This is a genomic window from Sphaerisporangium sp. NPDC088356 (assembly GCF_040685555.1).
GTDB lineage: Bacteria > Actinomycetota > Actinomycetes > Streptosporangiales > Streptosporangiaceae > Sphaerisporangium.
On the sequence record NZ_JBFBIK010000010.1, the window covers coordinates 1 to 57,671 of the forward strand.

47 protein-coding genes (1 of these 47 running past the window's edge) are annotated in these 57,671 nt (G+C 71.1%); 24 read left to right on the plus strand and 23 right to left on the minus strand.

The annotated features are described in order from the left end of the window. Positions 1–106 precede the first annotated feature (106 nt). On the plus strand, positions 107–1,786 hold the full coding sequence (locus tag AB0O34_RS06300) for a trypsin-like peptidase domain-containing protein (protein ID WP_363913240.1): 1,680 nt from the start codon (positions 107–109) through the stop codon (positions 1,784–1,786). 96 nt (positions 1,787–1,882) lie between these two features. Here the strand turns inward: AB0O34_RS06300 and AB0O34_RS06305 are convergent, their stop codons facing one another. Both AB0O34_RS06305 and AB0O34_RS06310 read right to left on the minus strand, forming a co-directional pair. Beyond that, positions 1,883–2,452 (minus strand): WYL domain-containing protein, encoded by a 570-nt coding sequence (locus AB0O34_RS06305; protein WP_363913242.1) that lies wholly within the window; start codon positions 2,450–2,452, stop codon positions 1,883–1,885. Between the two features lie 57 nt (positions 2,453–2,509). Further along, the gene (locus tag AB0O34_RS06310; protein ID WP_363913244.1) at positions 2,510–3,538 is read right to left on the minus strand and encodes a PHP domain-containing protein; all 1,029 of its coding nucleotides are present in this window, start codon (positions 3,536–3,538) and stop codon (positions 2,510–2,512) included. 187 nt (positions 3,539–3,725) lie between these two features. On the opposite strand from AB0O34_RS06310, the gene AB0O34_RS06315 reads away from it, so the two are divergent. The 10 genes from AB0O34_RS06315 to AB0O34_RS06360 all read left to right on the plus strand — a co-directional run bounded on the left by AB0O34_RS06315 (position 3,726) and on the right by AB0O34_RS06360 (position 13,257). Further along, positions 3,726–4,166 carry a hypothetical protein gene (locus AB0O34_RS06315; protein WP_363913246.1) on the plus strand — a complete coding sequence of 147 codons (441 nt, stop codon included), beginning with the start codon at positions 3,726–3,728 and terminating at the stop codon, positions 4,164–4,166. 36 nt (positions 4,167–4,202) lie between these two features. After that, positions 4,203–5,357, plus strand: coding sequence for a glutathionylspermidine synthase family protein (locus tag AB0O34_RS06320; RefSeq protein ID WP_363913248.1), 1,155 nt, complete (start codon positions 4,203–4,205; stop codon positions 5,355–5,357). A 334-nt stretch (positions 5,358–5,691) separates the two neighbouring features. Continuing rightward, positions 5,692–5,919, plus strand: coding sequence for a hypothetical protein (locus tag AB0O34_RS06325; RefSeq protein WP_363913250.1), 228 nt, complete (start codon positions 5,692–5,694; stop codon positions 5,917–5,919). A gap of 525 nt (positions 5,920–6,444) precedes the next feature. After that, positions 6,445–6,915: a lamin tail domain-containing protein gene (locus AB0O34_RS06330; RefSeq protein WP_363913252.1), complete on the plus strand. Its 471-nt coding sequence runs from the start codon at positions 6,445–6,447 to the stop codon at positions 6,913–6,915. 172 nt (positions 6,916–7,087) lie between these two features. Further along, positions 7,088–8,197, plus strand: a complete 1,110-nt coding sequence (locus tag AB0O34_RS06335; protein ID WP_363913383.1) for a helix-turn-helix domain-containing protein — start codon at positions 7,088–7,090, stop codon at positions 8,195–8,197. Positions 8,198–8,314: 117 nt separating this feature from the next. Continuing rightward, positions 8,315–9,241 carry an ACP S-malonyltransferase gene (locus AB0O34_RS06340; RefSeq protein ID WP_363913254.1) on the plus strand — a complete coding sequence of 309 codons (927 nt, stop codon included), beginning with the start codon at positions 8,315–8,317 and terminating at the stop codon, positions 9,239–9,241. Positions 9,242–9,246: 5 nt separating this feature from the next. Beyond that, positions 9,247–10,194: a beta-ketoacyl-ACP synthase III gene (locus AB0O34_RS06345; protein WP_363913385.1), complete on the plus strand. Its 948-nt coding sequence runs from the start codon at positions 9,247–9,249 to the stop codon at positions 10,192–10,194. 71 nt (positions 10,195–10,265) lie between these two features. After that, positions 10,266–10,505, plus strand: coding sequence for an acyl carrier protein (locus AB0O34_RS06350; RefSeq protein WP_262849490.1), 240 nt, complete (start codon positions 10,266–10,268; stop codon positions 10,503–10,505). 82 nt (positions 10,506–10,587) lie between these two features. Continuing rightward, positions 10,588–11,820 (plus strand): beta-ketoacyl-ACP synthase II, encoded by a 1,233-nt coding sequence (gene fabF, locus AB0O34_RS06355; RefSeq protein ID WP_363913256.1) that lies wholly within the window; start codon positions 10,588–10,590, stop codon positions 11,818–11,820. A 12-nt stretch (positions 11,821–11,832) separates the two neighbouring features. Next, positions 11,833–13,257: a carboxyl transferase domain-containing protein gene (locus tag AB0O34_RS06360; protein ID WP_363913258.1), complete on the plus strand. Its 1,425-nt coding sequence runs from the start codon at positions 11,833–11,835 to the stop codon at positions 13,255–13,257. Positions 13,258–13,412: 155 nt separating this feature from the next. Here the strand turns inward: AB0O34_RS06360 and AB0O34_RS06365 are convergent, their stop codons facing one another. Continuing rightward, positions 13,413–13,643 (minus strand): DUF397 domain-containing protein, encoded by a 231-nt coding sequence (locus tag AB0O34_RS06365; RefSeq protein WP_363913260.1) that lies wholly within the window; start codon positions 13,641–13,643, stop codon positions 13,413–13,415. Between the two features lie 25 nt (positions 13,644–13,668). Next, entirely contained in the window at positions 13,669–14,526 is an 858-nt protein-coding gene (locus AB0O34_RS06370) for a helix-turn-helix transcriptional regulator (protein ID WP_363913262.1), read from the minus strand. Between the two features lie 199 nt (positions 14,527–14,725). On the opposite strand from AB0O34_RS06370, the gene AB0O34_RS06375 reads away from it, so the two are divergent. Beyond that, entirely contained in the window at positions 14,726–15,145 is a 420-nt protein-coding gene (locus AB0O34_RS06375; protein ID WP_363913264.1) for an ATP-binding protein, read from the plus strand. An 89-nt stretch (positions 15,146–15,234) separates the two neighbouring features. On the opposite strand, the gene AB0O34_RS06380 is transcribed toward AB0O34_RS06375, so the two are convergent. After that, a complete protein-coding gene (locus AB0O34_RS06380; protein ID WP_363913266.1) occupies positions 15,235–15,729 on the minus strand; it encodes a DUF3145 domain-containing protein in 495 nt (164 codons plus the stop codon). A 191-nt stretch (positions 15,730–15,920) separates the two neighbouring features. Here AB0O34_RS06380 and AB0O34_RS06385 point away from each other — a divergent pair, with 191 nt between their 5' ends. The 4 genes from AB0O34_RS06385 to AB0O34_RS06400 all read left to right on the plus strand — a co-directional run bounded on the left by AB0O34_RS06385 (position 15,921) and on the right by AB0O34_RS06400 (position 20,621). Continuing rightward, positions 15,921–16,952 carry a S8/S53 family peptidase gene (locus AB0O34_RS06385; protein ID WP_363913268.1) on the plus strand — a complete coding sequence of 344 codons (1,032 nt, stop codon included), beginning with the start codon at positions 15,921–15,923 and terminating at the stop codon, positions 16,950–16,952. A gap of 43 nt (positions 16,953–16,995) precedes the next feature. Further along, positions 16,996–17,514 carry a sigma-70 family RNA polymerase sigma factor gene (locus AB0O34_RS06390; RefSeq protein WP_363913270.1) on the plus strand — a complete coding sequence of 173 codons (519 nt, stop codon included), beginning with the start codon at positions 16,996–16,998 and terminating at the stop codon, positions 17,512–17,514. After that, complete coding sequence (locus AB0O34_RS06395; RefSeq protein WP_363913272.1) at positions 17,511–17,996, plus strand: hypothetical protein; 486 nt, start codon at positions 17,511–17,513, stop codon at positions 17,994–17,996. The genes AB0O34_RS06390 and AB0O34_RS06395 overlap by 4 nt, the downstream gene beginning before the upstream one ends. A gap of 81 nt (positions 17,997–18,077) precedes the next feature. After that, positions 18,078–20,621 carry a CHAT domain-containing protein gene (locus AB0O34_RS06400; protein WP_363913274.1) on the plus strand — a complete coding sequence of 848 codons (2,544 nt, stop codon included), beginning with the start codon at positions 18,078–18,080 and terminating at the stop codon, positions 20,619–20,621. A 54-nt stretch (positions 20,622–20,675) separates the two neighbouring features. On the opposite strand, the gene AB0O34_RS06405 is transcribed toward AB0O34_RS06400, so the two are convergent. The 3 genes from AB0O34_RS06405 to AB0O34_RS06415 all read right to left on the minus strand — a co-directional run bounded on the left by AB0O34_RS06405 (position 20,676) and on the right by AB0O34_RS06415 (position 25,131). Further along, the gene (locus tag AB0O34_RS06405; RefSeq protein ID WP_363913276.1) at positions 20,676–21,485 is read right to left on the minus strand and encodes a sulfurtransferase; all 810 of its coding nucleotides are present in this window, start codon (positions 21,483–21,485) and stop codon (positions 20,676–20,678) included. Positions 21,486–21,684: 199 nt separating this feature from the next. Further along, positions 21,685–22,275, minus strand: a complete 591-nt coding sequence (locus AB0O34_RS06410) for a DUF5998 family protein (RefSeq protein ID WP_363913278.1) — start codon at positions 22,273–22,275, stop codon at positions 21,685–21,687. 171 nt (positions 22,276–22,446) lie between these two features. Next, on the minus strand, positions 22,447–25,131 hold the full coding sequence (locus tag AB0O34_RS06415) for a bifunctional GNAT family N-acetyltransferase/acetate--CoA ligase family protein (RefSeq protein WP_363913280.1): 2,685 nt from the start codon (positions 25,129–25,131) through the stop codon (positions 22,447–22,449). A gap of 147 nt (positions 25,132–25,278) precedes the next feature. Between AB0O34_RS06415 and AB0O34_RS06420 the strand changes: the two genes are divergently transcribed. Beyond that, the gene (locus AB0O34_RS06420; protein ID WP_363913282.1) at positions 25,279–26,172 is read left to right on the plus strand and encodes a sugar kinase; all 894 of its coding nucleotides are present in this window, start codon (positions 25,279–25,281) and stop codon (positions 26,170–26,172) included. A 169-nt stretch (positions 26,173–26,341) separates the two neighbouring features. Here the strand turns inward: AB0O34_RS06420 and AB0O34_RS06425 are convergent, their stop codons facing one another. Together AB0O34_RS06425 and AB0O34_RS06430 are read right to left on the minus strand one after the other, a co-directional pair. Then, positions 26,342–28,492 (minus strand): DEAD/DEAH box helicase, encoded by a 2,151-nt coding sequence (locus AB0O34_RS06425; RefSeq protein WP_363913284.1) that lies wholly within the window; start codon positions 28,490–28,492, stop codon positions 26,342–26,344. Positions 28,493–28,606: 114 nt separating this feature from the next. Next, positions 28,607–29,425, minus strand: coding sequence for a TauD/TfdA family dioxygenase (locus AB0O34_RS06430; RefSeq protein WP_363913286.1), 819 nt, complete (start codon positions 29,423–29,425; stop codon positions 28,607–28,609). A gap of 184 nt (positions 29,426–29,609) precedes the next feature. Between AB0O34_RS06430 and AB0O34_RS06435 the strand changes: the two genes are divergently transcribed. After that, complete coding sequence (locus AB0O34_RS06435; protein WP_363913288.1) at positions 29,610–32,138, plus strand: DNA topoisomerase IV subunit A; 2,529 nt, start codon at positions 29,610–29,612, stop codon at positions 32,136–32,138. Between the two features lie 145 nt (positions 32,139–32,283). Here AB0O34_RS06435 and AB0O34_RS06440 read toward each other — a convergent pair whose 3' ends face one another. Both AB0O34_RS06440 and AB0O34_RS06445 read right to left on the minus strand, forming a co-directional pair. After that, positions 32,284–32,655 (minus strand): VOC family protein, encoded by a 372-nt coding sequence (locus tag AB0O34_RS06440; RefSeq protein WP_363913290.1) that lies wholly within the window; start codon positions 32,653–32,655, stop codon positions 32,284–32,286. Positions 32,656–32,837: 182 nt separating this feature from the next. Continuing rightward, positions 32,838–33,161, minus strand: a complete 324-nt coding sequence (locus AB0O34_RS06445; RefSeq protein ID WP_363913292.1) for a hypothetical protein — start codon at positions 33,159–33,161, stop codon at positions 32,838–32,840. A 147-nt stretch (positions 33,162–33,308) separates the two neighbouring features. Here AB0O34_RS06445 and AB0O34_RS06450 point away from each other — a divergent pair, with 147 nt between their 5' ends. Next, positions 33,309–33,809, plus strand: a complete 501-nt coding sequence (locus tag AB0O34_RS06450) for a carbonic anhydrase (protein ID WP_363913294.1) — start codon at positions 33,309–33,311, stop codon at positions 33,807–33,809. A gap of 97 nt (positions 33,810–33,906) precedes the next feature. Here AB0O34_RS06450 and AB0O34_RS06455 read toward each other — a convergent pair whose 3' ends face one another. Continuing rightward, positions 33,907–35,979, minus strand: coding sequence for a DNA topoisomerase IV subunit B (locus AB0O34_RS06455; RefSeq protein WP_363913296.1), 2,073 nt, complete (start codon positions 35,977–35,979; stop codon positions 33,907–33,909). Positions 35,980–36,223: 244 nt separating this feature from the next. On the opposite strand from AB0O34_RS06455, the gene AB0O34_RS06460 reads away from it, so the two are divergent. Next, positions 36,224–36,451 (plus strand): hypothetical protein, encoded by a 228-nt coding sequence (locus AB0O34_RS06460; protein WP_248958778.1) that lies wholly within the window; start codon positions 36,224–36,226, stop codon positions 36,449–36,451. Positions 36,452–36,804: 353 nt separating this feature from the next. On the opposite strand, the gene AB0O34_RS06465 is transcribed toward AB0O34_RS06460, so the two are convergent. After that, positions 36,805–37,536, minus strand: a complete 732-nt coding sequence (locus tag AB0O34_RS06465) for a GNAT family N-acetyltransferase (RefSeq protein ID WP_363913298.1) — start codon at positions 37,534–37,536, stop codon at positions 36,805–36,807. 86 nt (positions 37,537–37,622) lie between these two features. Between AB0O34_RS06465 and yaaA the strand changes: the two genes are divergently transcribed. Continuing rightward, on the plus strand, positions 37,623–38,387 hold the full coding sequence (yaaA, locus tag AB0O34_RS06470) for a peroxide stress protein YaaA (RefSeq protein WP_363913300.1): 765 nt from the start codon (positions 37,623–37,625) through the stop codon (positions 38,385–38,387). Here the strand turns inward: yaaA and AB0O34_RS06475 are convergent. The 3 genes from AB0O34_RS06475 to AB0O34_RS06485 form a co-directional block, all read right to left on the minus strand. Further along, positions 38,374–39,348, minus strand: a complete 975-nt coding sequence (locus AB0O34_RS06475; RefSeq protein ID WP_363913302.1) for a hypothetical protein — start codon at positions 39,346–39,348, stop codon at positions 38,374–38,376. The genes yaaA and AB0O34_RS06475 overlap by 14 nt on opposite strands. Before the next feature lie 140 nt (positions 39,349–39,488). Continuing rightward, a complete protein-coding gene (locus AB0O34_RS06480; protein WP_363913304.1) occupies positions 39,489–41,201 on the minus strand; it encodes an RNA polymerase sigma factor in 1,713 nt (570 codons plus the stop codon). A gap of 236 nt (positions 41,202–41,437) precedes the next feature. Further along, positions 41,438–43,537, minus strand: a complete 2,100-nt coding sequence (locus AB0O34_RS06485) for a SpoIIE family protein phosphatase (RefSeq protein ID WP_363913306.1) — start codon at positions 43,535–43,537, stop codon at positions 41,438–41,440. Between the two features lie 607 nt (positions 43,538–44,144). Between AB0O34_RS06485 and AB0O34_RS06490 the strand changes: the two genes are divergently transcribed. Continuing rightward, on the plus strand, positions 44,145–44,300 hold the full coding sequence (locus tag AB0O34_RS06490; RefSeq protein ID WP_363913308.1) for a hypothetical protein: 156 nt from the start codon (positions 44,145–44,147) through the stop codon (positions 44,298–44,300). A gap of 212 nt (positions 44,301–44,512) precedes the next feature. After that, positions 44,513–46,237, plus strand: coding sequence for a hypothetical protein (locus tag AB0O34_RS06495; RefSeq protein WP_363913387.1), 1,725 nt, complete (start codon positions 44,513–44,515; stop codon positions 46,235–46,237). Positions 46,238–46,252: 15 nt separating this feature from the next. On the opposite strand, the gene AB0O34_RS06500 is transcribed toward AB0O34_RS06495, so the two are convergent. From AB0O34_RS06500 to AB0O34_RS06525, 6 genes are all read right to left on the minus strand, one after another. After that, complete coding sequence (locus tag AB0O34_RS06500) at positions 46,253–48,058, minus strand: ABC transporter family substrate-binding protein (RefSeq protein WP_363913310.1); 1,806 nt, start codon at positions 48,056–48,058, stop codon at positions 46,253–46,255. Positions 48,059–48,097: 39 nt separating this feature from the next. After that, positions 48,098–50,209: an ABC transporter ATP-binding protein gene (locus AB0O34_RS06505; protein ID WP_363913312.1), complete on the minus strand. Its 2,112-nt coding sequence runs from the start codon at positions 50,207–50,209 to the stop codon at positions 48,098–48,100. Continuing rightward, entirely contained in the window at positions 50,206–51,114 is a 909-nt protein-coding gene (locus AB0O34_RS06510; protein WP_363913389.1) for an ABC transporter permease, read from the minus strand. Before AB0O34_RS06510 ends, AB0O34_RS06505 begins: the two co-directional genes overlap by 4 nt. A 3-nt stretch (positions 51,115–51,117) precedes the next feature. Further along, the gene (locus AB0O34_RS06515) at positions 51,118–52,101 is read right to left on the minus strand and encodes an ABC transporter permease (RefSeq protein WP_363913314.1); all 984 of its coding nucleotides are present in this window, start codon (positions 52,099–52,101) and stop codon (positions 51,118–51,120) included. Between the two features lie 225 nt (positions 52,102–52,326). Beyond that, positions 52,327–54,681, minus strand: a complete 2,355-nt coding sequence (locus tag AB0O34_RS06520; protein ID WP_363913316.1) for an AAA family ATPase — start codon at positions 54,679–54,681, stop codon at positions 52,327–52,329. Positions 54,682–54,889: 208 nt separating this feature from the next. Further along, a complete protein-coding gene (locus AB0O34_RS06525) occupies positions 54,890–56,719 on the minus strand; it encodes a hypothetical protein (RefSeq protein ID WP_363913318.1) in 1,830 nt (609 codons plus the stop codon). 320 nt (positions 56,720–57,039) lie between these two features. Here AB0O34_RS06525 and AB0O34_RS06530 point away from each other — a divergent pair, with 320 nt between their 5' ends. Beyond that, positions 57,040–57,671, plus strand: the 5' portion of a protein-coding gene (locus AB0O34_RS06530; RefSeq protein WP_363913320.1) for an MFS transporter. Its footprint extends 922 nt past the window's final position; 632 of the gene's 1,554 nt are visible here — the first part of the coding sequence; it begins with the start codon at positions 57,040–57,042; its stop codon lies beyond the right edge, outside the window.

The window sequence follows — 57,671 nt, forward strand, 5'->3', positions numbered from 1 at the left end:
CGACCATGCGCGGGGGCCTGTTCCGTTCCCGCTGGTACGGCCGCTGGAGTCGGTCGCCAAGTCAGTCACAAGCCATGGACAAGCCGCGTGTCCCACGATTGCCAGCGTGAACGGAAACATCAGTAAAAAGCTCACGATGGTCGCCGCGTCGGCGTCGATCGCCATGAGCATGACGGCCGTGGCCGCGCCCGCCATGGCCGATGACGCGCCCAACGTGCCCGTGGGCACCCGGCTGGCCGCCCAGGCCAACCCCGCGGTCCAGCTGACCAGCCTGACCTACAGCGGTCAGGTCGTCGTCCCCACTCCCGAGGTCAAGCAGTCGGCGCTCCAGGCGCTGGCCCAGCAGGCCGGCGCCGCCGCGCTCTCCGGCAAGATCGCGCAGGACGAGCGCAGCATCGCGAAGTACGTCTTCCAGCACATGGCCGCCAATCCCAACGCCTACCTGCGCGCCGCGGGCCCCAACCGGTCCCTGGACGCTGAGGTCGGCGGGCTCTGCACCGGCTGGTGGGTGACGCCGGACGGATACATGGTGACCGGCGCCCACTGCGTCGAGACCGGTGACGAGGAGCTCAGCCGGCTCTTCGCCCAGCAGGCGCTCGGGAAGTTCAACAAGGAGGACGCCAAGGCGGTCCTGCAGAGCCTCGGCGACTACCAGACCGACGAGGAGATCGTGAAGCTGGCGACGCAGATCTTCGTCACCTTCAACGGCACCCACCTGAAGATTCAGGGCCTGCAGAAGAGCCTGTCGGTCCTGCAGAGCCTGCCCGGCGGCGGCGTCGACAAGACGGCCAAGCCCGTGCCCGCCGAGCTGGTGTCGGTCGGCGAGAGCTACCCCGGCAAGGACTTCGCGCTGCTCAAGGTCAACGGCCAGCAGAACCTCCCGACCGTGCCCCTGGGCGACGACGCGGACGTGCAGACCGGTGACACGCTCTACATCAGCGGCTTCCCCGGCCTGGTGACCAACACCCCGTTCTTCAGCCTGGAGTCAAAGCTGGACCCGGCCCTGACCGAGGGCCCGTACAACGCCAAGCGCGCCACCCAGACTGGCGTGCCGTACATCCAGACCCAGGCCCCGGCCTACCACGGCAACTCCGGAGGCCCGGTCTTCAGCAAGAACGGCAAGGTCATCGGGATGCTGATCGCCGGCTCGGTGACCGACGGCGGCGAGAACACCGAGAGCCAGACGTTCGTCCTGCCGGTGAGCATCGTCAAGGAGAAGCTCAACGAGAAGAACGTCAAGCCGTCGCAGGCGCTGACGTCCACCCGGTACAACGAGGCGCTCGACGACTACTTCAGGCACTACTACTCGCAGGCGCTGCCGAAGTTCCGCGAGGTGCAGGCGCTCTTCCCGAACCACCCCTACGTCGCGAAGTACATCAGCGACACCCAGCAGGCGATCTCCTCGGGCAAGGACGAGACACCGTCGTCGATCCTGCCGTGGCTGCTGATCGGCGGAGGCGTGGTCATCGGCCTCGTCATCGTGGTGGTGCTGGTGACCTCGATCGGCCGCCGCCGCAGGCAGGCCGTGCCCGCGTCGTCCTTTCCGGCCCAGCAGGGGTACGGGGGCGCCGTGCCGCCGCCGCCGTGGGCCCAGCAGCAGGCCCCGTCTCCGTACGGCCCGCCCGGTGGCGCGCCGCATGGCTACCGGCCGCCCCAGGCCAACGGAGGCTGCCCGCCTCAGCACGCTCCGCAGGAGCACCAGGCCCCGCAGCCGCAGATCGCCGATCTGGAGCGCGAGCTCGCCGAGCTCCGCCGCCAGCTCGGGAACCGGCCGTCCGGCCAGTGACCCACCGTCCAGGCCCGCCACACGACCACGTGGCGGGCCTTCCACCTGCCCGGCGGCGGGCGGGCGCCAGGACGCCCCAGAAGCGGGCTGGGGACGTCAGCCGGAGGCGGAGTCGCGGGCGATCAGGTCGGGGATGTCAGGGGCGTACTCGTCGAGCCTGCGCCGTGCGGGGGCGGGCTCACCGGTGAGCGCCGCGGCGGCGACGCGGTCGAGACGGAACACCCGGACGTCCTCCCTGAGCCGGCACCACCCCACCAGATACCAGATGCCGCCGCGCCCGCCGATGAACACGCCGGGCTCGACATCGCGCTCGGTCGTGACGCCCGAACGGTCTTCGTACTCGATGCGCAGCACCCGCCGCTCTCGCAGCGCGTCGGCGATCACCCGGGCGACCGCGGCCCGCGCGTCGAGGGCGGCCTCGGTCTCCGGCTCGGCGGGGGCGAGGTCGAGCGGGGGCGGCGGGCCGGACTCGTCGATGACATAGCCCCCGCTCGCGCCCGCCTCGGCGTAGATGGGCATGCCCGACTGCTGCAGAGCCGAGATGTCACGCTCGACGGTGCGGACGCTCACCCCTAATCGCGCGCTCAGCTCGCGGGCGGACCGGCACCGGGGGGAGATCGCGCGCAGCTCCTGGATCAGAGCGTGGAGCCGATCGGTACGGTTCACATCCCGAAGCTACGCCGGGACACCGACATTTGGCCCGCCTCGCGCGGCGCTCTGTCCTCAACGTGCCAGGGTGGTCCAGGCGAGCAGGTCGCCGAGGGGCCAGGTGTCGATCACGCGGGCGGCCTCGACGCCGCACTCCACGGCTCGCGCGCACCCGAAGTGCTGCCATTCGAGCTGGCCGGGAGCGTGCGCGTCGGAGTCGATCGAGAACAGGCATCCCATCTCGTACGCCAGCCGCAGCAGCCGCTTGGGCGGGTCGAGCCGGTCGGGACGTGAGTTGATCTCGACCGCGACCCCGAACCGCCGGCACGCCTCGAAGACGATCTCGGCGTCGAACGCCGACTCGGGCCTGAGCCCGCCCCGCCGGCCGCCGGCCCGGACGATGCGCCCGGTGCAGTGGCCGAGCACGTCCACATGCGGGTCGGCGATGGCCGTGACCATTCTGCGGGTCATGTCGTCGGCGTCCATCCGGAGCTTTGAATGCACGCTGGCGACGACCACGTCCAGCCGGTCCAGCAGCTCGGGCTCCTGGTCGAGCGACCCGTCCTGCAGGATGTCCACCTCGATGCCGGTCAGGATCCGGAACGGCGCCAGCTTCTCGTTCAGCCCGGCGATGACGTCGAGCTGCTCGCGCAGCCGGTCCGGGGACAGACCGCGGGCGACGGTCAGGCGCGGTGAGTGGTCGGTCATGGCGAGGTAGTCGTGGCCAAGGTCGCGAGCCGCCATGGCCATCTCCTCGATCGGCGACCCGCCGTCCGACCAGTCGGAATGGCTGTGCAGGTCGCCCCTGAGCGCGGCGCGCAGGGCGGCTGTCTCCTCGTCGAGGTCGAGGCCGGCCGTGTCCTCCAGGCGGCGCAGGTAGGTGGGGGTCGCGCCGTCCAGCGCCTCGGTGATCGCCAGGGCGGTGACCTTGCCGATGCCCTTCAGGTCGGAGAGGCCTCCTGAGCGCGCGAGCCGTACGAGCTCGTCGCGCGGGATGCCCCCGACGGTGGACGCGGCGCCGCGGAAGGCGCGCACCCGGTAGGTCGGCTCGCCCGCCCGCTCCAAGAGAAAGGCGATCCTCTTCAGCGCTTCGACCGGTTCCACAACCGCGAATCTACCCGGCGGCGGGACATTCTCCCCGTACGCCGATATCGGTGCCGGACGGGGCGCGGTCTCACCTGCCGGAACTTGCGTAATCAACCAGATATCCCCATTTGAAACTTTGATCCCGAATCCCCCGTTGAACGGTCCAAACGGTACGCTGTGCTGACTTTTCGAGAGATGGAATTCGATGGCGAACCCCGAGCCGGACCCTGCCCTGCCACCCCACCGGCTGGCACAGGGGGCGGCGTCCCAGCAGGGCAAGCCACCGGGCAAGGGCAAGGGGTGGTCGTCGAGCGCGATCACGCTCGGGACCATGGGCCTGCTCTCCACCCTGGTCATCGGATTCTGCGCGGCCCAGGACACCTTCGCCGACCGGGTGACCGCCGACTGCGTGGACCTCAACAGCCGCCAGGGCGACGGGTCGTACCAGGTGGTGGACGACGACAGGTGCGACGACCACTACCACGGCTCGCACGGCGCCTACGGCTGGTACTACGGGGGCGCACGCGCGGCCGGCCGGGTCCTTCGCGGAACGACGATCCGCCCGGCGAACGCGCACATCAGCGCCCGTTCGGGCACGGTCATCCAGCGGGGCGGCTTCGGCGGCCGAGGGTCGGGCGGCAGTTGAACCGCAAGCCGCGGCACGACCAGGGAAGGGGCTGACGTGCGGCGAGAGGCGTCCACGCCGCGGGACGGGTGGGAAGAGATCATCGAGTCGCAGGGGCTGGCCTACCACCGCTCCGCGCATCCGGTGCACCTGAGCCGCCCCTACTGGGACGAGAGCGTGCACTACACCTTCACCATGCAGGAGGTGCTCGACCTGGAGAGCCAGGTCGAGGAGCTGCACGCCATGTGCCTGGAGGCGGTCGGCCACGTGATCGCCCGCGAGCGCCACCGCGACTTCGCGCTCCCCGAGTGGGCCGTGCCGGAGGTGGAGGCGTCATGGCGGCGCCGGGACCCGCACGTGTACGGCCGCTTCGACCTGCGCTACGACGGAACCGGGCCGGCCAAGCTGCTCGAATACAACGCCGACACCCCGACCAGCCTCGTCGAGAGCTCGCTGATCCAGTGGTTCTGGCTCAAGGACGTCCATCCGGACGGCGACCAGTGGAACTCCCTCCACGAACGACTGATCGACCGGTGGAAGGAGCTCCCGCTCCAGAGCGGCCCCGCGCACTTCGCGTGGACGAACATGGACGAGACCGGCGAAGAGGTGATGACGCTCGGGTACCTGCAGGAGACCGCCGAGCAGGCGGGCCTGCGCACCGTCGCCGTCGCCATGGAGGACATCGGGTGGGACGCCCGTGGCCTGCGCTTCGTCGACATGGAGCAGCGGGTCATCCGTACGCTCTGCAAGCTATACCCGTGGGAGTGGGCGGTCGCCGACCCCTTCGGGCCGCAGGCGGTAAAGCAGCAGATCTCCATGACCTGGATCGAGCCGCTGTGGAAGATGCTGCTCTCCAACAAGGCGCTGCTGGCCGTCCTGTGGGAGATGTACCCCGGCCACCCGAACCTGCTCCCCGCCTACCTCGACGGCCCCCGCGACCTGCCCGCCCACATCGAGAAGCCGCTGCTCGGCAGGGAGGGCGCGAGCATGCGCATCGTGACGCCCGAGGGCACCGAGAGCACCGAGGGCGGCTACGGCGCCGAGGGCTACGTCTACCAGGAGTTCCGCGCGCTGCCCGACTTCGACGGCTGGCGCCCCGTGCTCGGCGCGTGGGTCATCGGGGACGAGGCCGCCGGGCTCGGCATCCGGGAGACCTCCGGCCTCATCACGGATGACTCCTCCTCCTTCGTCCCCCACCGCATCATCCCCTGAGCCGATGCCCACTGACGGTCCGGGGCCGACAAGCGGGCGGCGGCTCGGCGTACCCGGTTCGCCGATGATCTTACGAATCCCGAGCCGATCGCCGTGTCCTCCACCGCTGACCAGGCGAACGGCGACCGGAACCAGGCACAGTGGCGCCCTCCGCGGCGCAACTGGTGGTGCACATACGCCGGAGCGTGGATCGACGTCGAAACCACTACACGCTGTCCATCACCCAGGCGGAGAACAGAGCTCCCGACGAGATGCTCGATACCTGTGCCGGGGAACCAGTCCACCCGTGATGGAACGACGAGAGTCGAAGGTGGTGGCCGGGCCCGGAGGTGTCATGACCGACGAGGTGGGGGTGGTGACCGGGGATCTGACCGTGACGACCGAGGTCCGCGGCGACCGGGCTGGGGTGCGGGTGCAGTACACCGGAGCCGAGGAGTGGTACACGGTCACAGGTTCCCCGCTCGTGATCGTCGCCGGGAACGGAGAATGGCTCCACGCCGCGATGGTCCGAGCGGTCGAGCAAGGGCTCCCGGAAGGGCTCGTAGGGGTGGAGCTCGTTTGACATGTGAACGCCCCGGCATCCCAAGAGGTGGATGCCGGGGCTTCTGTGCGCTGTGAATCAGGCCCGGTGCCACCGCCAGCGGATGCCCCTGGACATAGCTGCACTTGTACCGCCTCTTGGTGACCTTGGCATGGCTCCTCCGACGAGCCGCCGCCGAGTCTCGTTGGAGAAGTTCGGCCGTGCCGACTCGATCGACTCTCGCGCCCGCGCCACGAGGTCGCCCAGCAGATCACGCCAGAGACGAAGTGGCGGCGCTGTCGGTGACCTACGGTCTGGTGACCTGGCGTGAGTACGGGCCTGACGGTATCCGTTACCGCTGGTGGACGGGTCGCGCGTCGCAGCGCACCGGACGCTGGATCTACACCTTCTGTCCGGAAAGCGCCTAACTCGGCGTGTAGCGATGGATATCGACGTGAAGGCCCAAAAGCCCCAGATATAGCAGATCAAGGCTAGAACGGTCCATTGGTAGCTATTGCCACGATTATGATCGATTCAACTCGTGCCCCCTGCCTCTGGAGTACCCCTGTGCGTACCCGTTCCCTGCTGATGGGCGCTGCGCTCGCCGCCGGTGTGGTTGTCGTCTCCCAGCCCGCTCATGCGGCGGGCCCGGCCATTCAGATCACCAAGATCTACTACGACTCGCCCGGCTCGCCGGACTTCGGCGCGAACAGCAGCCTGAACGGCGAGTACGTCCGGATCAACAACATGACCCGGAAGGCGGTCAGCCTCAAGGGCTGGACCCTCCGCGACAAGACGAACCGGGCGGACCACGTCTACACGTTCGGTGCGTTCACGCTCGGTGCCGGGAAGACGGTCACCGTGCGGACCGGCAAGGGCAGGAACACCACCACCACCCTCTACTGGGGCAGGAGCGGGGGAACTCTTGCCTACATCTGGAATCAGGTCAAGGACACCGCCTACGTGCGCAACGCCTCGGGGAAGCTGGTCGATTCCTGCTCGTACAACTCGACGCGGGCCGACTACAAGGTCTGCTGACCACCTGGACACAGGAACGCCCGGTCATCTCCAGGGAAGGGCTTTCCGCGCTCGCGCAGTGATATAGAGCACCACCACGCCCCGTACGGCTGTCGCACTCGCGTTGACCTGGCACCCTAGGGGGGTGAACGACCGGGTACGTGAGGACACCGCGCGGCGCCTCGAACGCGCGATGGGAAGTCTCGGCACCGCGGCGATGACCCGGATGGACGATCGCCTGCCCTGGTACCGCGCGCTGTCCGCCGAGGACCGCTCCTGGGTCGGGCTGGTGGCCCAGGCCGGCATCGCCGCCTTCGTCGAGTGGTTCCAGCACGCCGACGAGGGCAGGCCGACCCCCAGCATCGAGATCTTCGGCACCGCCCCGCGCGAGCTGAAGCGCTCGGTGTCCCTCCAGCAGACGGTGGACCTGGTGCGCGTCGTCGTCGAGGTGGTGGAGGCCGAGGTCCAGGAGCTCGCGGCGCCCGGCGGCGAGGAGCTGCTCCGGCAGGCCATGCTGCGCTACACCCGCGACGTGGCGTTCGCCGCCGCGCACGTCTACGCCCGCGAGGCCGAGGTGCGCGGCGCCTGGGACGCGCGCCTGGAGGCGCTCATCGTGGACGCGCTGGTCCGCGGCGAGGTCGACGACGGGCTGCACTCGTGGGCCGCGGCGCTCGGCTGGACGTCCTCCCCCGTGGTGGTGCTGGCCGGGCACGCCCCCGACGCCGACCCCCAGACCGTCATCGACGGCATGCGCGACAAGGGCCGGCGCCTCGGGCAAGATCTGCTGGCCGGCGTGCAGGGCGACCGCCTGATCGTCATCGTGGGCGGCGCCGACAGCATCAAGGACGCCGCCAGGCACGTGGTGCCGCGCTTCGGGCCCGGCCCGATCGTCATCGGGCCGGAGGTGCCCGACCTGCACGCGGCGGCCAGTTCGGCGCGGGCCGCCACGGCGGGCCTGCGCGCCGCGACGGGGTGGCCCGACGCGCCGCGGCCGGTGCTCGCCGAGGACCTGCTCGCCGAGCGGGCGATCGACGGCGACGACGACGCCCGTGCCCAGCTGATCGAGAACGTCTACAAGCCCCTGGAGGGCACGCCCCTGCTCGATACACTGGCGACCTACCTGGAGCAGGGGACATCTTTGGAAGCCACGGCGCGTCTGTTGTTCGTCCATCCGAACACCGTGCGTTACCGTTTGAAGAAGATCACAGAGCTGACCGGCTACCTGCCGACCGAGGGCAGGTCCGCCTTCACGTTGCAGGTCGGTCTGATCCTCGGCAGGTTGTCGCGGGCAACCGTAACCTAACCAGGGTTCGGTAACGGGCCGGAAACCTCTACTGGAGGTTTCCTACAAAGACCCCCCGACAAAGTTCGTACGGATCATTAGCAGTGTGGTGAACTCCTACAGGGCATGGTGGATTTTGTGCTCGTCATCGTCGCTCCCGGCCAAGGTGCCCAGGCTCCAGGCTTCCTGTCCCCGTGGCTCGAGATCCCCGGTCTTCGTGACCGGCTGTCGTCATGGTCGGATGTCGCCGGCCTCGATCTGATCTCCTACGGGACCACCGCCGAGGCCGACGAGATCCGGGACACCGCGGTCGCGCAGCCACTGCTGGTAGCGGCCGGCCTCGCCGTCGCGGAGGTCCTGCTCGGCACCGGCACCTCCGGCGCCGCCGGCGTGGTCGCCGGTCACAGCGTCGGTGAGTTCACCGCGGGCGCGCTGGCCGGAGTGCTCACCCCGGAGCAGGCCATCGGCCTGGTCCGCGAGCGCGGCCAGGCGATGGCCAAGGCCGCCTCGATCGCCGAGACCGGCATGACCGCCGTGCTCGGCGGCGCAGAGGAGGACGTGCTCGGCGCGATCGAGCGTCACGGCCTGACGCCCGCCAACATCAACGGGGCCGGGCAGATCGTCGCCGCCGGCACGGCGGCCGAGCTGGCGGCCTTCACGGCCGACCCGCCGGCCCGTGCCCGGCTGAGGTCGCTCTCGGTCGCCGGAGCGTTCCACACCCACCACATGGCCTCCGCGGTCGAGCACCTGCGCGCCGAGGCCGCCGGCATCACCCCGGGCGACCCGCGCGTGACCCTGCTGTCCAACGCCGACGGGGCGGCCGTCGACACCGGCGCCGAGTTCGTCAGGCGGCTGATCGACCAGGTCGGCCGCCCGGTCAGGTGGGACCGATGCATGGCCACGATGGCCGATCTCGGCGTTACCGCCATGATCGAGCTACTACCCGGAGGCACGCTCACCGGCCTCGCCAAGCGAGCGCTCCACGGCATCGAGACGGTTGCCCTGAAGACCCCCGACGACCTCGCGGCCGCGCGCGCCGTGATCAGCAAGGAGACCGTCCAGTGAGGATCATGCGGGGCGCCCCGGGCGCCAGGGTGCTCGCGTTCGGCGGTTACCAGCCGGCCGGGGTCGTCACCAACGACGACCTTGCCAAGACCATCGACACCAACGACGCATGGATCCAGAGCCGTGTCGGCATCAAGGAGCGCCGCGTGGCGGGCCCCGAGGAGTCCGACGTCGACCTCGCCGTGCAGGCGGGCGGCAAGGCCCTGGCCGCGAGCGGGCTTTCCGCGAGCGAGATCGACCTGGTCGTCGTCGCCACCTGCACCCTTGAAACGCAGATCCCCAACGCCGCCGCCCGCGTCGCGCACCGGCTCGGCATCGAGGCGCCCGGCGCCTTCGACGTCAACGCCGCCTGCGCAGGTTTCTGCTACGCCCTCGCGGCGGCGGGCGACGCCGTGCGCGCGGGGTCCGCGACCAACGTGCTGGTCATCGGCACCGAGAAGCTCTCCCAGTGGGTCGACTGGACCGACAGGGCCACCTGCGTGATCTTCGCCGACGGCGCGGGGGCGGCCGTGGTCGGGCCCTCTGAGACACCGGGCATCGGCCCCGTGGTCTGGGGCAGCGCGGGCGACAAGTCCGAGGCGATCATCGTCAAGGACCGCGACTCCTTCCTGCACCAGGAAGGCCAGACCGTGTTCCGCTGGGCCACGACCGCGCTTCACCCGGTGGCCAAGGAGGCCTGCGACCGTGCCGGGGTGGACCCCTCGGAGCTCGCGGCCTTCGTCCCCCACCAGGCGAACCTGCGCATCATCGAGTCCATCGCCCGCAAGCTCGGCGCCGACAAGGCCGTCATCGCCAAGGACATCGTGCTCGCCGGCAACACCTCCGCGGCGTCGATCCCGCTGGCGCTCAGCCGCATGATCGAGCGCGGCGAGGTCCAGTCGGGCGACCTGGCCCTGCTCCTCGGCTTCGGCGCCGGCCTGACCTACGCCGGCCAGGTAGTGGAGATCCCCTAGACCTGTACGGAGGCCCGCACGGCTCGCCGTACACATCAAGAAGAGAACACAATCCAAGGAGAAATTAAGACATGGCAGTGACCGAGCAGGAAATCCTCGCGGGCCTCGGCAAGATCATCAACGAGATCACCGGCATCCCGGCTGTCGAGGTCACCCCCGAGAAGAACTTCGTGGACGACCTCGACATCGACTCCCTCTCCATGGTCGAGATCGCCGTCGCCGCCCAGGACGAGTTCGGCGTCGAGATCCCCGACGACCAGCTCAAGCACCTCAAGACCGTCAAGGACGTCGTCAACTTCATCCAGAACTGACCTTCTCAGGCGTCCGGCGCGTCCGGCGCGTCCGGGCGTCTGAGCCCCCCAGCTTCGCGACGACCACAAGGAGCGCATCAAAGTGAGTACAGAGCGGGTACGTGTCGTCGTCACCGGGCTCGGCGTGACGACGCCTCTCGGTGGAGACGTCGCCTCGACCTGGTCGGCGCTCCTCGCCGGGCAGTCGGGGGTCCGCGCGCTCACCGAGGAGTGGGTCGACCTGCTGCCGGTGAAGTTCGCGGCCAGGGCGGCCGTCGACCCCACCGAAGTGCTCCCGAGGCCCGAGTCGCGCCGCCTCGACCGCGCCGAGCAGTTCGCGCTCATCGCCGCGCGCGAGGCCTGGAAGGACGCGGGCACGCCGAAGGTCGCGCCCGACCGGCTCGGCGTGGTCGTCGGAAGCGGCATCGGCGGGATCACCACGATCCTGGCGGCCTACGACGTCTTCAAGGAGAAGGGCTGGCAGCGGCTCTCGCCGTTCACCGTCCCCATGCTGATGCCCAACGGCTCCGCCGGGTGGATCGGCATCGAGCTCGGCGCGACCGCGGGGGTCCACGCCACCGTGAGCGCCTGTGCCACCGGTGCGGAGTCCATCGGGTACGCCATGGAGATGATCAGGTCAGGGCGTGCGGACGTCGTCGTGGCGGGTGGCACCGAGGCGGCCATCCACCCCCTCAACATCGGCTCCTTCGCGGCGATGCGCGCGATGTCCACCCGCAACGACGACCCCGAGCACGCCTCCCGGCCCTGGGACAAGGGCCGCGACGGCTTCGTGCTCGGTGAGGGCGCGGGCATCATCGTCCTCGAGTCCGAGGAGCACGCCCGCGCGCGGGGCGCCCGCGTCTACGCCGAGGTGGCCGGGGTCGGCTACTCCGGCGACGCCCACCACATCGCCCAGCCCGAGCCCACGGGCGCGGGCCTCAGAAGCGCGGCCCGAAGGGTCCTGGAGAACTCCAGGCTGACCGGCAAGGACATCCTGCACGTCAACGCGCACGCCACCTCCACTCCCGCGGGGGACGTCGTGGAGGCCGTGGCGATCCTGGACATCATCGGTGACCACCCGCTCGTGACGGCGACCAAGTCGATGACCGGTCACCTGCTCGGCGGGGCCGGGGGCATCGAGTCCGTCTTCACGATCAAGGCGCTGTACGACCGGGTCGTGCCGCCCACCGTCAACGTGGACGACCTGGACGACGGCGTCGAGATCGACATCGTGCGGGACGTGCCCCGCAAACTCCCCGATGGCCAGATCGCCGCGATCAACAACTCGTTCGGGTTCGGCGGCCACAACGTCGCCGTCGCCTTCGCCAGCATCTGATTTGGAGCGACAGTGACTGTGCTCGACAACGGGGTGGTGTCCGCGTCCTCCGAAAAGGAGACTCCTGATCCTCGCGATCCGCTGATCCGTCTTACGGCCCTGTTCGACGAGGGCTCGATCCACCTGATCTCGCCCGAGGACCGCAGCGGCGTGCTCGCCGCCATGGGCCGCGTGGAGGGCGTGCCGGTGGTGGCCTTCTCCAGCGACGCCCGCTTCCAGGGCGGCGCGATGGGCAGCGAGGGCTGCGAGCACATCGTGCACGCCTACGACATCGCCGTCCGCGAGCGGGTGCCGATCGTCGGCCTGTGGCACTCCGGCGGCGCCCGCCTCGCCGAGGGTGTGGAGTCCCTGCACGCCGTAGGCCGCGTGTTCGCCGCCATGACCAGGGCCTCGGGCGTGGTGCCGCAGATCTCCGTGGTCCTCGGCCCGGCGGCCGGCGGAGCGGCGTACGGCCCCGCCCTCACCGACCTCGTGATCCTCTCCGACCAGGGCCGCATCTTCGTCACCGGCCCCGACGTCGTCCGCAGCGTCACCGGCGAGAAGATCGACATGGCCGCCCTCGGCGGCCCCGAGCCGCACAGCAAGCGCAGCGGCGTGGTCCACGTGGTCACCAAGACCGACACCGAGGCGCTGCTGAACGCCCGCCGCCTCGCCGTGCTGCTCGGCCACCAGGGCCGCGTCCGCCTCGACTCGGTGCGGGACGTCGACTTCTCCGGCCTGCTGCCCGAGGAGGCCCGCCGGGCGTATTCGGTGCAACCGCTCGTCAACGGCCTGCTCGACGAGCCCGGCGTCGAACTGCACCCCAAGTGGGCGCCCAACATCGTCACCACGCTCGGCCGCCTCGGCGGCCGAACGGTGGGAGTCATCGCCAACAACCCGATGCGGCTGGCCGGCTGCCTCGACTCGATCTCCGCCGAGAAGGCCGCCCGGTTCGTGCGCATGTGCGACTCCTTCGGGGTGCCGCTGGTCGTCCTGGTGGACGTCCCCGGCTACCTTCCCGGCGTCGGGCAGGAGCACGACGGCGTGGTCCGCCGCGGCGCCAAGCTGCTGCACGCCTTCGCCGAGGCCTCGGTTCCGCGCGTGACGCTCGTGACCCGCAAGGCGTACGGCGGCGCGTACATCGCGATGAACTCCCGCTCCCTGGGCGCCACCAAGGTGTTCGCCTGGCCGACCGCCGAGATCGCCGTCATGGGCGCGGTCGCGGCCGTACGGGTGCTCAAGCGCCGCGAGATCGCCGCCGCGCCCGAGGAGGAGCGCTCGGCCCTCGAGGCCCGGCTCGCCGAGGAGCACGAGAAGGTCGCCGGCAGCCTCGACAGGGCCGTCGAGCTCGACGTGGTCGACGAGGTCATCAAGCCCGGCGAGACCCGCGGCGCCATCGCCAAGGTCCTCGCCCAGGCCACCCCGGCCCGCGGAGCCCACGGCAACATCCCGCTCTAAGCCGCTCCCGTGCGGCCCCGCACCCACCTCGGGTGCGGGGCCGCACGGCGTCAGTGCGCGGCCATCATGCGACACCGCCGCGCCGCCGGACTGTACCTGCGGCAGCGGCTGGGCCGAGGCCGAGCGGGCGTCGAAACCGATGCCGGCCGGCCCGGCTAGGCCCGGACCGGGCCCCTGCCGGACACCCAGTCCTTGAAGGCATCCCATTCGCCCGGGGTGACGTAGAGCCTGCCCTTCGGATTCTTCGAGTCGCGGAAGGCGATGAGCCTCTCGCCACCGGCCCCGCGCGGGGCGGCCTGATGGCCGTCGAGAACACCGATCTCTACGCAGTCGCCGCCGGTGCTGTGTGGGCTCTTGCGCCAGCCGCCACGAGGCTCGTGGGTCACCTTGCGTCTCCTTTCCCGGAGGGTCTCAGCCCTCATCGCATGCGATCGAAGTGACCAGGGCCGCAGTGTCTCCAGATGAGAGCGCCCTGGCCAGCAGGTCGGCGAACATCATGGCGTATCTGCGCCGCTCTTGTGGCTCTTCCAGCACGAGGCCGCTGGCGGCCTGCTCCAGGTAGACCAGGTCGACATCGCCCGGCTCCGGGAACTCCAAGAGATTGAACTGCCCGTCGAGGGCGGAGTGCGCGCCCGAGGCGAACGGCAGGATCCGGATGTCGACGTTCGGCAGGGCGCCCGCCTCAAGGAGGTGGAGGAGCTGCCCCCGCATCACGCCCGGCCCGCCGACCTGGCGCCTGATCACCGCCTCGTCGAGCACCACGACGATCTGGATGGGGTAGTCCGGGCGGGTGACGAGATCTTGCCGCGACATGCGCACCGCGACCTTCTCCTCGACCTCGGCCTGGCCCATCGCGGTCGCCTCGATGACCGCCCGCGCGTACTCCTCGGTCTGGAGCAGGCCGGGGACGACCTGCGGCTGGTAGGTGCGCAGGACCGACGCCTCGGCCTCCAGCCCGATGTAGGAGTCGAACCCGGGCTTCAGCGTCTGGCGATGGCGGTGCCACCACCCGCGCTTACGCGCTTCCCTGGCCATCTCCAGCAGCTGGCCACGGGCCTCGCCCGCGACGCCGTACACCTCCAGGAGGGCCGCCACGTCGGCGGGAGCGGGCCTGGTCAGCCCGGTCTCATATCGCCAGAGCGTGATGTCGGTGGTGCCGACCAGCTCGGCCACCTCCTGACGCGACTTGGCGCTGGCCTCCCTGAGCCCGCGCAGCTCGGCGACGAGACGGCGGTGCCGCGCGGTCGGGCTGCGGCGTGGTGCTGTCACGCACCCTCCCCTCGGACGAAGACTGGCCGCCCAGTCTGGCGGTTACACAGAGCATCGGACAAGGAACTCTTTGACACCAACCAATCTGAGAACTTTCAGGTTGAGGCATTAAAGCCTCTGCTAAGACTGTGACCCAGGGCGAGCATCTAACCACACAAAGTTGCCAGTGGGTCGGATGGCACTTGAGAGGCGGCAGTAAATGAAGACATCGGCAGGGCAGGGCTTGTCCGCTGCCACGCCTCTCGTCACGGCCAGCTTCCCAGGCACGCACGACCAGGCCTCGCACGCCCGCGCGCTCGTGCGAGACGCCCTCCACGAGGCCCGGTACGACGGCATCACCCGGGACGCCGAGCTGCTGACCAGCGAGCTGTTCACCAACGCCGTCCAGCACAGCCGCTCGGGGCACCTCGGCACGGTCACCGTCATGATCCAGGCAGGCGACGTGGTGCGCATAGAGGTCGTCGACGACGGCTCCGCCATCTCCTGCCCGAGAGTCATGACCCAGGACGCCGTCTCCCTCGGCGGCAGGGGGCTGTTCCTCGTCCAGTCGATCTCGTCGCGATTCGGCATGCGGAGCGACCACGCCGCCACCGCGATCTGGTTCGAGCTCGTTCCCTAGCCGACGGCCCCGTTCACCCGGGGGCGGCGGGAACGGTCCAAGATCATATTATTTGTGGCACGCGACAACAAACCATGCCCCCGGGACGGTCAGACGGCGGCGTGAAGCCAGCGGACGGGTGCGCCGTCACCGGCGTAGCGGAACGGCTCCAGCTCCTCGTCCCACTGTTTCCCGAGCAGCTTGTCCAGCTCGTCCTCAAGGACGACCCGGCCCTGCGACGCCATGAGCATGACGTTGCGTAGCCGGTCCTCAGGGATCATGATGTCGCCGGACACCCCGATCACCGCCGTGAAGGCACCCAGGGTCGGCGTGTACGCGTGCCGGGAGCCGTCGACGCCCGGGGAGGCGTCCTCGGTGATCTCGAAGCGGATGCGCTGCCAGCCCATGAGAGAGGACGTGATCGCCCCGGCCGCGCCGGGACGGCCCTCCCACTCGGCCTGCGTGCGCACCGTGCCAGGCTGGGCTGGCTGAGGAGTCCACGATAGGTCGACGGGTATGCCAAGCACACCCGCGACCGCCCATTCGATGTGCGGGCACAGCGCGGGCTGAGCCGAGTGGACGTACAGCACGCCACGAGCAGACACCGGACCTCCCGTTTCGTACGAGGTGCGCCTTCCCCAACGTCCTCATACTGGGATGATCACAAGTGACTGAGGGAGAGACTACCGTCCGTCGTGGCGGGGCACCAGAGCCGGGTCATACCTAATCACGCTTGGCAACTCTCCGCATGGGGAAAGATACATTCCGTGTTTACCTCCCCCATAAGGAGCCGCCGGTGAACGTACAGGCAGTGGAGCACACGCCGGGACGGAGCACCCTCATCCGGCCCGGCGTCCTCCTCGCCAGGTCGCCCGTCGCCGCCGCTCGGTGGACCCAGGCGGTGGAACACGTGGACGGGTTCTATCTCGTACGGCTCGCACCGGGAGCCGACCCCTGCGAGGTCGCCGCCACGCTCTCCGGCCAGGGCCACGAGGTCTCCCCCAACCACGTCGTCGTCGGCCAGCCGCTGTTCTTCGGCGGGCCGACCGGATCGCCCGTCCCCGCCGCCGCCCCCGCGTACGAGCCCGGCGAGCCGTCCCGCGTCACCGTCGGGCTCCTCGACACCGGGGTGGCCCCCCACCCGTGGTTCAGGGACGCCGAGTGGTTCCCCGGCCAGCCCGGCGAGATCCTCGACGCCGACGGCGACGGGCTTCTCGACCAGCAGGCGGGGCACGGCACGTTCATCGCCGGGCTGGTGCTGCGCCAGGCTCCCGGCGTGCGGCTGCGCGTGGCGCGGGTGCTCGACAGCAACGGCGTCGGCGACGAGGCCGGGGTGCTCCGGGCGCTGAGCCTCCTGCGCGACACGCGCCTCGACGTGCTCGTGCTGTCCTTCGGCTGCTTCACCTACGACGACCGGCCCTCGCCGCTGCTGGAGCGCGCCCTCGCAGGGTTCCCCGACACGGTGATCGTGGCCTGCGCGGGCAACACCGCCTCCCCGCGCCCCTTCTGGCCCGCCGCGTTGCCCCGCGTCGTAGCCGTCGGAGCCCTGGACTCCGCCGAAGGCGAGCGGGCGAGGTTCTCCGCGTACGGCCCCTGGGTGGACGCGTGCGCACGTGGCGAAGCCTTGACCAGTAGTTTCGTGGACTTTCAGCAGTTTCACAGCTATGCCGTCTGGAGCGGGACGTCTTTCGCGGCCGCCGTGGTGGCCGGGGCGATCGCCGCCGCGGCCCGGCACATGTCCCCCGGCGAGGCGGCGAGCCAGGTGCTCGACCCCGCGCACGGCAGGCGATTCCCCGATCTCGGGGTCCTCGTGCCCGCGCCCCGCTAGGGTTCTCACCAAGAGCACTCTTCCGACCACGCAAAGTCATCACATGCCTTACGATCTCGACCTTCTCGACGAGCCGGCCTGGCGCGACCTGGTCGAGCGCTTCGGATACCGCATGTGGGCCGTCGCCCGGGCCTTCGGCCTCGACTCCACCGACGCCGCCGACGCGGTGCAGGCCGCATGGCTGCGGCTGGTCGAGAGCGTTCACACGATCCGCGACCCCGAGCGCGTCGGCGCGTGGCTGATCACCACGACGCGCCACGAGGCGGCGCGCATCCACCGGGGCCGGGCGGGCGCCCCACTGGCGGCCCTGCCCGCCGAGGTCCCCGCGCCGGACGGCGACCCGGTGGCGGCGATGCTCACCGAGGAGGACGGGCGGCGGCTCTGGGCGGCCGTCGACACCCTGCGCGAGCCGTGCCGCTCGCTCCTGCGGCTGATCGTGTGCGCCCCCGAGGTGGGGTACGCGCAGCTGGCCCGCCGGCTCGACATGCCCATCGGCAGCATCGGGCCGACCCGCAGCCGCTGTCTCAGGCGCCTGCGGTCCCTTATCGAGGAGGATCGGTGACCGACGACGAGTATGTTCTGGCGGCCCTGAGGATCGCCGCCGGCGCCGATCCGGTGCCCGCGCGGGTCTCGACCGACGCCCGCGCCGTGTACGGGCTGCGCCTGCCGGGAGCCGTGACGGCGGGGCCCGTGGGGGTGCCTTCCAGCGCGGGCACCGGCGCCCGGCCGCCGTCCGGGATCCGTTCCGACGGCTGCCCGGCCGACGGCGAGCCTCGGCTGCTCCGCTTCGCCGCCGGCGGGGTGACCATCGACGTGGAGATCACGGTCTGCGACTCGCACATCGACCTGGCCGGCCAGGTGCAGCCCGCCCCGGGCAAGGGCGCCCGCGTCGAGATCAGGACACCCCACGTCAGCAAGATCCGCTTCCCGTCCGAGAGCGGGGAGTTCGCCACCACGGGCCTGCCTCACGGGTGGCTGAGCGTGGTCTGCCACCGCCCGGGCAACCCCCCGGTGGCCACCCGATGGCAATGCGTCCGCCTATGACACCCGCCGGCCCCGCATCCTTCGGGCAGTCGTCCCCCGGGGTGTGTCCGGCTGTGAGTCGTCCGTCCTCGGAGGGGGCCGATGGCTGAGTTGGTGGCGGCGGCCGAGGATGCGGTGCTGATGTCGGGGGCCGATCCGGCGCGGGCGCGTGAGCGCGCGAGGGCCGTGCTGGCCGAGGCCGAGGCGGGCGGCTGCCTGGAGGCGGTCTCGGTCGCCCACCGGGCCCTGGCCCTCGCCGCCCGGGAGTTCGGGCACCTCACGCTGGCGGCCGAGCACCTCGGCCGTGCCGTAGAGGCCGCCCGCGACCTGCCGGAGCGTGCCGCCCAGGCGCGGCTCTCCCTGGTGACCGTCCGCGCCGACCTCGGCGATCCCGTGGGCGCGCTCCGCGTCGCCGACCTGGCCGAGGGGCATCTGACCGGCCTCGACCCGGCACGGCTCGGCGTGCAGCGCGCCGTGGCGCTCGTCCAGCTCGGCAGGCTGGAGGAGGCGGTGGCTAACTGCGACCGGGCCGTGGCACGGCTCACCGGGGCGGGAGACCCCCGCTTCCTGGCCGGGGCTCTGCTCAACCGGGGCATCGCCCACACATATCTGGAGCTGTACGACGCCGCCTCCCGTGACCTGTCGGCATGCGTGACCACCGCCAGGCGGGCGGGCCTTGATCACCTGGCCATCCTCGCCGAGGCCAACCTGCCGTTCGTCGCCACGCGCAAGGGCGACATCCCCGCCGCCTTCGCCGGTTACCGGGCCGCGGAGAAGGCACTGTCGGGCTATCCCGAGCGGCTGGCCGCGATGCGGGCCGACTTCGCGGGCGCCCTGCTCGCCGCCCACCTTCCCGGAGAGGCCCGGGCGCTCCTCGGCCTCGCGGTCCCCGACCTCGCCGCCGCGAGCGCCCAGGTGGCGCTGGCCGAGTCCCGCCTGCTGCTGGCCCAGGTCGAGCTGCTCGTCGGCGACCCGTACCAGGCGAGGGCCACCGCCGAGCTGGCGGCGGGCGAGCTGACCGGCCAGGGACGTCACGCGTGGGTGCCGCTCGCCGCCGAGACGGCGCTCCGCGCCCGCCTTGCCGTCGAGCGGCCGACTCCGGAGCTGCTCGCGGAGGCACGGGCGCTGGCGGGGCTGCTGGCCCAGGAGGGCTGGGCGGGCCCGGCGGCGGGGCTCCGGCTCACGGCCGCCGAGCTGGCGGTGGGGCTGTCCGACAGGACGGCCGCCGATGCCGAGCTCGGTCTGGTCACCGCCGGCCAGCCGGCCGAGGGACGTACCCACCGGGTCGTACGCCACCACGCCGTGGCCCTTGAGCGGAGCCTCCTAGGCGACCGCCCTGGAGCCTTCGCCTCGCTGCGGGAGGGCCTCGCCGAGGCGACCGAGGGCAGCGAGCGCCTGGGCGACCCCGGAGTGCGCGCCCACGCCGTACGCGCGGGCGAGCGGCTCGCGGACTTCGGGCTGTCGCTCGCGCTCGCCGACGGGCGGCCTGAGACCGTGCTGGGCTGGGCCGAGCACTGGCGTGCGATGGCGCGCGGGCGGTCCCGGGAGCCGCTGGCCGTCGAACGGCTGCGCGCCGCGCTCGGGGATGCCGTGCTGATCGAGACGGTGAGACACGGTGACCGGCTCGCCGCCGTCGTCGTCACGGGCGAGCGCTGCGTGCTGCGGCCGCTCGGCTCGTACACCGCCGCCGCCGAGGCGACGATCCGGCTCCGGTACGGCCTGCGGCGTGCGCGCCTGCGGGACACCGGCACGCGGAGCGGGGTGGCGCGGGAGGCCGAACGGCTCGCCGTACGGCTGCTCGGGCCGCTGGCCGGGGACATCGGAGACCGCCCGGCGATCATCGTGCCGACCGGCGCGCTCCACACCCTCCCCTGGCCGGTGCTGCCCCCCTTCAGGGGACGTGCGCTCTGCGTGGCGTCGAGCGCGAACGCCTGGCTGACGGCCCCCCTAAGCCACCCGGATCCAAGCCGTGCGGCGACCCCGAGCCACCTGGAGCCGGGCGACGCGGCGACGTCGAGCTACCCGGCCACGGGCCGTGCGGCGGCCCCGAGCCGCCCGGACGCAGCCCATGGTGTCCGTACTTCTTGTTCGCGTGTGGCGGCCGTGGCGGGGCCGGGTCTGGAGCACGCGGGGGCGGAGGCGGCGATGGTCGTGCGCACCCATCAGGGAGCCTCCGGGGTGGCCGTGCGGGTCGGCGCCGGTTCCTCCGATGTGGTGGAAGCGCTGGGCGTGTCCGACATCGTGCACATCGCCGCGCACGGCACCTTCTGCGCCCGCAGCCCGCTGCTGTCGAGCATCGCGCTGGACGACGGCCCGCTGATGGCGTACGACCTGCTACGGCTCCGCCGGACGCCGGAGCTGGTCGTGCTGTCGGCCTGCGATGCCGGGATGGCGCACGCCCCGGTCGACGGAGCGCCCCTGGGCCTCGCCGGGGCCTTCCTCGACCAGGGCACGACGTGCGTCGTCGCCGGCCTCGTGCCGGTCCGCGACGACGAGGCGCTGACGCTCATGACGCTCTTCCACGCCCTGCTGGTCTCCGGGCGCACCCCGGCCGAGGCGCTCGCCATGGCGAGCGAGAAGACGGGCGTCCAAGGCTTCGCCTGCTTCGGCTCCCTCGGGCGGCCGATCGGCCCTCCCGAGGGCTGAAGGGCTCTCCCGAGGGTCTGGTCGTAACGTCATGCGCCCTACCAGGGGTGGGCGTCAGGTTTTGGCGATCGGACGGGTGGGGTCGGTTATCCAGTTCGACCAGGAACCGACGTAGAGGGCCGCGGGGACGCCCGCGAGCGTCAGCGCCAGCACCTCGTGGGCCGCCGTGACCCCTGAGCCGCAGTAGGCCCCGACCGGCACCTCCGGCAGCACCCCGAAGGAGAGGAACCGCTCCCTGAGGAACTCGGCCGGATGGAAGCGCCCGGACCCGTCGACGTTCTCCGAGGTCGGCGCGCTCACCGCGCCGGGGATGTGCCCGGAGACCGGGTCGATCGGCTCGACCTCGCCCCGGTAGCGCTCGCCGGCACGCGCGTCCAGCAGCACGCCGTCATCCGCCAGCGCCGCCGCCTGCTCGGCGTCCAGCACCGGCATGCCGCCCGGACGGGCCGTGAAGTCGCCCGGCTCGACAACGGGCTCCTCCTTGGTCACCGGGAGCCCCTCGTCGGCCCACCTGCGGTACCCACCGTCGAGCACGCGCACGTCCGGATGGCCGAAGTAACGCAGCGTCCACCAGGCCCGGGCCGCCGCCGTGGAGTCGGCCTCGTCGTAGACCACGACGGGACGGGAACCGGACACGCCGAGCCGCCGCATGGCCTCCTGGAACGCGCCGGCCTCCGGCAGCGGGTGACGGCCTCCGGGCCCCGCCGGGGCGGCGAGGTCGGCGTTCAGGTCGCAGAACACGGCGCCGGGCAGGTGTCCCTCGCGGTAGGACTCGATGCCGGGCGTCCCGACCAGGCGCCACCGCACGTCGAGGATCGTGGCCTCACCGAGGTCACCGGGGTCGATCAAAGGGCTGAGGCTCATGGGAATTCCGGGGCGGACGCCCGTGCCTTTTCAGCCATGGGAGGAAGCCCCTTCCCTCCTTCGTCTTCTGGATACGGCTTCGTCTTTGGGACAGAGGCCAGTCTCGGCCGTGGTGCCGCCGATGTCCACGCCCGGCGCCGCGGCGAGCGGAGGCCCACGCGAGGCGCCTCCGCTCGGTGTGGCCGGGCGGCGCCGAGGGTCAGGTCGCCGCGCGGGCCGTCGCCTCGGATAGCGCCTTGGCGAAGGCCAGGACGTTGCCCACGGCCTCCGGGCCGTCGGCGGCCTCGCTGACCCGCAGCGACAGGTCGTCGGCGGTGATGGCGCCGGTGTAGCCGTGGTCGGCCTCGCAGTTCTCGTCTCCGCAGGTGGCGGGCTCGAGATCGACGTGGGAGATCGCGCCCCAGCCGATCGTCAGCGTCACCTCGGTCGGAGGGACGCCCGCCACGTACGACGCGGGGTCGGGAACCACCCGGGTGACCGCCACGGACTGGACCCGGCTCAGGCGCACGGCCTCCGTGGTCGTGGACGCGTGTGAGGTGGGCATGCCGTCCGACGGCGGGTGCTCGTCGGTGTGGCACACCAGGAGCCGGGTGGGTGAGAGGACCACCACGGTGACATGCCTGCGCACCTCCATCGCCGGATCGAAGGTGGCCTCATGGTGCACGACGTACGCCGTGACCTGCTCCTTGCCCAGCGCGGACTCGGCCGCGTCGGCCACGAGATCGGGGTAGTAGCCGCTGCGTTCGATAGCTTCGCGCAGACCAGCGGCCGAGACTCGGGTTTCCCTCATGGGTCCATCCTGCCCTGTCTCGGCACGCTGTTTCACCTCATGGCCGCCCACCTTGGCGGCCTCGCGCGGAGAAGGGCGGCGACGCGATCACCGGAGCTGTCCGGTGATCGCGTTTTCCACCACTCTGATCGCATCAGTCCCAGCACGCGAACGCACGGCGGACGTTCGGGCTCAGCGCAGGCGTCTCGGGCCCCTGTCGGGACGCGGACCGACGGTGTCGCGGAGCACGGCCCTCGCGCCGAGCACGCTCACCCCGGACTCCCCCACCAGGATGGGATCGAGGTCCAGCGCCACCCCGGGAAGCTCGTCGGCGAGCCGTCCGACCCGCACCAGCAGGTCCTCCAGCGCCTCCACCGCCACGGGCGGGTACCCGTACTCGCCGAACAGCAGGGGCGCGGCACGTACGGACCGGACGAGCGCTGTGGCGTCCTCGGCGGTGAGCGGGGCCAGCCGGAAGGCCTCGTCACCGAGGAGCCGCGCGGTCACCTCACCGAACGCGAACGACACCACCGCCCCGAAGTCCGGATCGTCCACCACCCTCACCAGCGTCGGCACGGCGGGCTGCGGGGCCATCCGCTGGACCGAGAGGATCACGTCCGGTCCGAGCCGCGCCGCCAGGTCGTCGTACGCGCGGCGCACCCCGCCCGGATCGGAGAGCCCGAGCCGCACCGTGCCCGCCCGGTGGGCGACCTCGGGGTCGGCGGATCTCACGACGACGGGCCAGCCGAGGCGCCCCGCCGCCGCGACGGCCTCGTCGGGCGAGGTCACCACCTCGGCCGGCCACACCTCCAGCCCGTACTTGGCCAGCAGTTCCGCCGCGTCGATCTCCAGTGGGCCGCCCGCCATGGGCGGCTCGCCCGCGCCGCCGCCGTCCGGCTCCACGGTGCCGGCGGTCGTGAGGATCTTCTCCACGACCGCCTTGGCGCCCTTGGTGTCCACGCCGTCGAGCTCGGGGGAGGTCCCGTGCGGCCTTTCCCGCCAGGCGGCGTGCCGCACCACGTGGGCGAGAGCGCGTACGGCCTCCTCCGCGGCGGGGTAGGACGGGATGGAACCCTTGCCGGGATCGCCGGCCTCGCCCGGGACGCGCAGCTCGGGAGGCATGCCCATGCGCCCCTCGAAGGTGGCCAGCACGGGCTTGCCGGTCTCCCGCGCCACCCGTACGAGCTCGGCGGCGACCTCGGCGGCGTTCCCGGGCACGGGCGGCATGTAGATCGCGACGATGGCGTCCACCTCGCAGGTCATGTCCGCCAGCGCCTCGCGGTACTCCCTCGCCCCCGCCCGGGCCCCGAGGTTGGCGGCCGGGCACGGCTCCAGCCCGGCCGCGACGCAGGCGTCCACCGCGAGCAGGGCCATCGCGTCGGAGTTGCTGACCACCCCGACCTTCGGCCCGGCGGGCAGCGGCTGGTAGGCGAGCAGCTGGGCCACGTCGAACAGCTGGGTGAGGTCGTCGACCCGGATCACCCCCGCCTGCTCGAACAGCGCGCTGAGCGCGGTGTCCGGCAGCCCGAGAACGGGCGCGGCGTGCCCCACGGGCACGCCCTGGGTCGCGCCGCCGCTCTTGACGACGACGATGGGCTTCTTCCGCGACGTGCGCCTGGCGAGCCGGGTGAACTTTCGCGGGTTACCGAGCGACTCCAGGTACAGCAGGATCACGTCGGTGGCCGGGTCCCCCTCCCAGTACTGCAGGAGATCGTTGCCCGAGACGTCCGCCCGGTTGCCTGCGGACACGAAGGTCGAGATGCCCATGCCGCGCTGGGCCACCCGCTGGAGCAGCGCGGTGCCGAGCGCGCCCGACTGGCTGAAGAAGCCGACACGCCCCCGTCCGGGCAGGTGGGCCGCCAGGGTGGCGTTCAGGCGCACGGCCGGGTCGGTGTTGGCGATGCCGAGGCAGTTGGGGCCGACCACGCGCAGCCCGTACGCGCGGGCGATGCGCACCAGGTCGTCCTGGCGGGCCCGCCCATCGGATCCCGTCTCCCCGAAACCGGACGAGACGACGACCAGGCCCTTCACGCCCTTCTCCGCGCACTCCTCGACGACGTCGAGCACGGCGTCGGCGGGCACGGCCACCACGGCGAGGTCCACGTCCCCGTCGATGGCCGAGACGCTCTTGTACGCGCGGACGCCGGCCACCGCCCTCACCTCGCGGTGCACTGGGTACACCGGGCCGCTGAAGTCGGCTCCGAGCAGGTTGCGGAGCACCGTCTGCCCGATGCCCCCCGCCTCCCGGCCCGCGCCGACGACCACCACAGACGTCGGGGTGAGCAGACGCTCGATCGAGCGGGCCTCGGCCCGGTGCTCCCGCGCCATCGTGACCTCGCGCGAGGTCTCGGTCGTCGCCAGGTCCAGGGTCATCCGGACGACGCCGTCCTCGAACTGGCTCTGCGCCGTGTACCCGGCCTGGCGGAAGAAGGCCATCATGCGACTGTTGGACGGCAGCACGTCGGCGATGAAGCGCTTGATGCCGTACTCGCGCGCCGCCGCGCGCAGGTGCTCCATGAGCACCGAGGCCACTCCCCTGCCCTGGTGCGCGTCCTCCACCAGGAACGCCACCTCGGCGCTGTCCTGCTGGTCCATCCGGTCGAAGCGGACGACCGCCACCATCTTGGTGCCGAGGGTCGCGATCAGCGCCACCCGGTTCACGTAGTCGACGGTGGTGAACCACGCCACCTCACGGTCCGAGAGGCGGGGACGCGGGCCGAAGAAGCGGAAGTAGATCGACTGGTCGGAGAGCCGGGAGTAGAACGCGCGGAGCATGTCGGCGTCATCTGGCCGGATCGGCCGCAGGTGCGCGGTACCCCCGTCGGCCAGGACGACGTCGGCTTCCCAGTGAGCGGGGTAGTGAGGTTCCACATTCATGAGGGTAAAGGCCCTCGTGTCGGGATTGTTGGGCAACGCTTGTGCATCGACTGTGCACGGGTGTCCGCTCTATGCCCCACGCCCCGGCTTGAAGCTGTTAGGTTTTCTGTCAGCAGCCTCCTGTAGTGCCAACAAGGTGGTGACATCATGACGCGGGTTGTCGTGGTGGGCGATCTGATGACCGATGCGGTCGCACGCGCCCGCTACCCTCTCGCCAGGGCAAGCGACACTCCGGCCGTCGTCACCATGCATGGTGGCGGCTCTGGGGCAAACATCGCCTCCTGGCTCGCCGTCGAGGGTGCGGAGGTGGCCTTCGTAGGCCGCCGAGGCGCCGACATCACGGGCCGTAACCGTGACATGGAGCTCATGGGATACGGCGTCGACGCCCGCCTGGTCATGGACCCCGAGCGACCAACCGGCACCTGTGTCGTGCTGGTCACGCACAAGGGCGAGCGCACGCTGCTCTCCGACCCGGGTGCCAACGCCGCGCTCTCTCCCGAAGACCTTCCCCGCGACCTGTTCGCCCAGGGCGGTCACCTGCACGTCTCCGGGTACACCCTGCTCAACGACGGCTCGCGTGACGCCGGTCTGGCCGCGCTCGACCACGCGCGCCGGGCGGGCATGTCGATCTCGATCGACTGCGCCTCCGCCGCGCCGCTGGAGCGCACGGGCGCCGAGCCGTTCCTCGAGTGGACCCACAGCGCCAAGCTGCTCTTCGCCAACGACGCCCAGGCCAAGGTGCTCACGGGTCGTGACGACCCCGCCTCCGCCGCCAAGGTGCTCACCGCGTGGTTCCCTCAGGTAGTGATCAAGATGGGTGCCGAGGGGTCGCTCTGGTACACCAACAACCGTGCGGAGCCCGTTCGCGCGCCCGCCGACCACATCGAGCGCATGGTCGACGGCACGGGCGCGGGTGACGCCTTCACCGCGGGCTTCCTGCAGCCGTGGCTGGAGGGCAAGCAGCCCGCCGACGCGCTGGCCGCGGGCAACGCCCTCGCCGCCAAGGCCATCGGCAACCTGGGCGCCCGCCCCCGCCTCTGAGCACTCCCGGCCGACCCCCGGTGAGCCCCCTGGACCGTCCTTGAACGGTCCAGGGTTTCCGAACCCCGCCCAGGTTCCCGAAGCGTCTAGGACGGTTCGGTCCTGCTCCCCCTGAACCGGCAGGCGTCCCCTACGGCTCACGCATCCCGGGCGGGCTGGGCGCTCCTGGTCAGTTGGTGGTGGCCAGGGTCAGGGGGAGGACGGCGGGAGCGCCGGCCTCGCGTAGGAGCATCGCGCCCATGGTCATGGTCCAGCCGGTGTCGACGCGGTCGTCGACCAGGAGCACCGGGCCGCCGGAGACGTCGGCGACGGGCGGCGCCAGGGTCGCCCGCAGGGCACGCACCCGCTGGGCGCTGTTGTGCTGGCGCCCCGGCGGCCCCTGGCGGTAGGTCAGCGAGCCGAGGTAGCTCAGCCTGCCGATGGCGGCCAGCCGCTCCCCCAGCGTCGTGATCAGCACCGGCCGGGTCGTGGACGGCACGGTGACCACCGAGACCGGGCGCTCGGCCCACCGCCACGAGCTCAGCACGGTGACCACGGCGTCGAAGACCTCGTCGGGCACCGGCCCGTCGGCGGCGCGCTCCCCCAGCAGGCGCCTCAGGGCGTTCCCCCAGCCGATGTCGGTGAGCCGCCCGAGCGCCCTGCCGGCCTCGGCGGCCACCTCGGGGCGGATGCGGCCGGAGAGCCCGAGCTCCTTGAGGCCGGTGGGCCACTGGCGCCGGGGCTCGACATCGACCCCGGGGCGGTGGAGCCGCTCCCGGGCGCTCGTGACCGCGCCCGCCGCGATGTCGACCGAGCGGTGCGCTCCGGTGCAGTTGTCGCAGCGGCCGCAGGGCTTCGCGGTGTCGTCGTCGAGGTGGCGCCTGAGGAACTCCTCACGGCACTCGCCGGTGGAGATGTAGCCGAGCATGGCCTGCTGCTCGGCCGCGCGCTCGGCGGCGACCCGCGCGTATCTCTCGGTGTCGTACACCCAGGGACGGCCCGTGGCCTGCCAGCCGCCCTTGACCCGCTTGGCCGCGCCGTCGACGTCGAGGACCTTGAGCATGGTCTCCAGCCGGTTGCGGCTGAGGTCGACCCGGGTCTCCAGCGCGGCCGTGGACATCGCGCCCTGCTCGGCCAGCGTCGCGAGGGTCGCCCGCACCACCGGCTCCGGCGGGAAGGCCAGCGAGGCGAAATAGGCCCAGATGTCGCGGTCTTCGGGGCCGGGCAGCAGGATCACCTCGGCGCGCTCGACACCGCGCCCCGCCCGGCCGACCTGCTGGTAGTAGGCCACCGGTGACGCGGGAGCGCCGACATGCATGACGAACCCGAGATCGGGCTTGTCGAAGCCCATGCCGAGGGCCGAGGTCGCGACCAGCGCCTTGAGCCGGTTGTCGAGCAGCGCCTGCTCGGCGGCGAGCCGCTCGGCGGGGTCGGTCTGCCCGGAGTAGGCGGCCACCTCGTGCCCCTGGTCGCGCAGGTAGGCGGCGATCTCCTGGGTGGCTGCCACGGTGAGGGTGTAGATGATGCCGGAGCCCGGCAGCTCGCGCAGCGTCTCGGCGAGCCAGGCCAGCCGCTGCTCGGCGGTGGCAAGGCGCACCACGCTCAGATGAAGGCTGTCGCGCTCCAAGGGCCCGCGCAGCACCAGGGTGCCATCGCCCTCAGCACCCTCAACATCCTCACCGATCTCACCGGCCGCACCGGCCTCGCCGGCCTCGCCGCCGGTGAAGCCGGCGAGTTGCTCGGCCACGTCGCGGGTGACCCGGGCGTTGGCCGTGGCCGTGGTGGCGAGGACCGGCACCCCCGGAGGGAGATCGGCCAGCAGGGTGCGCAGGCGGCGGTAGTCGGGCCGGAAGTCGTGACCCCAGTCGGAGATGCAGTGGGCCTCGTCGACGACCACCAGGCCGGCGCTCGCCGCCAGCTTCGGCAGGACCAGGTCGCGGAAGTCGGGGTTGTTGAGCCGCTCGGGGCTGACCAGGAGCACGTCGACCTCGCCGCGCTCGACCTCGGCGTGGATGAGATCCCACTCGTCGACGTTGGCGGAGTTGATCGTGGCGGCGTGGACCCCGGCGCGGTCGGCGGCGGAGATCTGGTTGCGCATGAGGGCGAGCAGCGGCGAGACGATGACCGTGGGACCGGCGCCCCGGGCCCGCAGCAGCGCGGTGGCGATGAAGTAGACCGCCGACTTGCCCCAGCCGGTGCGCTGCACGACCAGCGCGCGCCGCCGGTCGACGACCAGCGCCCGGATCGCGGACCACTGGTCGTCTCTGAGCTTCGCGTGCTCCCCCGCGAGGGCTCGCAGCCGCTGCTCCGCCTCGGCCCGCAGACCGCTCTCGTCAACCATGGCTCCTTGGTACCAGGTCCCGGCGACGTTTCAGGCCGTCAAGGCCCTCCTGTGGACAACCGATGCCCGGTTCAAGGCGGTTCGGGCCGGTCTCGCCGCGATTGTCCCCAGGCGTCAGCTCCTGTGCTCGTCGAAGGCGGCGATGGTGACGCGGTGCATGACGCGGCGTTCGGTGTAGTCGGCCACCGCGTAGTGCTGGGTGCTGCGGTTGTCCCAGAAGGCCAGCGTGCCCGGCCGCCAGTTCAGCCGCACCTGGAACTCCGGGGAGCGGATGTGGTCGACGAGGTAGGGCAGGAGCGCCTCGTTCTCCCGGTCCGACAGCCCGACCAGGCGGGTGGTCGACGAGCGGTTCACGAACAGCGATCTCCTGCCGGTCTCCGGGTGGACGCTCACGACCGGGCGCTCGTACGGCGGCCACTTCGCCTGCATGGTGGCCAGATCGTACTTGTGCCCCTTGGAGATGGCCTTCTTCATGGAGTTGGTGATGTCGTGCACGGCGGTCAACTCGTCGCAGAGCCGCTGGATCGGCGGGGACAGCGTCTCGTAGGCCATGTAGGCGTTGGCCCACATGGTGTCGCCACCCACCGAGGGGAGTCGCAGGCAGCGCAGCAGGGAGCCCATGGGCGGCTCGGGCTCGAAGGTGTTGTCACTGTGCCATTCGTCGCCCCCCTCGCCCTTGGGATCCACCTGGTCGAGGCGGTGGATGGGGCTGGACTGGTCCTTGTTGAACGCCGGGATGTTGAGGGTTCCGAAGCGGAGCGCGAACCGGGCGTGCTCGTCGTCGTCGATGGGCTGGTCCCTGAAGAAGAGCACCAGGTGCTCCAGCCAGCCCTGCCTGATGGTGTGGACCTCGTCCTCCGACAACGGCTTGCGCAGATCGACCCCGGTGACCTCGGCGCCGATGTTCCTGGTCATGGGCCTGAACTCGATCATGTCTCCCGTAGCCCTCCCTCTTCGTCGCCTCACCCCAGCATCTAAGCAAGCAACCGCTTGGTCAAGCCAGGGCCGCGATCCGGCCGCGCGCGAGGGCCGGACAGGTGATCGCCGCCGCGGGCCGTACGGGCTGATGAGGCCGTCAAGTCGCGGAGCACCTTGCACCTTCGGCACAATGTTCGATATGGCCCGACGGACTACCCCACCCCCGCCAGACGAGGACTTCGAGGAGCGGATCGTCGACATCGACGTTTCGACCGAGATGCGCACCAGCTATCTGGAGTACGCGTACTCCGTGATCTACCAGCGCGCGCTCCCCGACGCCCGCGACGGACTGAAGCCGGTCCAGCGCCGCATCCTCTACTCGATGAGCGAGATGGGCCTGCGGCCAGACCGGGGGCACGTCAAGTCCTCACGGGTCGTCGGTGACGTGATGGGCAAGCTCCACCCGCACGGCGACACCGCGATCTACGACGCCCTTGTGCGCATGGCGCAGCCGTTCTCGATGCGGCTCCCGCTGGTCGACGGCCACGGCAACTTCGGCTCGCCCGACGACCAGCCCGCCGCCATGCGCTACACCGAGGCGCGTCTCGACCCGGCGTCCATGCTGATGGTGCAGTCGATCGACGAGGAGACCGTCGACTTCAAGCCCAACTACGACGGCCAGGAAACCGAGCCCACGGTCCTGCCCAGCGCCTACCCGAACCTCCTCGTGAACGGCGCGGCGGGCATCGCGGTCGGCATGGCGACCAACATGGCGCCGCACAACCTGGTCGAGGTCATCGCCGCCGCCCGGCACCTCATCAAGAACCCGGGCGCCTCGCTCGACGAGCTCATGCGCTACGTGCCCGGGCCCGACCTGCCGACCGGCGGCTCGATCATCGGGCTGGCCGGCGTCAGGGACGCCTACGAGACCGGCCGCGGCACCTTCCGCATGCGTGCCAAGGCGACGATCGACCAGGTCACCCCGCGCCGCAAGGGCATCATCGTCACCGAGCTGCCCTTCAACGTCGGCCCCGAGCGGGTCATCACCAAGATCAAGGAGCTGGTGACCTCAAAGAAGCTCTCGGGCATCTCCGACCTGAAGGATCTCACCGACCGGCACAAGGGCCTGCGCCTGGTCATCGAGATCAAGAACGGCTTCCACCCCGAGGCCGTGCTCGCCGAGCTCTACCGCATGACCCCGATGGAGGAGACCTTCGGGATCAACAACGTCGCGCTGGTCGACGGCCAGCCCCGCACCCTGGGGCTGAAGGACCTGCTCCAGGTCTACGTGGACCACCGCATCGAGGTGGTGCGCCGCCGCTCCACCTACCGGCGGCGCAGGCGTGAGGAGCGCCTCCACCTGGTCGACGGTCTCATCGTCGCCCTCCTCAACATCGACGAGGTCATCCAGGTCATCCGCTCCTCGGAGAACTCCGCCGAGGCGCGCACCCGGCTCATGGAGATCTTCGATCTCTCCGAGATCCAGGCCAACTACATCCTCGACACGCCGCTGCGCCGCCTCACCAGGTACGACAAGATCGAGCTCGACCGCGAGCGGGAGATCCTCCAGGCGGAGATCGCCGAGCTCTCCGCGATCCTGTCGTCGGAGGACCGGCTGCGCCGGGTCGTCTCGGCCGAGCTGGCCGAGGTCGCCAAGACGTACGGCACGCCGCGCCGCACCGTCCTGCTGGAGGCCGGGGCCGTCACGACGCCCGGCGCGATCCCGCTGGAGGTCGCCGACGACCCCTGCCTGGTGCTGCTCTCGTCGACCGGCCTTCTCGCGCGCACGGGCGACGACTCGCCGCTGGGCGCCGGGGAGGAACGCTCCGCCCACGACGTGCTTATCTCGGTCGTACGGTCGACGGTGCGGGGCGAGGTCGGCGTGGTGACCTCGGCCGGGCGCCTGATCAGGGTCTCCGTGGTCGACCTGCCGACCCTGCCGCCCCTGGCCAGCCCGCCGTCCCTGTCGGGCGGCCACCCGGTCAGCGAGTACGTCACGTTGAGCCCCGGTGAGCTGGTCGTCGGCCTCGGATCCCTCGACCCCGAGGGGCCTGGCCTCGCACTCGGCACCGCGCAGGGCATGGTCAAGCGCGTCGTGCCCGAGTATCCCGCCAACCGCAACGACTTCGAGGTCATCGGCCTCAAGCCCGGCGACAGCGTGGTCGGGGCCGTGGAGCTGACCTCGGATGATCACGACCTGGTGTTCATCAGCTCCGATGCCCAGCTCCTGCGCTTCCCGGCCTCGTCCGTACGGCCGCAGGGGCGCCCGGCCGGCGGCATGGCCGGCATCCGCATCGACGACAGCGCGAAGGTCATCTGGTTCGGTGTCGTCGACCCCACCCGCGAGGCCCGTGTCGTGACCATCGCGGGCTCCGCCACCGCGCTTCCCGGCACGGATGCCGGAGGCGGCAAGGTGTCCGACTACGCGGAGTTCCCGCCCAAGGGCAGGGCGACGGGCGGCGTGCGGGCCCAGCGCTTCCTCAAGGGTGAGGACGTGCTCATCCTCGCCTGGGCGGGCCCGGCCCCGATCAAGGCGGTGTCCGTGACCGGCAAGCCGATCGAGCTGCCGTCCGAGCTGGGCCGCCGCGACGGCTCCGGTCTGCGGATGGCCGCCGCGATCGCCGCGATCGGCGGGGCGCTCGGCACCGGCCCCGGCGCGGACGGCGAGGGCCGGACCGGCGGATCCCTGGAAGACCAGGCGGCCGAGCCGGACGAGCAGCTCTTCTGAGCCTGGCCACCCCCGCCCGGGCGGGACGAGAAAGTGATCGCCGGAGCCGTGTCATCGGGCTCCGGCGATCAACCTGACGGGAGACCAGCCGAAGAGGCGAGCCCCGACGGCCACCTGGGGCCGAACGCGCCTGGGGCCGGTCGTGCTAGTCGGCGTCGCAGAGGCAGAAGGGGTGCCCCGCCGGGTCCAGGTAGACCGTGAAGCCATCGGTCTCCCCCGGCTGGTGGGGATGCTTGACGGCGCCCAGGGCCAGCACCTCGGCCCCCGCCTTCTCGCGGTCGTCGACCGTGAGGTCGAGGTGCAGCTGCTGCGGGTGGTCCGACGAGGGCCAGTTCGGCGGCTGGTAGTCATCGGCCTGCTGGAACGACAGCCTGATCTCGCCGCCGTCGCTCAGGCTCACCCAGTCGGCGTCCTCGTAGAGCACCTTCCACCCGACCACGGCGGCGTAGAACTCGGCCAGAGCTCTGGGATCCGGGCAGTCGAGCACTATGGCACGCATGCGCGCGATCTCGCTCATGATCACTTCCTCTGCAGATCTTCGTCGGGGACACCGCCCGTCAAGATACAAGGGTGCTCGCGACGGTGAAAACGGTTTTCGCGGCTGTTCGGCCATGCCGGGAAGCACGACCGCTCCGCCCCCGTATCCGAGGCGCGGCGGCCCAAACCGCTCCAGAGAGCGACGGGCGCGCACGGCCGCCGCTAGTGGGCGGAGGGGACGGCATCCCCCCTGGCCACGGGCGGAATGGCCGTCAGCAGCTCCCACGGCTCGCCGTCGTGCCAGAAGTCGATCAGCTTGGCCGCCGCCTCGCCCGGCTCGAATTCGCCGAACCCGTATGGGCCGAAGCATCCGGCCTCTTCGAGCGCGATGACCAGCGGGTCGTCCTCGGGAAGCGTCTGCGCGTAGGCCGCGGCGTCGAGCAGCGCGAGCGCGCAGCGCGCGTTCCAGCCGCCGTCCTTGCGCTGAACCCGGTCGAGTCGCCACCTGGCCCGAGCGCGTAGATATCCGGCGAGTGAATCGGTCATCCCCACCGCGAGGCCCTCCCAACGATCTTGCACGTAACGTGCACTCATCATCACCCAAAGTGACGACTGATCGTGGGATCTTTACGAAGCCGCTTCCGGACACCCCCGGGAGCATTGCCGAAAACGGCATCCGGGAATATTGGCACCATGACGGAAGCATTCGACGATCTGCTAACCGCCAATGAGAAATACGCCCAAACCTTCCAAGGTTCGAACCTGACCGGCCGCGCACGGCGCGGCCTCGCCGTGGTGACGTGCATGGACTCGCGGATCGATCCGCTAGGCCTGCTCGGTCTCTCGGCGGGGGATGCGAAGATCCTGCGTAACGCGGGCGCCCGGGTGACCCCCGACGTGCTGCGTACGCTGGTGCTCGCGGTGTATCTTCTCGGCGTCGACCGTGTCCTGGTCATGCCGCACACCGACTGCCGGATGGCCAAGTCGACCGACGAGGACGTCCACGAGCTGATCAGCCGGGAGTACGGCGTCGACACGCGGAGCCTGGAGTTCCACACGGTGCCGGACCAGGACGCGGCGCTGCGGCGCGACCTGGTCCGGATCCGGACCTACCCCTATCTGCCGGAGCGCCTGACCATCGGCGGAGCGGTGTACGACGTCCACACGGGCAAGCTGATGCCCGTCACGCTGTGACCCCCGAGACGGGGCTGTGAGGGCCCACAGCCCGGAGACCACGCCAATGTGACCCGGCTTCCAAGGAGCCGGGTCACCCGAGAGCCCAGTCGCGGGCTCAGGCGTCGATGTGGTCGCGGTCGACCTCGGCGGCACTGCCGACGATGAACTCGCGGCGGGGAGCCACGTCGCTGCCCATGAGAAGCGCGAAGATCTGCTCGGCGGCCTCGACATCCTCGATGCGGACCCGGCGGAGCGTGCGGTGGCGCGGCTCCATGGTGGTCTCAGCGAGCTGGTCGGCGTCCATCTCGCCGAGGCCCTTGTAGCGCTGGATGGGATCCTTCCAGCGCTTGCCCTTTCGCTCAAGGTCGCGCAGCACCTTGTGCAGCTCGGCGTCGGAGTAGGTGTAGATGTACTTCTCCTTGCCCCTGCCCGGGTTGGTGACCTCGATGCGGTGCAGGGGAGGCACGGCGGCGAACACGCGGCCCGCCTCGACCATGGGCTTCATGTAGCGGTGGAAGAGCGTCAGCAGCAGGCAGCGGATGTGGGCGCCGTCGACGTCGGCGTCGGCCATCAGGATGACCTTGCCGTAGCGCGCGGCCTCGATGTCGAAGCCGCGGCCGGAGCCGGCGCCGATCACCTGGATGATCGCGGCGCACTCGGCGTTCTTCAGCATGTCGGCGACGGAGGCCTTCTGCACGTTAAGGATCTTGCCGCGGATCGGCAGCAGGGCCTGGAACTCGGAGTCGCGGGCCGCGCGGGCGGTGCCGAGCGCGGAGTCGCCCTCGACGATGAACAGCTCGCTGCGGTCGACGGCGTCGCTGCGGCAGTCGACGAGCTTGGCGGGCAGCGCGGAGTTCTCAAGGGCGCTCTTGCGGCGCTGGTTGTCGCGGTGCTCGCGGGCCGCGATGCGGGCCTTGGCCGCCGCGACGATCTTCTCAAGGACGGCGCGCAGCTGCAGCTTGTGGGCGCGCTTGGTGCTGGCGAACAAATCCTTCAGCTCACGCGTGACCACATGGGACACGATGCGGCTCGCCGCCGAGGTGCCGAGGACCTCCTTGGTCTGCCCCTCGAACTGCGGCTCGGGCACCCGGACCGTGACAACGGCGGTGAGGCCCTCAAGGATGTCTTCCTTGGTGACCGGGTCGTCGCCGTTCTTGAGCAGGCGGGTCTCCCTGAGCTGCTCGTTGATCGTGCGGACCAGGGCGCGCTCGAAGCCGCTGACGTGGGTGCCGCCCTTGGGGGTGGCGATCACGTTGACGAACGAGCGCACGGTGGTCTCGTAGCCCTTGCCCCAGCGCACGGCGACGTCGACGGTGAGCTCGCGCTCGACCTCGGTGGAGGTCATGTGGCCCTGCTCGTCGAGCACGGGGACGGTCTCGTGGAAGTGGCCGACGCCCTGCAGACGCATGACGTCGCACACGGACTCGTCGCGGGCCAGGAACTCGGTGAACTCGGAGATGCCGCCGTCGAAGCGGAACTCCTCCTCCACGGGCTCCTCGCCCCGGCTGTCACGCACCGAGATCGTGAGCCCGGGGACCAGGAAGGCGGTCTGCCGCGCGCGGACGTGGATCTCGTCGAGCGAGACCTCGGCCTCGCGCAGGAAGATCTGGCTGTCGACCCACCAGCGCACCCGCGTGCCGGTGATCTTCTTCGCGAGGGCGCCGCCGTCGCGCAGGCCCGACTTCTTCTTGAACTTGGCGGTGGGGCCGTCACCGTCGAAGACGCCGGGCACGCCGCGGCGGAAGCTGATCTCGTGGACGCGCCCGCCCCGGTCGACCTCGACGTCGAGCCGGGCGGAAAGGGCGTTGACCACGGAGGCGCCGACGCCGTGCAGGCCGCCCGAGGCGCCGTAGGAGCCGCCGCCGAACTTCCCGCCGGCGTGAAGCTTGGTGTAGACGAGCTCGACGCCCGCGAGGCCGCTCTTGGGCTCGACGTCGACGGGGATGCCGCGGCCGTCGTCACGGACCTCGATGGACCCGTCGGGGAACAGCTCGACCTCGATGCGCTTGCAGAAGCCGGCGAGAGCCTCGTCGACGGCGTTGTCCACGATCTCCCAGAGGCAGTGCATGAGACCGCGGCTGTCAGTGGACCCGATGTACATTCCGGGGCGCTTACGGACGGCCTCCAGGCCTTCCAGCACCGACAGATGACGGGCCGTGTAACCCGCCTCCGTGCTGACTGCGGTCACTCCCACTCCCACTGAGCATCGAACATGTGTGCGTAGCCTACCTTTTCTTGATGTTCCAGCGCGCCTAAGCGTGCCACCAACAACGGGTTCTGCGTCAGGCGGACCTCGATTCACGTCACTTAACGACACATTCTGCTCTGGGCGTATCCGGAAGGTGATTGGGAACGTCTGCATCGGGTTAGATGTTGAGCCAAGTGACTGACGCCAAATCCCCACGTCAGTGGGGTGACCCGAAAGGCGATACGTGACTGGAGCTCTCGCCCCCACCAAGCCTCTGACCGCCGTGGACCGGTGCGACCGGTGCGGCGCCCAGGCGTACATCCGCGCGTCCCTCCCCGTGGGCGGGGAGCTACTGTTCTGCGCTCACCATGGACGTCGGCACGTCGCGGCCCTTCGCGACAAGGGTGCCGACATCCAGGACGAGTCGGCGCGCCTGAGCGAAACCCCAACCTCGAACACCACCGAGCGGTGAGCATGCGCCTGCCGCTCTGATCCCGATAATCGAGCAACAACCACATAAGTGAACGCGGCGATCTCGGATGGCGTCCCCCTGGACGACCATCTCGGGGCTCGCCGCGTCGCTCTCTCCGGCAAGGCCCGCACGCACGGCCGTCCCGGAGCGTGACCGCGCGTGGCGTCCCGGCAGGGCCCACCGTGCGCGGCGGCGCTCCGGGGCGGCCGTGCGGCACCGCCGGGGCTTTCCCGCTCCCGCACGCGGGGACACACCCCGGCCGTGCGACAGCCCAGGAACGAACGCCCCGGAGACGGTCACCACAGGGATGCCTCTGGTCGGTCGCCACACGGTCCAGGCGCGCCTTGGATCGGTCACCGCACCCGGTAGTGGTAACCGGCCGACGGCGTGAAGCCTTCCGAGGCGTACATCGCCCTGGCCGCGTGGTTGGACGCCACGACCACCAGGTACGCCTGCGAGGCGCCTCGCGCCCGGCCGTGGGCCAGCAGTGCCCGCAGTACGGCGCGCCCGAGCCCCTGGCGCCGCGCGTGGGGCAGCGTGGCCATGCAGTAGATGCCCAGCGTGCCGCCCCGGAGCACGGAACGCCCCACGGCCACCGGCGCGCCGTCCCGCTCGACGGCGGCGTAGCTCGCGGGCACACCTCGGACGATCCGCTCGGCGGCGGCCAGGCCGTCCTGCCCGAACCGCCCGTCCACCGCCCACCAGGCGGCGAGCCACGCCTCGGCCGGATGGCCGGCGATCTTCACGTCATGCGCGGCGGTCGCGGGCTTCCCGATCATCGGGGCGACCATGGAGACCGTCTCGTCGACCAGGCGGTATCCGCGCGCGGCCAGCATCTCGTCCAGGCCGGGCGTCGCACGCGGGCCCATGGAGAAGACGCATGGCAGCCCCCGCTCGGCGTAGAACTTCTCGGCGGCGTCGACCGCATTGTCCAGATCGTCCGGCGTGGCCCAGGGAAGCACCGAGTTGGCGCGCTTGGTCACGCCATCGGCGTAGCGCAGGACCCAGCCGTCCAGCGATTCCTGGCAGGGTGCCGGCCAGGCGCGGTGCACGAGGTCATCCAGGTCAAGGCTTTCCCCACTCACCGGCGCAGATTAGCCGATCAGCCCCCGTCCGGTGTCGCGGGGGCGGTGGAGTCCCCTTGACCTGCGGAGGACTAGGATCGGACTCCGTGCTGATCCTGCTGCCGCCGTCCGAGGGCAAGGCCACCCGCAGTAGGGGGGCCGCTCTGGATCTTGGCTCCCTGAGCTTCCCCGCCCTGACATCCGCGCGCGAGAAGGCCCTCGACGCCCTCACCGCCCTGGCCCAGGGCCCGCAGGACGAGGCGATGGCGGTGCTGGGCCTGTCCCCCGGCCAGGCGGCCGAGCTCGACAGGAACCTGCGGCTGCGCACCGCCCCCACCCTCCCCGCGTCGCGGCTCTACACCGGCGTGCTCTACGACAACCTCGGGCTCGCTTCCCTGGACGCGAGGGCGCGTCGCCGCGCGCAGCGCTCGGTGATCGTGTTCTCGGGGCTGTGGGGGGCGCTGCGGCTCTCCGACCGCGTCCCTCCCTATCGCCTGTCCATGGGTGTACGGCTGCCGCCGCTGGGCGGCCTCACGGCCCACTGGCGCCCAGCTTTGGCCGAGGTCCTCGACGCGGAGGCGGGGATGGTGGTCGATCTGCGGTCGTCGACGTACGCCCAGGCCTGGCAGCCCGGGTCGCGAGCCACGATGGTGCGGGTGCTGAGGGAGACCGCCGGCAACCGCTCGGTGGTGAGCCACATGGCCAAGGCCACGCGCGGCGCGGTCGCGCGCTCCCTGGTCGAGAGCGGCGCCGATCCACGAAGCCCGCAGGAGCTGGCCGAGCTCCTGGCGGGGCTCGGCCACGTGACCGAGCTCGGCGCCCCACCCCGCAAGGGCGGCCCCTGGATCCTGGACGTCGTTATCCGTTCGTGATCACATTCAGCCGTGAACACGCCTTGTGGAACTCCTTCTCGGGGTCGCCCATGTGCGACCAGGGCAGGACGCTGAACCTGCCGCCCGTGCGGGAGAGGTGCCCTCGGGCCGGCCGCCGCATGTCGGCCAGGTAGAACGCGGCGCCGAAGGCGTTGTGCGCCTCCACGGCCCTCGGATGCGCCCTGCCGCCCCTGGGCTCGTGCCACCGGCCCGCCGCCGAGGTGATCTCCCGCTGTACCTCGTACGAGACCCAGGCGCGTGACCGCCCCGATCGTTCGCCGACGACGTGCTCGAAGTAGGCGAGGGGCAGCAACACCGACAGGGGATCGCCGTCGGGGGCCTGCCGGCCCGCGGCCCTCGCGAAGTCGAACATCTCCTGGCTCGTGCCGCCCCACCCGGGGGAGAGCGTGATCAGCCGGGCGATGTTGGCGGCGAACAGCGTGCGGTGACGGCGCGACGCCTCGGTCCAGATGGAGTCCTTCTCCTCCCTCGGCCGCTCGAGGCCGAGCGCCAGCCAGAGAAGGGAGACCCAGGGCGCCGGATCGGCCGGCATCAGCTGGGCGGCTGCCAGCAATGGGGCCCGCGCCGACTCCATCGCCTGATGGAAGACGCGCATGCGATCGGCCTGCACGGCTCGCGCGCGGACGTCGGGCTTGGCCTCCCAGGCCTCCTCGACGCGGGTGCGGCCGAGCCACAGCCACAGATCGGGATTGACCCGATCTCGCGAGAGAAGGGCCTCGATGCCTCCCGCGAGACCCACGGCGGCCTTGGAGAGCGCCTCGACCCGCAACGCGCGAACCTCGGGATCGCCCCGGGTCGCCACGAGCGCGGGAATGGCGGGTTCGAGATATCCACGTCCCAGTGCGTTCACCGCGTCGTCGAGCACGGTGTCGGCCCATGGACGGCTTGCGATCAGTCGTGGCCCCCGAGCACGCGCCCGATCCACTTCGATCACACCCATGGGCGGTGAGCCTAGAAGCCGTCAAGACTTGTGCCGCTACCGCGACGTTACGGCTGCGTTAACGGCGATATCGGCGCTGGGCCGTCCGCACCGATGACGAGAACGGCTCCCGCCCTGGTAGAGCGGGAGCCGTGCCGTCATCAGTCGAGGTAGTCGCGCAGGACCTGTGAGCGCGACGGGTGGCGAAGCTTCGACATGGTCTTGGACTCGATCTGCCGGATGCGCTCGCGCGTCACCCCGTAGACCTTGCCGATCTCGTCGAGCGTCTTCGGCTGGCCGTCGGTGAGGCCGAACCGCATGGAGACCACTCCCGCCTCGCGCTCGGACAACGTGTCGAGCACGGAGTGGAGCTGCTCCTGGAGCAGGGTGAAGCTCACCGCGTCGGCCGGGACGATGGCCTCGGAGTCCTCGATGAGGTCACCGAACTCGCTGTCACCCTCCTCGCCGAGCGGGGTGTGCAGGGAGATCGGCTCACGCCCGTACTTCTGGACCTCGACGACCTTCTCAGGGGTCATGTCGAGCTCGCGCGCCAGCTCCTCGGGAGTCGGCTCGCGACCGAGATCCTGCAGCATCTGCCGCTGGACCCGTGCCAGTTTGTTGATCACTTCGACCATGTGGACGGGGATGCGGATGGTCCGCGCCTGGTCCGCCATGGCACGGGTGATCGCCTGGCGGATCCACCACGTGGCGTAGGTGGAGAACTTGTAGCCCTTGGTGTAGTCGAACTTCTCGACCGCACGGATCAAGCCCAGGTTGCCCTCCTGGATCAGGTCCAGGAAGAGCATGCCGCGGCCGGTGTAGCGCTTGGCCAGCGAGACCACCAGGCGGAGGTTGGCCTCCAGCAGGTGGTTCTTGGCGCGGCGGCCGTCCTCGGCGATCCACTCGAGCTCGGCGCGGACGTCGACGGGAAGCCTCTCGCCGTCGTTCGCGAGCTGCTCCTCGGCGAACAGACCGGCCTCGATGCGCTTGGCCAGCTCGACCTCCTGCTCGGCGTTGAGCAGCGGGACCTTGCCGATCTGCTTGAGGTAGTCCTTCACCGGGTCGGCGGTGGCTCCGGCGGCGGCGACCTGCGCCACGGGCGCGTCGTCGTCGTCATCGGAGAGGATCAGGACCTCGTCGTCGCTCTGGACCTCGACGCCGGGCTTGACCTCCGCCTCGACCTCGGTCTCGGCTTCCGCCTCGACCTCGACCTCCGGCTCTGCCTCTACCTCGGTCTCCGTGTCGGTTTCGGCCACGGCCTCCACCTCCACGTCGATGTCGAAGTCATCGAGCTCGAGGTCACCCTCGATGTCGAGCTCCTCGTCATCCTCAGAAGAGACCTTGGGCTTGGTTTCGATCTTGGGCGATGGCGACGCGGGCACGGCGACCTCCGGCTTGGCCTTCTTGGCGAGGGCGGCAGGGGTTGCGACCTTGGCGGGAGCGTCAGGGGTGGCCTTCTTCACCGGCGCGGCCTTCTTGGCCACGGGCTTCTTGGCGGCCGGCTTCTCAGCCGGCGCCGCGGCCTCGCCCCCGGCACCGCTCACCACGGCCGTGACGGTATCGGGCTGCTCCTTGGCCGCCGCGGTGGCGGTCTTGGTCTTCTTCACGGGGGCGGCGGTGCGACGCTTGGCCGGGCCACGAGATTTCTTGGGCGCCGCCGAGTCCGCAGCGGTCACCACGACGGTCACACCCTCTTTGCTGAGGTTCCTCAGGAACCCAGCGGCGTGCGACATCGGGATGTCCGCCTCCTCGAAGGCCTTGCGGACATCCTCAGACTCGAGGAAACCCTGCGAGCGCCCACGCTCGATGAGCCGCTGAATGACGGGCTCGTTCAGCTCAGATGGCTTCGAGCGAGTCGAACTTGCAGGCGACACGAACACCTCTCGAACGAACGCATGGTGAGAATGGACCCAGGTGCCCGCTAGGGGCGCTTGCTTTTTTCGGTGGTGGGCCGTGCGAACCGCGACGTACCTGCCCAGCATTCTGGCACGACCCCGCTGTCCTTACGGCCGCCTCACAGCGGTTGCCCTCCACCCTAGGCCGACCGGAACAGTAGTGCGTACGGAAGCGGGTCACCGATACCCGAAAGCAACCCTTATGACTGTTTCATTCAGTCACTCTTTGTGGCGGCCGGCACATGAACGGCGAGCACCGTGACGTCATCGTCCTGCTCATACCCCGCCAGCATCCGATCCACCAGGAAGTCAAGCAACATATGCGGATTTCCTAGGACTTCAGGAGGCGCCTCGCCGACTACAGAACAAAGTTCCGCGAGCCCGGCGTCGAGCCCTCGCTTGCGGTTCTCCACGAGGCCGTCCGAGTAGAGCACCGCGGTGTGACCCGGCGGGACGCAGAACCGGAACTGCTTGCGGATGGTCGGCCAGCCGAGCGGGGTGCCGGGCTCCCCCTCGGACAGCACGGCGGTGCCCTGAGGCGACACCAGCAGGGGCGGCGGGTGACCGGCCAGCGCGAGGGTGCCCTCGCCGGTGCCGGGCTCGACGACCATGTACGCCAGGGTCGTGACCTGCTCTTCGTCCTCGGTGGCGTCGAAGACCCGGTCGAGACCGGTGAGCACGGCCGCGGGCGGCGGGTTGGTGAGGGCCAGGGCGCGCATGGCGTTGCGGATGCGGCCCATGCCCGCGGCGGCCTTGACGCCCTTGCCCATGACGTCGCCCACGACGGCCGCCACCCGGGCGTCCTGCAGGACGAACGCGTCGTACCAGTCGCCGCCGACCTGGACGTGCCTGCTGCCTGAGCGGAAGCGCTGGGCCAGCACCAGGCCGGGGATCACCGGCAGGCGGTCGGGCAGGAGGCTGCGCTGCAGCGTCTCGGCGGTGCGGTGCTCGCGCTCGAACAGCGTGGCCCGCTCCACGGCGAGCGCGCACTGCCCTGCCAGGGCCTCCAGGAAGACGCCGTCCTCCTGCGAGATCTTCTGCGGCCGGGTGAAGGCGAACCGGAGCGCGCCGAGCGCCCGGCCCGCGGCCAGCAGCGGGAGCCCGACCCACGCCCGCTCGTCGCTGTGGGCGAGGAAGCCCGCGACCACCGCCTCGTCGCCGCCCGCCTCCACCAGCTGGGCGCGGAGGCTGTCGGGAGACTCGGCGAACACGGGCCTGCGGCTGTTGACCGCCATGGTCATCACGCTCGACTGCGAGAGCGGGATCTCCTCGCCGGCCGCCCCGGGAACATCGGGAAGGCCGCCGCTGTTGGTCAGCTTCAGCGCCGCCCGATCGGTGTCGAGGAGGGCGACGGCCGACCTGTCGGCGGCCAGGGCGGTGCGGCCGACGTCGATGATGACCTGGACGACCTGCTCCACCGTGAGCGCCTCGGCGAGCATCGCCGTGGCGCCCTGCAGGCGTGCCGTGCGCAGGGCGGCGGCGCCGAGCTGGTCGGTCAGGCGGCCCCGCATCTCCTCGGCCTCACGCTGCGGCGTGACGTCGCTGTTGGCGCCCACCCACTCGATCACCCGGCCGTGCCGGATGATCGGGACGGCCCGCACCTCGAAGTGGCGGTAACCGCTTGCCCGGGTGCGGACGCGATAGCTCCACTCGAACAGGGTGCGCCCGCGCAGGGCCTCGCGCCATGCCTCGTCGGCGGCCGGGCGGTCGTCGGGATGGACGGCCTCCAGCCAGCCGTAGGCGTTGTACTCTTCGAGGCTCTGACCGGTGATGGCCCGCCACTGCGGGGCGTCCTCGATCACGGCGCCGGTGGGCGAGGTGATCCACACGAGCTGCTGCTGCGACTCCACCAGCGAGCGGTAGCGCTCCTCGCTGCGGCGCAGCTCCTCCTCGGTGAGCTGGCGCTCGGTGACGTCGACGCCGAACATGGCGACCCCGGCCAGCGCGCCCTTGTCGCCGTGGATCGGGTAGAACGACAGGGTCCAGTGCCGCAGCTCGCCGGTGGCGGACATGCTGCGGTAGCGCTGGTCGCCGTTGGCGACCGCGCGGTGCTCGTCGACGACCCTGCGCAGCGCCGCGTCGATCAGGGCCGAGAGGTCGGCGGCGAGGATCTCCGACGCCGCGTGGCCGGCATGCGCGTCGGCGGCCACACCGCTGATGTCGGCGAAGCTCTCGTTGACCCGCTGGAACCTGCCGGCCGGGTCGAAGAACGCGAAGGCGAACGGCGCCTCCGCGAGCAGGCCCTGGAACAGGGCGGGGTCTGAGATGTCCACACCCGACTCCCGGGGACGGGGCACGGAGGTTTCGGCGCTCATGGTCGGCACCTCCGTCGCGTGCCAGGGTCTCCCACGAGGCACATCTCCATAACTGTGATTGGTAGCGCGGAACTGCACTACATCATCGGCGATGGGCACGCGCGGACGGAAGCCCCGGCCGCGATGCGGTCAACGCATCCTGTCAAAAACGCGCCGCGGTGTGCAGCAAGATCGGCCGACTTTCTCGGCACTCGCCCCTTGGTCTGCTCGGTCTCCGCCACCCCGGCCAAGCCTTCACCTTCCGCCACCTCGACCCGCACGGTAACGCTCGTGCCGTAGGGCACGGCGTGTCCGGCAACCGGACGCGCTGGGGAACAGCTTCCCACAGGAGAGGGCGTCCGGTGCCGGATGTGCCCCTAACCCTTAGGGGTTGACACCTCCGCGATACAAGATGGAATGGGTACGCACGCCCCCTCAGCGCACTGGTCCGGGGGATGGATCTCCCCCGGCTCACCGGGAGGATGCGAAACCGCCCATGCCTGCTCTAGCAACGCGTTTCACCTGGGGAACCGCCGAACCGCGAGTATCCGGGCCAAGCGAAGCCCAATCGCGAGCAGCCGGACCGCGCGAGCTCGTCAGCGCGCGCCTTTCCGACGAGTTCCTCATCGTGCCCATCGAGATCGTGGAACGATGTGTGGAGGATGTGTGGGCGTGCGCCGCCCACCTCGGTGTCGACATCACAGCACCCGTCGTGGAGCGCATCGCGCGTGAGCACCTGCTCGCGCTCGCCAGCTCCGCGCCCCTCGTAGGCCCTCCCAGCTGACCGGGTCCCGGCACGGGTAACACACATGCCCCCTGGCGGTGACACTCGCAGGCCCAGGTGGGTAACAGTCGGGCCTTCCGGGTAACAGCGGGGTCACCAGGCGGCGTTCCGTGCACCGTTTGGGGCTGGAATGCGAGAAGGTAAGGGGCGTGAGCCGCCGACGACGACGAGACCCCCGGGGCACCCAGCCGCCGGACGACGTGTTCGCGGAGATGCTTCTGGCGGCCCGCGAGCTGCTCGCCGTCCGCACCCCGCTCGACGCCGAGCTGATGGTCTCCGACATGCTCGGCGCGTGGTGGGGCCGCCGCCTGCGCCGGGGCGACGTCGAGGAGTTCCTCGGCGAGGGCCTGGTCGACTACGCCGCCAAGGCAGGCACGCCCGCCGCGCTGACCCTGCTGATCGCCGTGGCCTACCTCGGCACCGCCCGGCAGGCCGCGAAGGCCGAGGGCGCGGCGCTGGCCCTGATGGAGTCCGACGTGGCGAGACCGCGCTGGGCGGAGCGGGTTGGAGCGGTCAAACCCCGGGGCTGCTACGTCTCCAGGGACGCCTACGGCGACCAGGACACCGTGGTGTGCACCTTCGCCTACCGGGGCTTTCCCGACCAGTCCGCGCAGGGCCGCGTCGGCCAGCAGTCGTCTTCCGGCAAGGTCGGGGTGGCGGGTCCCGGCCACCGTTCCGGTGCGAGCGGGCACGATCGCGGCTCAGAAGCCGCTGAGACGGCAGGCGGCGACGGCGCCGACCTGGTCGCCGGGCACGAGGCGCCGGGCCTCGGCACGGCAGAGGGCGCCGTGGCCGAGCGGGCTCCCGAGGCCCACAGCGAGGATTCACACGCCCTGGTGGTGATCGTCGACTACAACATGCGGGGCATGGCCCGTGACGCGTGGGTCTCCTCCCAGGTCGACAGCCTGCTGGAGAAGGCCGGCATGGAGGCCGCGGGCAATCCCATGCTGCGCTTCGAGGAGATCGAGCCGCAGCAGGCCAGGGCGCTTCTGGAGTTCGCCATGAAGGCCACGACCGAGTCGCTGGGCCGCAAGTCGCCCAAGCTCGTGAGCGACAGCTACAGCGCCTACCACGCCTTCGCCAGGGCGCGGATCAAGGCACTGCCCCCGGGCCGCAAGCGCCCCGCCCCGCTCTTCAGCGAGGCGCCGTACAGCCGCGACCGCCGCGCGATGCTCGCGGCGGAGTTCCTGGCCTCCGACGCGGCCGAGCACCTCTCCGACCCCTCGGCGGCGTCCCGGTGCGCCGACCACATCATCGACTACGGCTGCGACCAGGATTTCAACCGCCCGCTGCGGGTCAGCCCCACCAAGTGCGAGACGTTCCTGCTCGACTGGCTGCCGCGCAAGGTCCTCCTCGACCCCGCCGAGCAGGAGGCCATGCCCCACGTGCTGCTGTCGTGGGTGCGGTTCGCCGCCCCGAAGACCGGGCTGCCCGAGGAGGGCGTGCGGGCCACGCTGGACGCCGTCTGGGAGGCGACGGGCCGCTTCACCGAGGCCTACCGCGATCCGACGACCTTCGGCCTGGACCGGTCCCTCGTCGAGCGCCTGCTGCCCGACGGCGACCTGTCGGCCCTCGCCAGGCGGGCGTTCGCGTTCCCGTTCCTGGAAGGCGTGCACGGCGACATCGACCTGTCGGCCCTGCATCCGGCCGAGGACGCCGACCGCCGCATCCTGGTGGAGATCGACCACGCGGACGAGCGCGACCGTCCCGACTACGCCGAGCACCTGGCCTGGCACGAGGAGATCGCCAAGCGGCTGTGGGACGGCGATCCCGAGCAGATGTGGGAGGCCGCCCAGCGCCTGCTCGACCTCGGGCACGACCGGCACGACGTGCTGCACGTGCTCATGGAGATCGCCGAGCGGATCGGCGACCACCCCGACGAGCTGGCCGCCGCCCTCGACGACATCGCCGACATCCCCGACGAGCCCTCCGCCTAGCCTTCCGGCGCCCCGCTAGCCGCTGAAGCCGATGTCGGCGTATTTCAGGGTGTAGAACCCGGGGGCCCCGATGTTGGCGAGCGTGGACTTCACCCCCCAGTTCTGCGGCCGCTGGTAGAGCGGGAGGACGTTGACCTTCTGCCAGATCAGCTTGTCGGCCTCGTTGGCGTCGCTCCTCGCCCGTTCGGCGTTGAGATCGGACGAGGCCCGCTTCATCGCCGCGTCGATCTCGGGGCTGCCCGACCTGCCGAAATTGGCGTTCCACCGGACCTTGCCGTCCGACGACTTGACCCCGTTGGCGTACGTGCCGTAGCTGCTGGAGACCGGGAAGGGAGTGCCGATGTAGGAGAACGGCGCGATGTCGAAGTTTCCGGGAATCACGTACTTGGAGAAGAAGTCGTCGTTCGGCACCGACTGGATGGTGACCTTGACGCCGATCCGCTCCAGCATGGCCTGCGTGAGCTCGCCCTCGGACTTGCTGAGCTGGAGCCCGGCGGGGATCACGAAGCGGACGGTGAGCACTTTGCCGGCCTTCTGGCGGGTGGGGCTCGCCCGGCGCCAGCCGGCGGCGTCCAGCAGCCGCTCGGCCTTGGCCGGGTCGTACTTCCCAAGCGCGCCGGAGTTGTCCTGATAGCCCGCCTGGGTGTTCATGAAGAAGTGGTTGTTCAGCAGCGCGCTGTTCCAGTTGAGGCCCTGCAGGTCGGACCGCGCGATCACCTCGCGGTTCAAGCCGAGGACGATCGCCTGGCGGACCTTGGCGTCGGAGAGCGCGGGACTTTCGCCGTTGAACGTGAAGTGCCGGAAGTCCGGACCGGCGGCCTGCCGGATGACCGCCCCCCTGGCGCTCCTGGCCCTCGCGTAGTCGGGCGCGGAGGGCCCGACGTCGAAGACGTCCAGCTCGCCGTTGGTGAACGCCCCGACCAGCGCGTCGGTGTCCAGCGAACGATAGATGATCTTGTCGAGCTTGGCCCTGTCACCCCACCAGGCGTCGTCGCGGACGATCGTCGTCGTCTTGGCCGTCTGGTCGAAGGAGGCGAACTTGAACGGGCCGGCGGTCACGGGGATCCGGTTCAGCCAGCTCGTGTTGAAGGCGTCCGGCGTCGCGTTCGTCGACTTCGGGTAGAGCGGCCAGAACAGCGACTGCCACTCGGAGAACGGGCTCTCGAAGGTCACCACCACCTCGTAGTCGTCCCTGCCCCGCGCGACGCTCGCGATGTCCTGGTATCCGGTGGTCGCGGCGACGTGGAAGTCGGGGTTCTTGCCGTTCAGGGCCTTCCACTGTGCCTCGTAGTCCTGCCAGGTGATCGGCTTGCCGTCCGACCACCGGGCCCTGCGGTTCAGCGTGTAGGCGACCACCTGCCGCGGACTGGTCGCGGTCACCCGGGCGTCGGTGACGTAGTCGGTGTTCGGGGTCGGGGTGGCCTTCTCGTCGGAGCGGAACGCGGCGGGCATCAGGGCGTCGATGACCTTCTTGACCTCCGCCAGGTTGCCGTCGACGTGGTTCAGGTTCCACTGCGTGGGGAACTCGGTGAGCCCCCAGTGCAGGACGCCGCCCTGCCTGACCCGGTCGCGGGGCATCGGGTTGATGTCGAACGCCTTGATCGCCGGCGCGATCTTCCCCGTGGCCGTACCCCCCGAGCCACCCGAGTCGTTCCCGCAGGCCACCGGGGCGAGCGACAGGGTGACGGCGAGGGCGACGGCCACCAGCGGGCCCCGGCGAGCGCGCGCGAGGGCTCTGATCGGCGCGCCCACCGGCGAGGGCGCACCGGCTTCTCCGCACGGCTCCCCCGCGCCCGGCCGTCCCCTCCGGACTGCAGTCACGTTTCCTCCTATATATAGGTATATGTCCGGCATTGGCCGCTAGACGACGTCGAGCTTCTCCGCGTAGTGACAGGAGGCCCCGTGGTCGTCACCCAGCGGGCGGACCTCGGGCTCCTCCTCGACGCAGCGCACCCGGCGCACATCCGTGAGGGCCTTGAACTTGGGGCACCTGGTGCGGAACCGGCAGCCCGAGGGGGGGTTCGCGGGGCTGGGGAGGTCGCCGTCGAGCAGGATGCGGCGGCGCTCCCGCTCCTTGTCGGGGTCGGGGATGGGAACCGCGGACAGCAGGGCCTGGGTGTACGGATGCATCGGGGCGCCGTACACCTGGTCCACCCGCCCGATCTCGGCGATCTTGCCCAGGTACATCACCGCCACGCGGTCGGCGATGTGCCGCACCACCGACAGGTCGTGGGCCACGAACAGGTAGGACAGGCCGAGACGGCGCCCGAGGTCGTCGAGGAGGTTGATCACCCCGGCCCGGATCGACACGTCGAGCGCGGACACCGGCTCGTCGAGCACGATCAGCCGGGGTTCCAGGGCCAGCGCCCGGGCGATGGCGATGCGCTGGCGCTGCCCGCCGGAGAAGTCCTGGGGGTAGCGGGAGGCATCCGCCGGGTCCATGCCGACGAGTCTGAGCAGTTCGCGCACCCGGGCGCCGGTGTCCTTCCGCCCGTGGGCGACCAGGGGCTCGCTCACGAGGTCGTGGACGGTCATCCGAGGGTCCAGCGAGGCGAGGGGATCCTGGAAGACCACCTGCAGGTGCCGCCGGAGGGCCATGCGGTCGCGAGGGGTCAGCTCGGCGGTGTCACGCCCGAACACGACCACCCGGCCTCGCTCGGGCGTGACCAGCTCGAGGATCTCCATGAGCGCCGTGGTCTTGCCGCAGCCGGACTCCCCCACCAGGCCGAGCGTCTCGCCCCCGCGAATGTCGAAGCTGATGCCGTCGACGGCGTGGACCGTGCCGACCCGATGCCTGAAGACCGCGCCCTTCATCAGGGGGTGGTATCTCACCAGGCCGTCGACCTGGAGCACCACGGCGCGCCGCTCGCGCGGCAGCCGTTCGGAAGAAGGCGGCGCCCCGACGACGCCCGGAACGGAACAAGGCGGCGGCTCGGCGGCGCCCAGGCCGGCAGGAGGCGGAACGGCCACGGCCGGGACCGCGCGGACCGGCGTGGCGGCGGCCGGAGAGGAGCCGATCTCGTGCGCGCGGATGCAGGCCGCCCGGTGGCCCGGAGCCACCTCCGCCGGCGGCGGCTCGGCGAGCGAGCACTCGGGAACGGCCATCGGACATCGGGGCTCGAACGGGCAGCCGGGCGGCAGATCGGCCGGAGAGGGAGGATTGCCCTCGACCGGCACGAGCGGCACCTCCTTGCCCGCGTCGACACGGGGCACCGCGGCCAGCAGGCCGATGGTGTACGGCATGCGCGAGCGGTAGTACACGTCGCGCACCGTGCCGACCTCCACCTCGCGCCCCGCGTACATGACGAGCACGCGGTCGGCGAAGCCCGCCACCACCCCGAGGTCGTGGGTGATCAGCACGATGGCCGCGCCGGTCTCGCGCTGGGCCTTCTTGAGCACCTCGAGGACCTGGGCCTGGATGGTGACGTCGAGCGCGGTGGTCGGCTCGTCGCAGATGATGACGTCGGGGTCGTTGGCGATGGCCATGGCGATCATGGCGCGCTGCCGCATGCCGCCTGAGAACTCGTGCGGGAAGGCCTTGGCCCGCTGCCGGGGGCTCGGGATGCCCACCAGGTCGAGCAGCTCCACGGCCCGCTCGGCCGCCCTCTGGCGGCTCACCCGCTGGTGGACGCGCACGGCCTCGGCGATCTGGTCTCCCACGCGGTAGACCGGCGTCATCGCCGAGAGCGGGTCCTGGAAGACCATCGACATCGTGCGGCCGCGGAAGCCGGCGAGGTCCTTCTCGGGAGCGCCCAGCAGCTCCCGGCCGTGCAGGAGCACCGAGCCGGCCACCGTGGCGTGCCTCGGCAGCAGGCCCATCACCGCCAGGGAGGTGACCGACTTGCCCGCGCCGGACTCGCCCACGATGCCGAGCACCTCGCCCGCCTCGACGGAGTAGCTGACCTCGCGCACGGCCCGGACGTCGCCGAAGCGCACCTCCAGGTCGCGCACCTCCAGGACCGGGCCGCTCACCCCCGCCTCCTGGCGCCGGGATCGAAGGCGTCGCGCAGGGAGTCGCCGATCAGGTTGACCGCGAGGATCATGATCACCAGGCCTCCGGCGGCGAACCAGAACGACCACGGGGCGTACAGCGCGGTCCGCGAGCCGTCGGCGATCAGGCTGCCGAGCGAGACGTCGGGCGGCTGGATGCCGAACCCGAAGTACGACAGGCTCGTCTCGGTGAGAATCGCGGCGCTGACGTTCAGCGTCGCGTCCACGATCAGCAGGGACGCGAGGTTGGGGATGACGTGCCTGAAGATGATGGTGGAGGGCGGCACCCCCATGAACCGCGCCGCCATGACGTACTCCCGTTCCTTGATCGCCTTGGTCATCCCCCGGACGATCTTCGAGGTGACCATCCACAGGAACAGCGTCAGCATGATCACGAACAGCAGCCAGCGCCCCCCGGTGAACAGCGGCGACATGATCGCCAGGATCAGGAACGCCGGTAGGACCAGGAGCAGGTCGGCGACCCACATGAGCGTGCGGTCGGTCCAGCCGAGGAAGTAGCCGGCGAACGAGCCGACCGCCGCGGCGACGCCGGTGGACAGCACCGCGACGAGCAGGCCGACGATCAGCGACTTCTGCGCTCCGCGCAGCGTCACGGCGAACACGTCGGTCCCGGTCTGGAGCGTTCCGAACCAGTGGCCCGGCGAGGGCGGCCGCATGAACGCCGAGAAGTCCATGTCGGTGTAGGACCAGCGGTAGAACAGCGGGCCGAGGAAGGCCAGCAGGAACATGGACACCAGCAGGCCGAAGCCCAGCCGCCCCTGCCGGGAGCGGAAGAAGCGCGCGGCCACCACGCGGGTCCTGGACGGGACGCGGACGCGCTCGACGCCCGCCTCGACCTCGGCGAACTCCTCCTCCGGCAGCGTCATCATCTAGCCCACCCGCACCCTCGGGTCGAGGAAGGCGTGCAGCACATCGGAGGCCAGCGAGGCGAGCAGCACGGCCAGCGCGGCGAAGCAGCTGATCGCCGCGACCATGTTGACGTCGTTGGTGCGGATGGAGGCGACCAGCTCCTCCCCCATGCCGTGCCAGCCGAAGACCGACTCGGTGATCGTCGCGCCGACCAGCAACGAGCCGAACGTGAACGCGAAGTAGGTGACCGCGGGGATGAGCGCGGTCCGCAGGGCGTGCTTGACCAGCGCGGTGCGCCGGCGCAGCCCCTTGGCCATGGCCGTGCGGACGAAGTCGGCCTCGATCACGTCGAGCATCATGTTGCGCTGATAGCGGCTGTAGACGGCGACCTGCCCGACCGCGAGCGAGAGCGTGGGCAGGGCGAGGTGCTTGACGCGGTCGAGCAGCGCCGCCCCCACGCCGCCTTCGAGCCCCGGGCTGGTCTCGCCGCTGACCAGGAAGATCTGCGCGCCGAGATGGTCGTTGAGCCAGACCGCGCCGATGATCAGCATGTTCGCCAGCACGACGGTCGGGATCGCGAGCACGAGGAAGGCGGCCACGGTGGACAGCCGGTCGAACCAGCCGTACTGCCCGACCGCCGCGCAGGCCCCGATGAGGACCCCCGCCACGCTGCCGAGCACCACCCCGAGCAGGATCAGCCGCAGCGTGACGCCGAGACGGCGCCCGAGCTGGGCGTCGACGCTGTCGCCGTTCCAGGTGCTGCCGAAGTCGCCACTCGCCACTCCCCCGGCCCACCTGAGGTAGCGCTCGAAGAGCGGGGTGCGGTCGTTGAGGTTGTACCGCGAGAGCTGGGCGTCGACCACCGCGGCGGGCGGGCGGGGAGTGCGCCCCTCGTAGTTGGACCGGGGGTTGAGCGCGGTGGCGGCCAGCATGTACGCCAGGCTCGTGGCGACGGCGATCAACACCGCGTAGTTGACCAACCGGCGGAGCAGGAACCCTGCCATCGCCCCCCTTCCGCCGATTGCCACGTCATGCCGGATGACCCGCCGCGAGGGGCGGCATGCGACCCTCCGTGCCCATCCTGCTACATGACGTAACCATCCGGTGACAAGAAAGTGGTCGATCGGGCCAGGTGTCGGACCCGATGACCCTCAGGTGCCCGGCTCCGGCCGGTCGGCGAACCTCGCGACGCCGCCGCCGAGCGCCTCCCGAAGAGGGACCGGGCCGGTCTAGCGGTCGGCGAGCTCGTCCACCGCTGTGCGCACGTCGTCGCTGGTGATGGTGGTGAGATCCTCGGCGCTCGCGGTGCCGCCGCGCCCGGCGAGCCGTACGTCGCGCCCGAGGGCGGCGCGCTCGAACAGCGAGCGGGCGAAGCGGCCGTTGCCCAGCTCGTCGATCAGGCCCTCGGCGCAGACCCACGAGAACACGTCGGCGAGGTCGCGCTTGGCGGACTCGTCGAAGCGGTCGCCCGAGTGCTCCGCCAGCAACCCCGCGATCTCGGTGAGCTCGGCCGGGCTGTAGGACGGGAACGTCACGCGCTGGTTGAACCTGCTGGCCAGGCCGGGGTTGGTGGCCAGGAAGCGCTCCATCTCAGAGGCGTACCCGGCCAGGATGATGACGAGACGGTCGCGGTCGTCCTCGGCGCGTTTCAGCAAGGTCTGCACGGCCTCGACGCCGAAGGCGTCTCCCCCCTGGTAGCCGCTGTTGACCAGGCTGTACGCCTCGTCGACGAACAGCACGCCGCCGAGCGCCCGGTCGACCAGCTCGTTGGTCTTGATCGCCGTGGCGCCGAGGTGCTGGCCGACGAGGTCGGCCCGGGAGGCCTCCACCACGTCGGGGCGGGACAGCAGCCCGAGCGCGGCGAAGATGCGGCCGAGCACGCGGGCCACCGTGGTCTTGCCGGTGCCGGGCGGCCCGACGAAGACGAAGTGCCGCATCTGCGGCGGGGCCGGCAACCCCTGCTCCTGGCGCATCCGCGCGACGCGGAGCTGCGCCGCGATGGCCTTGACCTGCCGTTTGACCGGTTCGAGACCGGCCATGCGGTCGAGATCGGCGAGCGCCTCCTCAAGGCTCGGCGTGGCCTGGTAGCCGCGGAACCTGGCGGTGATCTCGTAGAACGCCTTGGTGAGATCGGCGGTGGTCGTGGTGACGAGATCCTCACGGCTGGGAGAGCCGCCCGCGCCCACCACGCGCACGTCGCGGGCCTGCGCCGCCGCCTCGACCAGGCTGCGGGCGAACCGGGCGTTGCCCAGCTCGTCGATGAGCCCGCGGCGGTGCACGTCCTCGAACAGGCCGAGCAGCACTGGCGGGGCGTCCGACGAGAGCCGCTCGCCCCGCCGCGTGCGCAGGAGCTCGGTGATGCGCAGGAGCTCGGGCGGCGAGTAGGTCGGGAACTTGACGCGGGTGGAGAAACGCGACGACAGGCCGGGGTTGGAGCCGAGAAAGGTGGTCATCTCCTTCTCGTAACCGGCCAGGATGACGATGAGCCGCTCGCGGTCGTCCTCCGCCCGCTTCAGCAGGGTCTGCACGGCTTCCGCGCCGAACCTGTCGGACTGGCCCTCGCCGGAGTTCATCAGGCTGTACGCCTCGTCGACGAACAGCACGCCGCCGAGCGCCTGGTCGATCAGCTCGTTGGTCTTGATGGCCGTGGCGCCGAGGTACTCGCCGACCAGGTCGGCCCGCTGCGCCTCTACGACGTAGGGCGTCTCCAGCAGGCCGAACGCGTAGAAGATCTTGGCCACGGTGCGCGCCACGGAGGTCTTGCCCGTGCCCGGCGGCCCCACGAAGACGAAGTGGCGCATCGGCTGCCCGGTGGAGTAACCGGCCTCCGCGCGCAGCCGGGACGCCTCGATCGAGGCCGCGATCGAGCGCACCTGCTCCTTGACCGGCTCCAGGCCGATCATGCTCTCGAGCTCGCCGAGGGCCTCCTCGACGGAGATGGGCGGAGGCGTGCCGCGCTCGGGCGCGCCGTCGCGCTCGCCGCCGCCGTCCCTGACGCGCTGCCTCGCCTGGACGGACGACGCCTGCGCCTGCGATGCCGCGAGCCTGCGGCGCACCTGGCTGGCCTGGATGAGGCGGTAGACCAGGACGGCGACGGCCACGCCGTACGCCGCCCACAGCGCGCCGTCGGGGGAGAACGTGGCCACGGCGAAGGTGACCATGGCCGCCGCGCCGAGGGCGGCGAGCGTGGTCACCCACGGCGTCACCCATCTGATCAGGTGGGCGGCGATCCCGACCAGCACGCCGAGGAAGATGAACAGCGTGGGCAGCGAGGAATGCGGCTGCACGTAGCCGCCCATGACCACCATCACCGACGACCACGCCACCACGACGAGCACGGTCGCGGCGGCGCGGGGGAAGCGCAGGGTCAGCTCGGCGAAACCAAGAAGTAACAGCGTGGTGAGGAACGTGGACAACGGCGACCAGCCGAGCACGACCGCGAGGATGAGTGCGCCGATGAGGACGGCCGCGAACATGACCCGTCTCGTGGCACGGGAAAGCTGGAAATAACGTAGTCGGACATGCTCGAACGCCTCACGGGCCGCGGCGCGCCCCGCCGGCCGGGCCCTGTCGGAGTCCCGCATTTTGCCTCCCCGGTCGCCTCCCGGTTATACCGCACAAGGGCCCCACGCGCGCGTCCCCGGGCGCGTGCCCTGCACAACGCGCCGCGAGGTCCCTACGGAGAGGAGCCCTCGACGGGCGGGAAACGCTCGGGGACCCGGCTTTCGACGGTCCTGGGACACGCTGCCGTACAGGGATCAAGGTCCGGGCGAGCCGTGTGGCGTACGGGGATCAGGGTCTGCGGGGGGAGGTGCGGGCCTCGTGGCGGCCGGGGTACTCGCCGACGACGACGTGCTTGGGCGTCACCCGCAGCACGTCCTCCGCTGAGTCCGAGAGGGCGATCCCGCGCACCTCGGCCCAGAAGCGCCGTTCGATCGGGTCGGCGACGAAGACGGCCACCCGCGGATCGCGCTCCGCCGCCGCCCATGCCTCCTCGGCGGCGTTCAGGCGCAGTTCCCCCGACGAGCTCACCGAGGTCACGGCCCCGACGGCCAGCGTGCGGGGTCCTCCGGCGTCGGTGTAGGACAGCACGACGCTGCGGGAGTAGGTGAAGGCCCGCCGCACCTCGGGGCTGAGCGCGACGGAGGGGCTGACCTCGCCCGGCAGCCGTGGACCGCATCCCTCGCAGAGGATCAGCGAGGCCCGCCACGGCCCGGCCGACCCCCGCCACCAGGCGCGCGCGGCCCGCGCCACGAACGCGAGCACCACGACCAGCAGCGCGCCCGCGACCGTCCACCACGCCCGCTCGCCGATCCAGGGGGCGAGCCCCAGGACGGACACGGCTCCCGCCACCGCCAGAGCGGCGGAGGATACGAACAGGAACGCCAGCGCCACCGCCAGCCACCAGTCGGCACGCAGGATGCCGCGCATCCGCGACCGCAGGCCCCCCCTGTTCCGCACGTACAGCATGGCGACCGGGACGCAGACCCCCGCGAGCGCGGCGCGGCGCTCGGCGGCCACCAGGGGCAGCACCGCGAGCACGGCGAGCACCGCCACCAGGAACCACAGGCGCGCGGCCACGATCCACAACGTCACGCCGGTGTTCCGCCGGCCGACGCGCTCGGGCGGGACGGCGGTGAACGCGGCGAGCGCCCGTACGGGCCTGCCCCGCCAGGCCTCGGTGAAGGCGCGGAGGATCAGCACGGCCACCCCGTTGAAGAGCACCAGCCCGAGCAGCCCGGCCCAGAACCCGCCGAGGACGTCCTCCCACCCGACCAGGGTGGGCGCCGAGCCGGCGGCGACCAGCGGGACGACCTCGCTCGCGAGCGACCAGGCCGGCAGCGTGGCGAGCGCCGCCGCGTACGCCGCCACCACGAGAAAGGTGACTGACACGGCGACGCAGAGCCACAGGTCGCGCGCGAGCATGCCGAGCACGTACTTCCACACCGTGATCTTCCGGCCCTGCCGCACGGTCGCCACCAGCACAAGGAGCAGTACGGCCGCGCCGCCGATGCGCGCCTCCACGCGCAGGTCGTACCAGAAGGCCAGGACGGTCACGACGGCCAGGGAGATCGCCAGCAGCACCCGGACCTGCCTGGCCCACACCTCAAGAGCGCGGCGGGAGCGGCCGGTCTCCCGGGGGTCGACCGTCCACGTGGGGTCGTGGTGGTCGCGGGGCCGCTCCCACCGCAGGAACGTCAGGCCGAGGTTGATCCGCGCGCCCGGGTGGTCGTCGTCCCGCCTCAGCGCGGCCCGGTACGCCACGGCGGCCTGCTCGTGGTCCCCGCGCAGCAGGGCGAGGTCGCCGATGAGGACGTGCGGGTCGGGCTGCTCGGGGGCGAACCGCACCGCCTGCTGAGCGTGGGCCCAGGCGTCCCGCCACCGGCCGGGGAGCCTGCGGAGCATCGAGCCCATTCGTAGCCGCGCGGCCCAGGAGCCGGGTGCGAGCCGGACGGCGTCCTGGGCCGCGACGACCGCCTCGGAGTCGCGGCCGAGGCGTTCGAGGGCGAGACTCGTCAGCCGATGCCCCCACTCGCCGTCGGGGTCGCGTTCGACCGCCTCGCCGGCGGCCTCCAGCGCCCCCTCAGGCTGATCACGCGCCAGCCTCGCGACGGCGACCACACACCAGGCCCGGGGATCGGAACGGTCTCGCGGGGATGGCACCGGAGAGGGATCTGACTCGCTGGCGTTCCCCACGCCGTCATGGTCCGTTGCGGATCACCGATTTACTAGGTGTCGGACATATACCTATAGCTCTCTAGAGAGGTCGGCGGCGCCCCAGCTTGATCACCCATCCCACGTGCCCCTGGAGATCATGGCCCCCGGGTCTGGAACGCTTCGCGTGGGCGGGACTCAGCCGTTGCACCAAGCGGCTGAAGAATCACCCGAGATTGGCCTAAGCTGCCACGCATGTTCAGCAGGTCGCGTCCATTTGAGGGCCCATGACCGTTTTGGGCACCCGGCCGGGCGTCCGCCCCGAGGGCACGATCGCGGGCCGCCGGCCAAGCCGGTGGTCGGTGCTCGCCCTGCTCTGTTTCAGCCTGCTGCTGATCGCCGTGGACGCCACGGTCCTGCACATCGCCGTGCCCGCGCTGACCGCCGCCCTGGAGCCGTCGGCGGTCGAGCTGCTGTGGATCATCGACGTCTACTCGCTGGTCGTGGCCCCGCTCCTGGTCACCTTCGGCACCCTCGGCGACAGGTACGGAAAGCGGAGGTTCGTCCTCGCGGGCTATGTGGTCTTCGGGGTCGCCTCGCTGTCCGCAGCCTTCGCGGGCAGCTCGCTCACCCTGATCGCCTCCCGGGCGCTCCTCGGCGTCGGCGGAGCGATGATCATGCCTGCCACATTGTCGATCATCAGGCAGGTCTTCACCGACCGCCGCGAGCGCGCCATCGCCCTCGGCGTGTGGAGCGCGGTCGCCGCCGGTGGCGCCGCCGTCGGCCCGCTGGTCGGGGGCGTCCTGGTCGAGCACTTCTGGTGGGGCGCGGTCTTCCTGATCAACGTCCCGCTGCTCGTCGTGGCGCTGCCCCTGGCCATGCGCCTGCTGCCGGAGTCACCGGGGAACCCCGGCCACCG

Coding starts and splice junctions, on each gene's coding strand:
- AB0O34_RS06315 (WP_363913246.1), top strand. CDS start 3,726: ATGGCGAACCCCGAGCCGGACCCTGCCCTGCCACCCCACCGGCTGGCA.
- AB0O34_RS06325 (WP_363913250.1), top strand. CDS start 5,692: ATGACCGACGAGGTGGGGGTGGTGACCGGGGATCTGACCGTGACGACC.
- AB0O34_RS06335 (WP_363913383.1), top strand. CDS start 7,088: ATGGGAAGTCTCGGCACCGCGGCGATGACCCGGATGGACGATCGCCTG.
- AB0O34_RS06345 (WP_363913385.1), top strand. CDS start 9,247: ATGCGGGGCGCCCCGGGCGCCAGGGTGCTCGCGTTCGGCGGTTACCAG.
- AB0O34_RS06350 (WP_262849490.1), top strand. CDS start 10,266: ATGGCAGTGACCGAGCAGGAAATCCTCGCGGGCCTCGGCAAGATCATC.
- AB0O34_RS06375 (WP_363913264.1), top strand. CDS start 14,726: ATGAAGACATCGGCAGGGCAGGGCTTGTCCGCTGCCACGCCTCTCGTC.
- AB0O34_RS06390 (WP_363913270.1), top strand. CDS start 16,996: ATGCCTTACGATCTCGACCTTCTCGACGAGCCGGCCTGGCGCGACCTG.
- AB0O34_RS06400 (WP_363913274.1), top strand. CDS start 18,078: ATGGCTGAGTTGGTGGCGGCGGCCGAGGATGCGGTGCTGATGTCGGGG.
- AB0O34_RS06405 (WP_363913276.1), bottom strand. CDS start 21,485: ATGAGCCTCAGCCCTTTGATCGACCCCGGTGACCTCGGTGAGGCCACG.
- AB0O34_RS06410 (WP_363913278.1), bottom strand. CDS start 22,275: ATGAGGGAAACCCGAGTCTCGGCCGCTGGTCTGCGCGAAGCTATCGAA.
- AB0O34_RS06415 (WP_363913280.1), bottom strand. CDS start 25,131: ATGAATGTGGAACCTCACTACCCCGCTCACTGGGAAGCCGACGTCGTC.
- AB0O34_RS06420 (WP_363913282.1), top strand. CDS start 25,279: ATGACGCGGGTTGTCGTGGTGGGCGATCTGATGACCGATGCGGTCGCA.
- AB0O34_RS06425 (WP_363913284.1), bottom strand. CDS start 28,492: ATGGTTGACGAGAGCGGTCTGCGGGCCGAGGCGGAGCAGCGGCTGCGA.
- AB0O34_RS06430 (WP_363913286.1), bottom strand. CDS start 29,425: ATGATCGAGTTCAGGCCCATGACCAGGAACATCGGCGCCGAGGTCACC.
- AB0O34_RS06435 (WP_363913288.1), top strand. CDS start 29,610: ATGGCCCGACGGACTACCCCACCCCCGCCAGACGAGGACTTCGAGGAG.
- AB0O34_RS06440 (WP_363913290.1), bottom strand. CDS start 32,655: ATGAGCGAGATCGCGCGCATGCGTGCCATAGTGCTCGACTGCCCGGAT.
- AB0O34_RS06445 (WP_363913292.1), bottom strand. CDS start 33,161: ATGACCGATTCACTCGCCGGATATCTACGCGCTCGGGCCAGGTGGCGA.
- AB0O34_RS06450 (WP_363913294.1), top strand. CDS start 33,309: ATGACGGAAGCATTCGACGATCTGCTAACCGCCAATGAGAAATACGCC.
- AB0O34_RS06475 (WP_363913302.1), bottom strand. CDS start 39,348: ATGGGTGTGATCGAAGTGGATCGGGCGCGTGCTCGGGGGCCACGACTG.
- AB0O34_RS06485 (WP_363913306.1), bottom strand. CDS start 43,537: ATGAGCGCCGAAACCTCCGTGCCCCGTCCCCGGGAGTCGGGTGTGGAC.
- AB0O34_RS06495 (WP_363913387.1), top strand. CDS start 44,513: ATGCTTCTGGCGGCCCGCGAGCTGCTCGCCGTCCGCACCCCGCTCGAC.
- AB0O34_RS06510 (WP_363913389.1), bottom strand. CDS start 51,114: ATGACGCTGCCGGAGGAGGAGTTCGCCGAGGTCGAGGCGGGCGTCGAG.
- AB0O34_RS06515 (WP_363913314.1), bottom strand. CDS start 52,101: ATGGCAGGGTTCCTGCTCCGCCGGTTGGTCAACTACGCGGTGTTGATC.
- AB0O34_RS06520 (WP_363913316.1), bottom strand. CDS start 54,681: ATGCGGGACTCCGACAGGGCCCGGCCGGCGGGGCGCGCCGCGGCCCGT.